Annotated in this window: 51 protein-coding genes and 1 pseudogene (1 of these 52 only partly in view); 21 read left to right on the top strand and 31 right to left on the bottom strand. The window is 62.7% G+C overall.

Annotation, left to right across the window (positions count from 1 at the left end; translation table 11 throughout):
- The 6 genes from fabG to gmk form a co-directional block, all read left to right on the top strand.
- A protein-coding gene (gene fabG / locus ACFPWW_RS28315) for a 3-oxoacyl-[acyl-carrier-protein] reductase (protein ID WP_112565897.1) crosses the window boundary here: on the top strand, nt 1–211 show its final stretch. 527 nt of this gene lie to the left of the window's left edge; the window shows 211 of its 738 coding nt (coding positions 528–738); the start codon falls outside the window, past its left edge; its stop codon occupies nt 209–211.
- Nucleotides 212–496: 285 nt separating this feature from the next.
- Entirely contained in the window at nt 497–733 is a 237-nt protein-coding gene (locus tag ACFPWW_RS28310) for an acyl carrier protein (RefSeq protein WP_003547058.1), read from the top strand.
- Between the two features lie 93 nt (nt 734–826).
- Entirely contained in the window at nt 827–2,089 is a 1,263-nt protein-coding gene (gene fabF, locus ACFPWW_RS28305; RefSeq protein ID WP_377314482.1) for a beta-ketoacyl-ACP synthase II, read from the top strand.
- A 118-nt stretch (nt 2,090–2,207) separates the two neighbouring features.
- Nucleotides 2,208–3,428: an endolytic transglycosylase MltG gene (mltG, locus tag ACFPWW_RS28300; RefSeq protein WP_112565903.1), complete on the top strand. Its 1,221-nt coding sequence runs from the start codon at nt 2,208–2,210 to the stop codon at nt 3,426–3,428.
- Nucleotides 3,429–3,444: 16 nt separating this feature from the next.
- The gene (locus ACFPWW_RS28295) at nt 3,445–4,332 is read left to right on the top strand and encodes a YicC/YloC family endoribonuclease (RefSeq protein ID WP_112754399.1); all 888 of its coding nucleotides are present in this window, start codon (nt 3,445–3,447) and stop codon (nt 4,330–4,332) included.
- A 3-nt stretch (nt 4,333–4,335) separates the two neighbouring features.
- On the top strand, nt 4,336–4,998 hold the full coding sequence (gmk, locus tag ACFPWW_RS28290; protein WP_112565909.1) for a guanylate kinase: 663 nt from the start codon (nt 4,336–4,338) through the stop codon (nt 4,996–4,998).
- A gap of 156 nt (nt 4,999–5,154) precedes the next feature.
- Here the strand turns inward: gmk and rsmA are convergent, their stop codons facing one another.
- From rsmA to ACFPWW_RS28255, 7 genes are all read right to left on the bottom strand, one after another.
- A complete protein-coding gene (gene rsmA, locus ACFPWW_RS28285; RefSeq protein WP_112565912.1) occupies nt 5,155–5,982 on the bottom strand; it encodes a 16S rRNA (adenine(1518)-N(6)/adenine(1519)-N(6))-dimethyltransferase RsmA in 828 nt (275 codons plus the stop codon).
- Nucleotides 5,982–7,010, bottom strand: a complete 1,029-nt coding sequence (gene pdxA, locus ACFPWW_RS28280) for a 4-hydroxythreonine-4-phosphate dehydrogenase PdxA (RefSeq protein ID WP_377314479.1) — start codon at nt 7,008–7,010, stop codon at nt 5,982–5,984. The genes rsmA and pdxA overlap by 1 nt, the downstream gene beginning before the upstream one ends.
- Nucleotides 7,011–7,017: 7 nt before the next feature.
- Nucleotides 7,018–7,959 (bottom strand): peptidylprolyl isomerase, encoded by a 942-nt coding sequence (locus tag ACFPWW_RS28275; RefSeq protein WP_112706129.1) that lies wholly within the window; start codon nt 7,957–7,959, stop codon nt 7,018–7,020.
- Nucleotides 7,960–8,145: 186 nt separating this feature from the next.
- Nucleotides 8,146–10,500 carry an LPS-assembly protein LptD gene (locus ACFPWW_RS28270; RefSeq protein WP_112755736.1) on the bottom strand — a complete coding sequence of 785 codons (2,355 nt, stop codon included), beginning with the start codon at nt 10,498–10,500 and terminating at the stop codon, nt 8,146–8,148.
- Nucleotides 10,500–11,588, bottom strand: coding sequence for an LPS export ABC transporter permease LptG (gene lptG, locus ACFPWW_RS28265; protein ID WP_112565924.1), 1,089 nt, complete (start codon nt 11,586–11,588; stop codon nt 10,500–10,502). The genes ACFPWW_RS28270 and lptG overlap by 1 nt, the downstream gene beginning before the upstream one ends.
- A complete protein-coding gene (locus tag ACFPWW_RS28260; RefSeq protein WP_112565927.1) occupies nt 11,585–12,766 on the bottom strand; it encodes an LptF/LptG family permease in 1,182 nt (393 codons plus the stop codon). Before ACFPWW_RS28260 ends, lptG begins: the two co-directional genes overlap by 4 nt.
- 99 nt (nt 12,767–12,865) lie before the next feature.
- Nucleotides 12,866–13,639 carry a phosphatase PAP2 family protein gene (locus ACFPWW_RS28255; RefSeq protein ID WP_377314476.1) on the bottom strand — a complete coding sequence of 258 codons (774 nt, stop codon included), beginning with the start codon at nt 13,637–13,639 and terminating at the stop codon, nt 12,866–12,868.
- A 140-nt stretch (nt 13,640–13,779) separates the two neighbouring features.
- Between ACFPWW_RS28255 and ACFPWW_RS28250 the strand changes: the two genes are divergently transcribed.
- Nucleotides 13,780–15,273, top strand: coding sequence for a leucyl aminopeptidase (locus ACFPWW_RS28250; RefSeq protein WP_377314474.1), 1,494 nt, complete (start codon nt 13,780–13,782; stop codon nt 15,271–15,273).
- Complete coding sequence (locus ACFPWW_RS28245) at nt 15,270–15,719, top strand: DNA polymerase III subunit chi (protein WP_112755738.1); 450 nt, start codon at nt 15,270–15,272, stop codon at nt 15,717–15,719. The genes ACFPWW_RS28250 and ACFPWW_RS28245 overlap by 4 nt, the downstream gene beginning before the upstream one ends.
- A 59-nt stretch (nt 15,720–15,778) precedes the next feature.
- Here ACFPWW_RS28245 and ACFPWW_RS28240 read toward each other — a convergent pair whose 3' ends face one another.
- From ACFPWW_RS28240 to ACFPWW_RS28220, 5 genes are all read right to left on the bottom strand, one after another.
- Nucleotides 15,779–16,330, bottom strand: coding sequence for a GrpB family protein (locus ACFPWW_RS28240; protein ID WP_377314472.1), 552 nt, complete (start codon nt 16,328–16,330; stop codon nt 15,779–15,781).
- Between the two features lie 76 nt (nt 16,331–16,406).
- Nucleotides 16,407–17,333 (bottom strand): Gfo/Idh/MocA family protein, encoded by a 927-nt coding sequence (locus tag ACFPWW_RS28235; RefSeq protein WP_377314470.1) that lies wholly within the window; start codon nt 17,331–17,333, stop codon nt 16,407–16,409.
- 88 nt (nt 17,334–17,421) lie between these two features.
- A complete protein-coding gene (locus tag ACFPWW_RS28230) occupies nt 17,422–18,252 on the bottom strand; it encodes a polysaccharide deacetylase family protein (RefSeq protein WP_112755740.1) in 831 nt (276 codons plus the stop codon).
- A gap of 187 nt (nt 18,253–18,439) precedes the next feature.
- Nucleotides 18,440–20,320, bottom strand: a complete 1,881-nt coding sequence (locus tag ACFPWW_RS28225) for an ABC-F family ATP-binding cassette domain-containing protein (RefSeq protein WP_377314468.1) — start codon at nt 20,318–20,320, stop codon at nt 18,440–18,442.
- 91 nt (nt 20,321–20,411) lie between these two features.
- Nucleotides 20,412–21,464, bottom strand: a complete 1,053-nt coding sequence (locus ACFPWW_RS28220; protein ID WP_377314466.1) for a sensor domain-containing diguanylate cyclase — start codon at nt 21,462–21,464, stop codon at nt 20,412–20,414.
- 164 nt (nt 21,465–21,628) lie between these two features.
- Here ACFPWW_RS28220 and ACFPWW_RS28215 point away from each other — a divergent pair.
- A pseudogene (locus tag ACFPWW_RS28215) lies at nt 21,629–21,760 on the top strand (glutathione S-transferase family protein); the annotation flags it as partial.
- An 83-nt stretch (nt 21,761–21,843) separates the two neighbouring features.
- The gene (ndk, locus tag ACFPWW_RS28210; protein ID WP_112565949.1) at nt 21,844–22,266 is read left to right on the top strand and encodes a nucleoside-diphosphate kinase; all 423 of its coding nucleotides are present in this window, start codon (nt 21,844–21,846) and stop codon (nt 22,264–22,266) included.
- An 82-nt stretch (nt 22,267–22,348) separates the two neighbouring features.
- Here the strand turns inward: ndk and ACFPWW_RS28205 are convergent, their stop codons facing one another.
- Nucleotides 22,349–22,855, bottom strand: a complete 507-nt coding sequence (locus tag ACFPWW_RS28205; RefSeq protein ID WP_377314464.1) for a hypothetical protein — start codon at nt 22,853–22,855, stop codon at nt 22,349–22,351.
- Nucleotides 22,852–23,400, bottom strand: a complete 549-nt coding sequence (locus ACFPWW_RS28200) for a CGNR zinc finger domain-containing protein (RefSeq protein ID WP_112704994.1) — start codon at nt 23,398–23,400, stop codon at nt 22,852–22,854. Before ACFPWW_RS28200 ends, ACFPWW_RS28205 begins: the two co-directional genes overlap by 4 nt.
- A 65-nt stretch (nt 23,401–23,465) precedes the next feature.
- Here ACFPWW_RS28200 and ACFPWW_RS28195 point away from each other — a divergent pair, with 65 nt between their 5' ends.
- Nucleotides 23,466–24,362, top strand: coding sequence for a branched-chain amino acid ABC transporter permease (locus tag ACFPWW_RS28195; protein WP_377314462.1), 897 nt, complete (start codon nt 23,466–23,468; stop codon nt 24,360–24,362).
- On the opposite strand, the gene ACFPWW_RS28190 is transcribed toward ACFPWW_RS28195, so the two are convergent.
- The 5 genes from ACFPWW_RS28190 to ACFPWW_RS28170 all read right to left on the bottom strand — a co-directional run bounded on the left by ACFPWW_RS28190 (nt 24,363) and on the right by ACFPWW_RS28170 (nt 28,719).
- On the bottom strand, nt 24,363–24,824 hold the full coding sequence (locus tag ACFPWW_RS28190) for a molybdenum cofactor biosynthesis protein MoaE (RefSeq protein ID WP_112565960.1): 462 nt from the start codon (nt 24,822–24,824) through the stop codon (nt 24,363–24,365).
- A gap of 136 nt (nt 24,825–24,960) precedes the next feature.
- Nucleotides 24,961–25,215 (bottom strand): molybdopterin converting factor subunit 1, encoded by a 255-nt coding sequence (gene moaD, locus ACFPWW_RS28185; RefSeq protein ID WP_112565963.1) that lies wholly within the window; start codon nt 25,213–25,215, stop codon nt 24,961–24,963.
- On the bottom strand, nt 25,212–25,802 hold the full coding sequence (gene pgsA, locus ACFPWW_RS28180; RefSeq protein WP_112565967.1) for a CDP-diacylglycerol--glycerol-3-phosphate 3-phosphatidyltransferase: 591 nt from the start codon (nt 25,800–25,802) through the stop codon (nt 25,212–25,214). The genes moaD and pgsA overlap by 4 nt, the downstream gene beginning before the upstream one ends.
- A gap of 110 nt (nt 25,803–25,912) precedes the next feature.
- Entirely contained in the window at nt 25,913–27,955 is a 2,043-nt protein-coding gene (gene uvrC, locus ACFPWW_RS28175; RefSeq protein ID WP_112565970.1) for an excinuclease ABC subunit UvrC, read from the bottom strand.
- Entirely contained in the window at nt 27,952–28,719 is a 768-nt protein-coding gene (locus ACFPWW_RS28170) for an SDR family oxidoreductase (RefSeq protein ID WP_112754421.1), read from the bottom strand. Before ACFPWW_RS28170 ends, uvrC begins: the two co-directional genes overlap by 4 nt.
- A gap of 364 nt (nt 28,720–29,083) precedes the next feature.
- Between ACFPWW_RS28170 and ACFPWW_RS28165 the strand changes: the two genes are divergently transcribed.
- Nucleotides 29,084–29,716, top strand: a complete 633-nt coding sequence (locus ACFPWW_RS28165) for an outer membrane protein (RefSeq protein ID WP_112565976.1) — start codon at nt 29,084–29,086, stop codon at nt 29,714–29,716.
- A 76-nt stretch (nt 29,717–29,792) separates the two neighbouring features.
- On the opposite strand, the gene ACFPWW_RS28160 is transcribed toward ACFPWW_RS28165, so the two are convergent.
- The gene (locus ACFPWW_RS28160) at nt 29,793–30,389 is read right to left on the bottom strand and encodes a glutathione S-transferase (protein WP_112565979.1); all 597 of its coding nucleotides are present in this window, start codon (nt 30,387–30,389) and stop codon (nt 29,793–29,795) included.
- A gap of 57 nt (nt 30,390–30,446) precedes the next feature.
- The gene (locus tag ACFPWW_RS28155) at nt 30,447–31,316 is read right to left on the bottom strand and encodes a 23S rRNA (adenine(2030)-N(6))-methyltransferase RlmJ (RefSeq protein ID WP_112704991.1); all 870 of its coding nucleotides are present in this window, start codon (nt 31,314–31,316) and stop codon (nt 30,447–30,449) included.
- Between the two features lie 17 nt (nt 31,317–31,333).
- On the opposite strand from ACFPWW_RS28155, the gene ACFPWW_RS28150 reads away from it, so the two are divergent.
- On the top strand, nt 31,334–33,535 hold the full coding sequence (locus tag ACFPWW_RS28150) for a molybdopterin-containing oxidoreductase family protein (RefSeq protein WP_377314458.1): 2,202 nt from the start codon (nt 31,334–31,336) through the stop codon (nt 33,533–33,535).
- Nucleotides 33,532–34,122, top strand: a complete 591-nt coding sequence (locus ACFPWW_RS28145) for an NUDIX domain-containing protein (RefSeq protein WP_377314456.1) — start codon at nt 33,532–33,534, stop codon at nt 34,120–34,122. The genes ACFPWW_RS28150 and ACFPWW_RS28145 overlap by 4 nt, the downstream gene beginning before the upstream one ends.
- 91 nt (nt 34,123–34,213) lie before the next feature.
- Here the strand turns inward: ACFPWW_RS28145 and purN are convergent, their stop codons facing one another.
- Both purN and purM read right to left on the bottom strand, forming a co-directional pair.
- Nucleotides 34,214–34,879, bottom strand: coding sequence for a phosphoribosylglycinamide formyltransferase (gene purN / locus ACFPWW_RS28140; protein WP_112704989.1), 666 nt, complete (start codon nt 34,877–34,879; stop codon nt 34,214–34,216).
- Nucleotides 34,876–35,949 (bottom strand): phosphoribosylformylglycinamidine cyclo-ligase, encoded by a 1,074-nt coding sequence (gene purM / locus ACFPWW_RS28135; protein WP_377314453.1) that lies wholly within the window; start codon nt 35,947–35,949, stop codon nt 34,876–34,878. Before purM ends, purN begins: the two co-directional genes overlap by 4 nt.
- 244 nt (nt 35,950–36,193) lie before the next feature.
- Between purM and ACFPWW_RS28130 the strand changes: the two genes are divergently transcribed.
- The 4 genes from ACFPWW_RS28130 to ppx all read left to right on the top strand — a co-directional run bounded on the left by ACFPWW_RS28130 (nt 36,194) and on the right by ppx (nt 41,825).
- Nucleotides 36,194–37,318, top strand: coding sequence for an AI-2E family transporter (locus tag ACFPWW_RS28130; protein ID WP_377314451.1), 1,125 nt, complete (start codon nt 36,194–36,196; stop codon nt 37,316–37,318).
- Nucleotides 37,311–38,024, top strand: a complete 714-nt coding sequence (hdaA, locus tag ACFPWW_RS28125) for a DnaA regulatory inactivator HdaA (protein WP_377314449.1) — start codon at nt 37,311–37,313, stop codon at nt 38,022–38,024. The genes ACFPWW_RS28130 and hdaA overlap by 8 nt, the downstream gene beginning before the upstream one ends.
- Nucleotides 38,025–38,089: 65 nt before the next feature.
- Nucleotides 38,090–40,294, top strand: coding sequence for an RNA degradosome polyphosphate kinase (locus ACFPWW_RS28120; RefSeq protein WP_377314447.1), 2,205 nt, complete (start codon nt 38,090–38,092; stop codon nt 40,292–40,294).
- A gap of 10 nt (nt 40,295–40,304) precedes the next feature.
- Nucleotides 40,305–41,825 carry an exopolyphosphatase gene (gene ppx, locus ACFPWW_RS28115; protein WP_112566005.1) on the top strand — a complete coding sequence of 507 codons (1,521 nt, stop codon included), beginning with the start codon at nt 40,305–40,307 and terminating at the stop codon, nt 41,823–41,825.
- Between the two features lie 115 nt (nt 41,826–41,940).
- On the opposite strand, the gene ACFPWW_RS28110 is transcribed toward ppx, so the two are convergent.
- The 4 genes from ACFPWW_RS28110 to ACFPWW_RS28095 all read right to left on the bottom strand — a co-directional run bounded on the left by ACFPWW_RS28110 (nt 41,941) and on the right by ACFPWW_RS28095 (nt 47,458).
- Nucleotides 41,941–43,299 (bottom strand): esterase-like activity of phytase family protein, encoded by a 1,359-nt coding sequence (locus ACFPWW_RS28110; RefSeq protein WP_112758422.1) that lies wholly within the window; start codon nt 43,297–43,299, stop codon nt 41,941–41,943.
- A 110-nt stretch (nt 43,300–43,409) separates the two neighbouring features.
- Nucleotides 43,410–44,471 (bottom strand): adenylate/guanylate cyclase domain-containing protein, encoded by a 1,062-nt coding sequence (locus ACFPWW_RS28105; RefSeq protein WP_112702903.1) that lies wholly within the window; start codon nt 44,469–44,471, stop codon nt 43,410–43,412.
- Between the two features lie 231 nt (nt 44,472–44,702).
- Nucleotides 44,703–45,854: a ribonuclease D gene (rnd, locus tag ACFPWW_RS28100; protein ID WP_112566011.1), complete on the bottom strand. Its 1,152-nt coding sequence runs from the start codon at nt 45,852–45,854 to the stop codon at nt 44,703–44,705.
- Nucleotides 45,855–46,066: 212 nt separating this feature from the next.
- Nucleotides 46,067–47,458, bottom strand: coding sequence for a multicopper oxidase family protein (locus ACFPWW_RS28095; protein WP_377314444.1), 1,392 nt, complete (start codon nt 47,456–47,458; stop codon nt 46,067–46,069).
- A 249-nt stretch (nt 47,459–47,707) separates the two neighbouring features.
- Between ACFPWW_RS28095 and aspS the strand changes: the two genes are divergently transcribed.
- A complete protein-coding gene (gene aspS / locus ACFPWW_RS28090) occupies nt 47,708–49,498 on the top strand; it encodes an aspartate--tRNA ligase (protein ID WP_112566020.1) in 1,791 nt (596 codons plus the stop codon).
- A 67-nt stretch (nt 49,499–49,565) separates the two neighbouring features.
- Here the strand turns inward: aspS and ACFPWW_RS28085 are convergent, their stop codons facing one another.
- Nucleotides 49,566–50,753, bottom strand: a complete 1,188-nt coding sequence (locus tag ACFPWW_RS28085) for a hypothetical protein (protein WP_377314634.1) — start codon at nt 50,751–50,753, stop codon at nt 49,566–49,568.
- Nucleotides 50,754–50,982: 229 nt separating this feature from the next.
- On the opposite strand from ACFPWW_RS28085, the gene parC reads away from it, so the two are divergent.
- Both parC and ACFPWW_RS28075 read left to right on the top strand, forming a co-directional pair.
- Nucleotides 50,983–53,238, top strand: coding sequence for a DNA topoisomerase IV subunit A (gene parC, locus ACFPWW_RS28080; protein ID WP_377314442.1), 2,256 nt, complete (start codon nt 50,983–50,985; stop codon nt 53,236–53,238).
- A 166-nt stretch (nt 53,239–53,404) separates the two neighbouring features.
- Nucleotides 53,405–53,902 (top strand): SRPBCC family protein, encoded by a 498-nt coding sequence (locus ACFPWW_RS28075; RefSeq protein WP_112566029.1) that lies wholly within the window; start codon nt 53,405–53,407, stop codon nt 53,900–53,902.
- A 147-nt stretch (nt 53,903–54,049) separates the two neighbouring features.
- Here ACFPWW_RS28075 and ACFPWW_RS28070 read toward each other — a convergent pair whose 3' ends face one another.
- The 3 genes from ACFPWW_RS28070 to hemB all read right to left on the bottom strand — a co-directional run bounded on the left by ACFPWW_RS28070 (nt 54,050) and on the right by hemB (nt 56,553).
- Nucleotides 54,050–54,826: an arginyltransferase gene (locus ACFPWW_RS28070; RefSeq protein ID WP_112566031.1), complete on the bottom strand. Its 777-nt coding sequence runs from the start codon at nt 54,824–54,826 to the stop codon at nt 54,050–54,052.
- Nucleotides 54,827–55,007: 181 nt separating this feature from the next.
- Nucleotides 55,008–55,466 carry an RDD family protein gene (locus ACFPWW_RS28065; RefSeq protein ID WP_377314440.1) on the bottom strand — a complete coding sequence of 153 codons (459 nt, stop codon included), beginning with the start codon at nt 55,464–55,466 and terminating at the stop codon, nt 55,008–55,010.
- Nucleotides 55,467–55,539: 73 nt separating this feature from the next.
- Entirely contained in the window at nt 55,540–56,553 is a 1,014-nt protein-coding gene (gene hemB / locus ACFPWW_RS28060; RefSeq protein ID WP_113412418.1) for a porphobilinogen synthase, read from the bottom strand.
- Nucleotides 56,554–56,685 lie beyond the last annotated feature (132 nt).

The raw sequence follows: 56,685 nt of genomic DNA, 5'->3' as shown, positions 1-56,685 counted from the left end.
CGTCAACTGCGTTGCCCCGGGCTTTATCGAAAGCGCCATGACCGGCAAGCTGAACGACAAGCAGAAGGAAGCGATCATGGGCGCCATTCCCATGAAGCGCATGGGTACCGGCGCCGAAGTGGCCTCCGCCGTTGCCTATCTCGCCTCCGCCGAGGCCGGTTATATGACGGGTCAGACGCTGCACGTGAACGGCGGCATGGCCATGATCTGAAACGATTAGCTGCCGCGGTCGCCGATTTCAGCCAATAGCGTGTTGAGCAATCACGAACGGTTGATTTTCTGGCTTTGCGGCAGACTTAAAGCATGTTAAGCGGGCCATGACTGTGTACAGTCGTCCCGAAAAAGCAGACGGACCGGCGGGCTTTTCGCAAGCCTGGGACTTCTCTAAAGCCGGGTAAACGAGTTTGCCGAGGATGTCTGAAAGCATCGCAGGCTGAAACAGGGTAGGGGTGTCAGAAAGACATTCCGATCAGGACATAAGGTCGAGGAAACCGACATGAGCGATATCGCAGAACGCGTAAAGAAAATTGTTATTGATCATCTTGGCGTCGATGCCGACAAGGTTGTCGAGAGCGCCAGCTTTATCGACGATCTGGGCGCTGACTCGCTCGACACGGTCGAACTGGTCATGGCTTTCGAAGAAGAATTCGGCGTTGAAATTCCCGACGACGCTGCTGACTCGATCCTGACGGTTGGCGACGCCGTGAAGTTTATTGAAAAGGCTCAGGCCTGATTCTGCGCATTCGAGAAAGGGCGGGCCAAGAGTCCGCCCTTTTCTTTTGAGCATGTTTCTCCATAAAACATAACAGACGGGGGAAAGCAGTCGATGAGAAGGGTCGTCATTACAGGTACCGGCATGGTATCGCCCTTGGGATGCGGAACGGAAGTGACCTGGTCCCGCCTGCTTGCGGGAGCCAACGGCGCCCGCCTCGTGACCGAATTCGAGATCGAGGATCTCCCCGCCAAGATCGCCTGCCGCATTCCCGTCGGCGACGGTTCCGACGGCACCTTCAATCCGGACGACTGGATGGAGCCGAAGGAACAGCGCAAGGTCGACCCCTTCATCATCTACGGCATGGCCGCTGCCGACATGGCGCTGAACGACGCCAACTGGCATCCCGAAACCGACGAGGACCAGATCGCCACCGGCGTGCTGATCGGCTCCGGCATCGGCGGCATCGAGGGCATTGTCGAAGCCGGCTATACGCTGCGCGACAAAGGCCCGCGCCGCATCTCTCCCTTCTTCATTCCCGGCCGCCTGATCAACCTCGTCTCCGGCCAGGTCTCCATCCGCCACAAGCTGCGCGGCCCCAACCATTCGGTCGTCACCGCCTGCTCCACCGGCGCGCACGCCATTGGCGACGCTGCCCGCCTGATCGCGCTCGGCGATGCCGATGTCATGGTCGCCGGCGGCACGGAATCCCCGGTCAGCCGCATTTCGCTTGCCGGTTTTGCCGCCTGCAAGGCGCTCTCGACGCAGCATAACGACGACCCGCAGAAGGCCTCGCGCCCCTATGACAAGGACCGTGACGGTTTCGTCATGGGCGAGGGCGCCGGCATCGTGGTTCTCGAAGAGCTGGACCACGCGCTGGCACGCGGCGCCAAGATCTATGCCGAAGTGGTCGGCTACGGCCTTTCCGGCGATGCCTTCCACATCACCGCCCCGTCGGAAGACGGCGAAGGCGCGTTCCGCTGCATGACCATGGCGCTGAAGCGCGCCGGTCTGACGCCGGCCGATGTCGATTACATCAACGCCCACGGCACCTCGACCATGGCCGATACGATCGAGCTCGGCGCCGTCGAGCGGCTCGTCGGCAATGCGGCCTCGAAAATATCGATGTCGTCGACCAAATCCGCGACCGGCCATCTTCTCGGTGCCGCCGGCGCCATCGAGGCGATCTTCACAACCCTCGCAATCAGGGATAACGTCGCCCCCCCGACGCTCAATCTTGACAACCCGGAACGGGAAACGGCAATCGATCTTGTTCCGCACAAGGCTCGTGAGCGAGAAATCAACGTGGCGCTGTCCAACTCGTTCGGATTCGGCGGCACGAATGCATCGCTCGTGCTGCGCCGCTACGTCGCGTAACAGGCGGTTTACGAGCACGGGCGAACGTCAAACGGCGTCATGAAGAGCGGCAGAACCTGTTTTTGCCGCATTACTTCGCGAAATAGCGAAGCGGGGGCCAAGTTTTAGAGGATTGCCGGTGAGCGATACGACCAACCAGAGCAGCGACAACGGCCAGCCGGCGCAGAAGGGACCGATCATCCCGAAATCGCCGAACGAAGCCCTGCGCCCGGAACGCGTTCCCGAGCCGCCGAAGCGCTCCCGGAATGCGCGCAGCCAGGTCGTCCTCTTCCTGAATTTCGTGATGACGATGGCGGTGGTCGTCTGCATCGCCGGTCTCATCGGCTTCTATTACGCCATCACCGCCTATCAGAGCCCCGGCCCGCTGCAGACGAACACCAATTTCATCGTTCGCAGCGGCGCGGGCCTTGCCGAAATCTCCGCCAACCTCGAGCGCAACCTTATCATCTCGGATGCCCGCGTCTTCCGCTATCTGACCGCGACGCATCTCAACGCCGGCGAAAGCCTCAAGGCGGGCGAATACGAGATCAAGGCGCATGCGTCCATGAACGAGATCATGGAACTCCTGAAATCGGGCAAGTCGATCCTTTATTCCGTCTCCTTCCCGGAAGGGCTGACGGTGCGGCAGATGTTCGACCGGATGCTGGACGATCCGGTTCTCGAAGGCGACCTGCCGGCAGCACTGCCGGCGGAAGGCAGCCTGCGGCCCGATACCTACAAGTTCTCGCGCGGCACCAAGCGGTCTGAAATCATCGACCAGATGGCGGCTGCCCAGCAGAAGCTCGTCGACCAGATCTGGGAACGGCGCGACCCCTCCCTGCTCCTGAAGAGCAAGGAGGAGTTCGTAACGCTTGCCTCGATCGTCGAGAAGGAGACCGGCGTGGCGGACGAGCGCGCCCATGTCGCCTCCGTCTTCCTGAACCGTCTCGGCAAGGGCATGCGCCTGCAATCCGATCCGACCATCATCTACGGCCTCTTCGGCGGCGAGGGCAAACCCTCCGACCGGCCGATCTACCAGTCGGACCTGAAGAAGGAGACGCCGTACAATACCTATCTCATCAAGGGCCTGCCGCCGACGCCGATCGCCAATCCCGGCAAGGACGCGCTGGAGGCGGTTGCCAACCCCTGGAAGACGCAGGATCTCTATTTCGTCGCCGACGGCACGGGCGGCCACGTCTTTGCCGCGACGCTCGAAGATCACAATGCCAACGTCAAGCGCTGGCGCAAGCTGGAAGCCGACAAGGGCGCCGATCCCGAAATTGCCGTCGACGGACAGCCGGAGGATCAGCCCGCGGACAATACATCCGCCGTTCCGCCGAAGAAAAAGAAGATCAACTGATATCGGGAGGCCTTTGATGGCATTGCAGTCCATGACCGGTTTTGCGCGGCGCGAGGGAACGAGCGGCCGCTGGCGCTGGACATGGGAACTGCGTTCGGTCAACGGCAAGGGTCTCGATCTGCGCCTCCGCCTGCCGCCCGGCCTGGAGCGGCTGGAAACGGATGTCCGCCGCATTGCCGGCGAGAATTTCAGCCGTGGCAATCTGCAGGCGACGCTGGCGCTGACGACGGGCGAGAGCCAGATGGAGGCCGTTCTCAACCAGGATGCCTTCGCCGCCGTTCTTGCCATGCGCGACCGTCTGGAAGGCCTGATCGACCCGGCGCCGCTGAGGCTCGATACGCTGCTTTCCATCCGCGGCCTCGTCGATTTCCGCGAGCCGCAGGACAGCGAGGAAACGGTTGCCGCCCGCGATGCCGATATCCTGTCGGGACTGGCGGCCGCCCTTTCCGATCTCCGCGCCATGCGCGAGCAGGAGGGGGCCGCACTCGCGCGTGTGCTTCTCGGCCATGTCGCGACGATCGAGGCCTTGACAGGCACGATCGAGGCCGATCCTTCGCGCTCGCCCCAGGAGATCGCGGCAAGGCTTTCGGCCCAGGTCGCGCTGCTCATGGAAGGCGCCGGCGCGCTCGACCGCGACCGGCTGCATGCCGAAGCGGCCCTGCTTGCCACCAAGGCGGATCTGCGCGAAGAGATCGACCGGCTGAAGGCCCATGTCGCCGCCGCCCGCGATCTCGTGGCGAAAGGTGGCCCGGTCGGCCGAAAGCTCGATTTTCTTGCACAGGAATTTAACCGGGAATCGAATACGATCTGCTCGAAATCGAACGCATCGGCCGTCACCGCAGCCGGCATCGAGCTGAAGGTGGTGATCGATCAGTTCCGCGAGCAGGTCCAGAATTTGGAGTAGGACATGAGCCCGGCGAAAACATCGCCCATCCGGATCGCCCGCCGCGGTCTGATGCTGGTCATCTCGTCGCCCTCGGGCGCCGGTAAATCCACGATCGCGCGCACGCTTTTGGAAACCGACAAGCAGATCGGCCTTTCCGTCAGCGTCACGACCCGCCAGCGCCGGCCGAGCGAGGTGGAAGGCGTTCACTATCACTTCAAGTCGGTGCGGGAATTCGAGCGCCTGCGCGATTCCGATTCCCTCCTGGAATGGGCCGAGGTTCACGGCAATTTCTATGGCACGCCCCGCGAGCCGGTCGAGCAGGCCATGGCCGAAGGCCGCGACATGCTCTTCGACATCGACTGGCAGGGCGCCCAGCAATTGCAGCAGAAGATGCAGGCCGACGTCGTTTCGATCTTCGTGCTGCCGCCGACCATGACCGAGCTGCAGTCCCGGCTGCATCGTCGTGCGGAGGATTCCGAGGACGTCATCCAGACGCGCCTCGCCAATTCCCGCGCCGAGATCGCCCACTGGCGCGAATATGACTATGTCATCGTCAATGACGACCTGAACGCCGCTTTCGACGCCGTGCAGTCGATCGTCAAGGCCGAACGCCTGCGCCGCGACCGCCGCCACGGCATGTTCGATTTCGTCCGCGAACTGCTGGAAGAGACGCCGGTTCTTTAAAGCAATTCCAGCAAAAGTGCGCAGCGGTTTTGCGTCCGGAATTGCGGAGAAAGAAAGCAATTCCAGCAAAAGTGCGCAGCGGTTTTGCGTCCGGAATTGCGGAGAAAGAAAGCAATTCCAGCAAAAGTGTGCAGCGGTCTTGCGTCCGGAAATGCGCTAGAGGCTGTTGGCCAGCCGGCAGAATTCTTCCACCGACAATGTTTCCGCGCGCCTGGCCGGATCGATGCCGGCCTTGACGAGCAGGCTTTCGCCGCCAAGCGGCTTCAAGCTCTGGCGCAGCATCTTGCGACGCTGGCCGAAGGCGGCCTGCGTCACCTTCTCCAGATTGGCGACGGAGCAGGGGATCGGGTTCTCGTTCGGCGTCAGGTGGACGACCGTCGACGTGACCTTCGGCGGCGGCGTGAAGGCCTGCGGCGGAATATCGAATGCCATGCGGGCATTGGTGCGCCATCCGGCGAGCACGCCGAGGCGGCCGTAATGATCGTCGTCCTGCGAGGCGACGATCCGTTCGCCGACTTCCTTCTGGAACATCAGCGTCAGGGATTGCCAGAAGGGCGGCCATGCCTTCGGCAGCAGCCAGTTCACCAGAAGCTGGGTGCCGACATTATAGGGCAGGTTGGCGATGATCTTGACGGGGCCGTCCGTCGCCAGCGCCTCGAAGTCGATCTTCAGCGCATCGCCTTCGATGACCTCCAGCCGGCCCGGATAGTGGTCGGCGATCTCGGCCAGAGCCGGCAGGCAGCGTGCGTCGCGCTCGACGGCAACGACCTTCTTCGCACCGAGCGCCAGGATCGCCCGCGTCAGGCCGCCGGGGCCGGGGCCGACCTCGAAGACCGTTACGTCCTCCAGCGCTCCCGCCGTGCGGGCGACCTTCTGTGTCAGGTTGAGATCGAGCAGGAAGTTCTGCCCGAGCGCCTTGCGCGCGTCGAGCCCATGACGCTGGATCGTCTCGCGAAGCGGCGGCAGGCCGTCGAGTGCAGCCATCAACGACGGCTTTCCGCGGTACGGCCAAGCTGTGCGCCGAGCTTGAGCGCGGCAACGAGGCTTGCCTCGCGCGCCAGACCCCGGCCGGCAATGCCGAAGGCGGTGCCGTGGTCGGGAGAGGTGCGCACGAAAGGAAGGCCGAGCGTCACGTTGACGGAATCGTCGAAGCCGAGCGCCTTGGCCGGGATCAGTGCCTGATCGTGATACATGCAGACGGCAACGTCGTAGCGCGCGCGCGCTTCGTCGTGGAACATCGTATCGGCGGGGAGGGGGCCGATCGCGTCGATGCCCTCGTCGCGCAGCAGCTGGACTGCGGGATGGATGACGCTTTCATCCTCCTTGCCGATCGCCCCGCCTTCGCCGGCATGCGGATTGAGCCCGGCGATCGCCAGGCGCGGCGCGGTAATGCCGAACCGCTGCTTCAGGTCCCTGTCGGCGATCCGGCAGGTCTCGACGATCAGTTCGAGGGTCAGCGCCTCAGCCACATCCTTGAGCGGAATATGGATGGTGACGGGAATGGCGCGCAGTTTCGGCCCCGCAAGCATCATGACGGGCATGGCCGGCTGGCCGGTCGCGCGCATCGCCAGATCGGCAAGGAATTCCGTATGGCCCGGAAACTTGAAACCGGCCTCGTAGAGCACCGACTTGGCGATCGGATTGGTGACGACCGCGAGCGCTTCGCCCTGCATGACGAGCCCGACCGCCGTCTCGATCGAGGCGATCGTAGCCTTTGCCGTCGCGACATGCGGCTCGCCGGCCGCAACGTCGATGCCCGCCGCTATCGGCAGGACCGGCAGCGCGTCCGCGAAGACGCCAAGGCTTTCGGCCGCATGGCCGATGCCGCGCAGGGAAATGTCGAGGCCGAGCTTGCGCGCCCGCACCGCAAGCACATCGGGATCGCCGATCAGGAAAAACGGCGGCAGCCCAAGCTCGCGCCTGCGCAGCCAGGCCATGAGGGTAATGTCAGGTCCGACGCCCGCCGGGTCGCCCTGGGTCAGTGCAAGCGGTCGCGAAAAGGGTGTCGCCATGGAGAAATCAGCGATAGACGATCTGCGCGCGCTTGCGCAGCTCGTCGAGATATTTGGTGCTGTTTTCGTTTTCCGGCGCTGCCGACTTGTCGGCCTTGGCCTTGTCGAGGTCTTCCTGACGGAACACCATCTCGGCCGCCTGGTCGTCCGAGACCTGGCGCTGGCTGCAGATCGCCAGATATTCCACGCCCTTGTCGGTCACGCGCGTTGCCGTCGTATTGCCCTTGGCCGCTGCCACCAGATCCTTCCAGTCCGCCGGAATTTCCGGGGCCAGCATGCGGCCGAGGTCGCGGATCGAGACGTCGCGCATCGTGGCGGCGAACGTCTTTGCCTGATCGCAGCCCGGATATTTGGAGCGGGACGCTTCGGCTTCGCTCTTGCGCTTGGCCGTGATCGCGTTGCGCTTGGATGCGGGGATGACGAAGATGACCTGCTGCAGCATGTATTCGGTCGTCACCGGCTTCTGCTTGTTGTTCTGCATCATGCGGTTGACGAGATCGTAATTCGAAATGCGTGCGCTGGAGCCGTAACGCGCGTTGACGACCCGCGGCCAGCTCATCTGCACGGCAATGAAGTTCTTGAAGTGATCGACACCGACGCCGGCGCGGTCGAGAATCTGCCCCATCTGCTCGACGGAAAGCTTGTTGGAGGAAGCAAAACGGGCGAAGGAGGCGTTGACGTCGTCCTGCGAAACCGACATGCGCACGCGCGCCACTTCCTGCCGTTTCAGCGTCTCGTCGATCAGTTGCTCTTCGGCGGCCTTGGCATCGGCCTTCTGACGCTGCAGCCGCAGGAAGGCCTGTCGCTTGGCAACGTCCCCGCTGGTAATGGCGGTGCCGTTGACCACCGCCTTGACCTCGCTGGCGGCAAGGACCGGGGTGCTGAAGGCGGCAAGCATGAAGGCTGCGCCTGCGATAAGCGTGGTTACGGTCTTCTTCGCGTCAATCATCCGTTGACCTCCCGATTCGCCGCACGATCCAGCGCGCGGCGCTCTTACCATACACTGAGACGAGCGGAAATCGCATCTCTTGCTCCGCGATACCCTATGCCTCACATAACGACTGGTCGCAATGTCCTGCACAGGCTTACGGCGAAAGAATGGCCCGGCCGGAGATTTCCGGCCGTCCATCCGTCATCAGAGGTTGCTTGCAGCGTCACCCGTACCCAGCCGGATATCGCCGAGCGTGCGGAAGGTCAGGCGAGCGGCGATCGTCCAGTCGCTTGCCGTTTCGTCCGTCGTATCGCGCGTATCCGTATAGGCGATCGTGAAGATCGTGCACTCGTCTTCGTAGGAAATGCCGAGCGTGCGCCGGGTGACGACATCGTTGTTCAGATCCCAGGCGATGCCGCCGAAGATCGACCAGTAATCCTGGAACTTGACCCTGGCGTTTGTCTGGATCTCGTCATTGTCTTCGGCAAAGCCGTATTCCGGCTGCGCGGTCAGGTGCGTATAGGTCACCTGGCCCGAGAACCTGTCGTTTTGATAGGCCGTCGTCAGGTCGCCGCGATTGAAGGAGAAATCCTTCTCGTCCAGCCGGTAGGATGCCGCAACCGAGAGGCCGAAGGGCATTTCGATGCCGCCGAGGCCGACATAGTCGGAACGGTCGGTCTCAAGACCTGATTCGGCGCCGACATTCACGAGGTCGTCTGTCGCAAACGAGTTCTGGCCCGCAAGCTGGTAGGACTGGCCGAAGATGCCGTGCAGCTTGTAGCCGCTGTCGAAGGTTCCGGTGTACTGGAAGCCGACGTTCGCGCGCGTGCCGCCTTCGATACGGTCGTAGCCGGAGAACCGGTCGCGGTCGAAAAGGTTGGTCGCATCGAAGACGAAACTCTGCGCGTCTTCGTTCGGCAGCCGGCCGGCCAGCGGCTCGTCGGGACGCGCATAGACCTGGGCGATCGGTTCCAGGACATGCGTGCTGTTGCTGGTCGTGAACAGGATCGGGTAGCGCAGTTCCAGCCCGGCCGTGACCATTCCGCGCGTTGCCGCGCTGTCGTCGAGATAGTTGCCGGCATAGGGAACGCCGTTGGCGTCGACGGGGCTGTCCATGTTGAGCGCGAAAGCATCGCCGCGCGCGGCAAGCAGCGGCGTGATCACGAGGCCGGTCGGCGTCACGAAGGTGCGCTTCCACTGGAGCTCGGTGGTCAGGCGGGTCGTCTGACCTTCGAGGCCGCGGAAACGGTCGAACCCGGCGACGTTGTAGAAGTCGTCATGGGTGCGCGAAATGTTGGTGAGGTTGACGTCGGCCGAAAGCTCGCCGCCCGCGACCGGTTTCGGCGCGACATAGTGGTAGTCGAGCGTCGGGTAGACGATCGCCTGCTGCTTCTCCGACGTGCTGTTGTTATCGGCGTCCTGGACGTCGAAATAGAAGGAGCGCAGGTCGAAGTAGTTCCGCTTGCCGAGACCCGTCAGGTAGACGGTATTGGCGTAAGGCGTGCCGGAATAGCCCTGGATCTTGTAGGTGCGCGAGAAGTTGTTGTCGCTCTGCACCATCACGTCCCAGCCGAACGTCCAGCGGGGATTGATCCTGAAATTCGCTCTCGAAGCGACCATGCCGCGCTGCTTGGCCTCGGCATCGCTCGTGCCGGTGCTGAAGTTGCCGGGGCTCATCTGGTCGATGCCGGCAATGTGCATGGTCAGCGTGCCGTTTTCGAAGCGGCGGCGATATTCGCCTTCGAGCATGAAGCCCTGGGACGTATAGCCGGTGCCCGTGACGGTGAAATCCGAGCTCGGCGAGATGACGTAATAGTAGGGAACGGACAGGCCGTAGCCGAGATTCTGCGAAACGCTCATCGTCGGGAACAGGAAGCCCGACTTGCGCTTCACCGTATTGTCGGGAACCGTGATCCACGGAACGTAGGCGATCGGCTGGCCAAGCAGTTCGAAACGGGCATGTTCCAGCCGGATCGTGTGCTTCTGGCCGTCCTGAATGACGCGCTGCGCCTTGACCTGCCAGAAAGGCGCCTTCTCGGGCTTTTCCGCGCAGGGCAGGCAGGCCGTGTAGACGCCCTTGTTCAGAATCATCTGCGTGCCGCCGACGCGCTGGCCGGTTTCGGCCACGAGGCGGGTATTGTCGCTCGTTTCGATTCGCAGCGCGTTCATGAAGCCGTCTGCGAAATTGTCGGTCACGTCCAGGCTGTCGGCATAGATCCGGTTGCCGTCGGGCGTCACCATCTCGATGTTGCCGGTCGCCATCATGCGGCCGGTCTTCTGGTTATAGTCGACTTTCTGGGCGACCAGCTTGTAGCCGCCGTAATTGATCTGCACGCCGCCGATCACGGAAACGAGTTCCTGGTCCTTGTTATAGACGAGCTCGTTTGCGGACAGCATCAGTTTTGCATCCGGCGAGACGTTCTGGCCGATGGCGGGCATGCCGGTATTGTTCTCCTGGCCGTAGGCCAGCGGAGCATTTTCGAAATAGGAACACAGAGCCGCACCTAGGAGCAGGGCAACCAACTGTTTACTAAAATTCTTGCGGTCGCCTACCGCCACTAGCCATCCTCCTGATGAAGCAGGATCGTTGCGCCTAAAGCGAGCGCCACGACCACTGGTATCCAAGTCGCCACAAACGGCGGCACGACACCGCTGCTTCCGAATGCTTTTACAAGCACGGTGACGACATAAAGCATGAAGCCTGAAATGATTCCACCCAGAATCACAGAGCGTGATTGGTTGAACCGGCTAAATTTCAGAGACACTGTTGCAGCAATGAGAGTCATGGCCACCAGGAGCAGCGGCTGCGACAGCAGTGAGTTGAATTGAGTCTCGAGCGCCTTCGTGGAGATTCCGAAGGATTTGGCAGCCGCAATACGGTTGGAAAGGTCAAAAAAACCAATTGTTTCCGGCGCTGTCAGCCGCTCCTTGATGAAGTCCTGCTTCAGATTGGTACGAAGCTGTTCCGAAGCCTTGCGCACGGGGATTTCCCCAGGCTTGCGTTCGATGACGTTGTTAAGCTGCCAGTAACCATCTTCCAATTTGGCCGATGAGGCATCCTGTCTCAGAATGACCTGGCCTGTGGAATCGAAGTGGATAAGTACGGCGTCCACAAGCAGGGTGCCGTTCTCCAGCACCGTCTTGGCGCCGATGATGACATCGTCCCGGCCGCTGATCTGGCGCAGCCACGGAACCTGCAGCGCCTTGATCATGGCATTGTCCTGGCCGCGCCAGGCGGTTTCGAACTGCGTGGCCTGCCGCTGGCCCCAGGCCGCGAGCGGGTTGAGCGCCACCACCGTCAGCACGCCGAGAATGAGCGAGCCGGCGATGAAGGGCAGCATGAATTGCCAGACCGAGATGCCGGCTGCGCGGGTGACGACGAGTTCGTATTTCCGGTTGAGGCCGATCAGTACGGTGATGCCGACGAAGAGCGCTACGAAGGGGATGGTCTGCTGCAGGATCAGCGGCAGGCGCACAGCGGTCAGAAGCACGGCGCCGCCCAGCGTATAGCCGGGGAAGTTGGAGATGCGGCTTGCCGTCTCGCTGAAATCGAGCAGGAAGGTGATGGCGCTCATGCCGATCAGGAACCACATCGTGGTCACGACATAGCGGCGGAAGAAATACCGGGACAATGTTCCGAAAATCATCGCGCAGCGCCTCCGCCGGTCCGGCCCGTCGCGGCCAGGACCCGCTTCTGCGCGCGCTTCCAGATCGACGAGGTGCGGTTCCTGACGGCCAGCGGCATGGAAAGCCGCTTGTGCATGTTCAGGAAAACGATCGAAACCAGGCTGGTCACGATCGGGATCGCATAGAGGATCGGGATATAGGTCGCGCTCTTGTCGATCTGGTTGGCAACGTAGAACGCCGCCCAGCGCAAGGCGAATGCGAGGCCGAGCGCGCCGATCATCGGATGCATGCGTGCCTCGCGATGCGAGCGCGCATCCCCGGCGATGGCAAGCGAGAAAAGCGCGAAGACGAAGGGAAGCATCCAGTCGGTCAGCCGGCGATGCAGCTCGGCCGTATAGCTGCCGGGCTTGGCGATATAATCGGGGTCCTTCGGATCGGGATCGAGCAGGAAGCCGAGATCGCGGTCGCTCGCGCGAAGCGTCGCCTGCCCGTTGTTTTCCGTCATGTCCGAAAGGTCGAAGGAATAGGAATCGAACTTGATGACCGAGACGTTGCCATCGGCCGTTTTGCGATGGACTTCGCCGTCATGCATGATCAGCGACGTGCCGACATCGTCCACGGCGCCTTCACGCGCATAATAGATGAGCTCGTAGTTCGGATCGCGCTCGTCGGCGACGAACAGGCCCTTGAGCGTGCGGCCGGCAAGCCGCTGCGAGATCTGCACATAAAGGCCTTCGTCGATCTTGCGGAAGGTCTTTTCCTCGATCACCGACGACAGAAGGTCGGCATAGGTGGCGGCGATCATCTGCCGCACGACCGTCTTTGCCCGCGGCTCGACGACATTGTCGACGAAGAACGAGAAGACGCTGATGAGAACGGCAAGCAGCAGGATCGGCCGCGCCAGGATGCTGCGGCGCGCGCCCGCGGCATCGATCACGGTCAGTTCGGAATCGTTGTTCATCGTCGTCAGCGTCTGGGTAATGCCGATGACGAGCGCGAAGGGCAGCACGACGGGAATGATCGACGGCAGGATCAGCGTCGCAAGCGTGGCGAACGAGCCGATCGACTGGCCGCTGTCGGTGACGAGGTTGATGCGCTGCAGGACCTGGGTGGTCCAGATGATGGCGAGCACCGGGAGCAGGGCCACGAGAAACATCTGGCCGACACGCCGCAATATGTATGTTTCGAGTAGTTTCATGCTCGCCCTTGAACGCGCCTGCGGGTCGGTATGATCAGCAGGAGATTCCCTCTACGCTGTTTGTCTCGGTTTTGCGACAAGTCAGTGTCAAAAATTCATTCAAATTTCAGAATTTTTTTGTTGCCGTGGCGACTCGGCAAGTGCCATCAGCGCCGCGAATATGACGACCGAAGACAGCCACCCCAGCGCGACGTCGGACAGGTAATGCGCGCCGAAGGAGAGCCGCATCGCCGGCGTCAGGATGGATACGGCGGCAACGGGGGCGACAAGCGCATAACGGAGCGACTTCGGCACGAAGATCAGAAGGCAGAACAGCCATCCGGCACTCGCCGCCTCTCCGGAAATGAACGAGCAGTTCGACAGGCATTTGCCGGCCAGCGAGCCGGCTTCGGCAAAGTGCAGCGTGCCGCCGAAGAAATCGGTCTGGACCGGCCGCGGCCGGCCCCAATGTTCCTTCAGGATCACGTTGACGAGAAGAACGGGTCCGATCAGCAGCGTGCCGAGCGCCACTTTCAGGTCGCGGGCGCGCGGCGCGTTGAACGTCGCGCCATGCTGTTGATAACATTCCGCGAGCTTCCACAGCATGACCGCGGTCACGACATAGGGAACGTAGAAGAACAGCGTGCGCAGGAGGCCGAGGATCGCCTCGCTGCGATAGGGGAAGGAGCCGCAGATCTGTGTGGCCGGAGCTGACCCGCCGCAGGCCGCCTGCACGAAAAAAAGCTGGGAAAAATAAATGTCTATCCCGGGGAAGGCGCGGAACAGGGCCAGGAGCAGCCACCACACCCAGAAAAGCAGGATAAAGACGCCGAACGCCGTTTTCGGCAGGCGAATTGCCGGACCCCGCCATCGATTTTTCGAAAAAACTGTCAACGCAAACATCTACGAAACTGACGAAAACCTTTTGGCCGGGCGGCCGCGCGGAACATAACAACTGTCGCCGGCCATTGACAGACCCGTCAAACGCGAAATTATCCCTCCGAACGGATTTCATGAATCCCATCGGAGAAGACATGTCTGCAAAATTCGAAATTTCATTCTCAAAATCGGCAAAGCTCAGCGGCGGCCTCGCGATCCTTCTGAAAACGTCGGAGGCCGACGTCGCCGCCGGGGCCGATATTGCCGATCCGGCGGGAGTGATCGCCAAGGCCTCGAAAATTGCGCGCTTCTCGGCAAAATCGCTGACTGCCCTCGACCTGGTGGCGCCGGAAGGCGCGCCTGTCGAGCGCCTCGTCGTGCTTGGCCTCGGCAAGCCGGCAGAGCTTGCCGCCCACGACTGGCTGAAGGCCGGCGGCAGCGCCGCCGCGAAAATCAAGAACACCGACAAGGCGACGATCTTCATCGATGCGCCGGGTGCAGAAGTCGGCGCCAAGGCTGCGGCCGATTTCGCCCTCGGCATCCTGCTGCGTGCCTACAGTTTCGATACCTACAAGACGAAGAAGAACGACGAGGAGGAAAAGCAGGCGAAGTCGGTCAAGGTGACGATCGTCACGACCGAGGCCGCCGCCGCCAAGAAGGCCTTCGCCGATGCCGAAGCGGTTGCCGACGGCGTCAATCTCGCCCGCGATCTGGTCAACGAGCCGCCGAATGCGCTCGGCCCGGTGGAGTTTGCCGCCAGGGTCAAGGAGCTGGAAAAGCTGGGCGTCGAGGTGGAAATCCTCACCGAGCGCGAAATGCGCCGTCTCGGCATGGGCGCGCTGCTCGGCGTTGCCCAGGGCTCCGTCCGTCCGCCGCGCCTTGCGGTCATGCAGTGGAAGGGCGGCAAGGGCAAGGATCGGCCGATCGCCTTCATCGGCAAGGGCGTCGTCTTCGATACCGGCGGCATCTCGATCAAGCCGGCCGCCAACATGGAAGACATGAAGGGCGACATGGGCGGCGCGGCAGCCGTCACCGGGCTCATGCACACGCTCGCCGCCCGCAAGGCGGCGGTCAATGCCGTCGGCATTATCGGCCTTGTGGAAAACATGCCCGACGGCAACGCCCAGCGCCCGGGCGACATCGTCACCTCCATGTCCGGACAGACGATCGAGATCATCAACACCGATGCGGAAGGCCGCCTCGTGCTCTGCGATGCGCTCTGGTATTGCAACGACCGCTTCAAGCCGCAGTTCATGGTCAATCTCGCGACGCTGACCGGCGCCATCATGGTTGCGCTCGGCAACAGCCATGCCGGCCTCTTCTCGAATGACGATCCCCTGTCGGCGCAGCTGACGGCGGCCGGCCTCGTCACCAACGAGAAGCTGTGGCGCATGCCGCTCGGCAAGGAATACGACAAGATGATCGACAGCAAGTTCGCCGACATGAAGAATACCGGCGGCCGTCTTGCCGGCTCCATCACCGCGGCGCATTTCCTCAAGCGATTCGTGCAGGAAACGCCCTGGGCGCATCTCGACATCGCCGGCACCGCCATGGGCTCGGTGCAGGACGAGATCAACCAGTCCTGGGGCTCCGGCTTCGGCGTGCGGCTGCTCGATGAGCTGGTGCGCTCGAACTACGAAACACGATGACGGAAATCCTCTTCTACCACCTGACGGAATCGAAGCTGGAAGACGCGCTTCCGCCGCTGCTCGACAAAAGCGTCGAGCGCGGCTGGCGCGTCGCCGTCCAGACGAAGGAGGCCGACCGGCGCGACAAGCTCGATCAGCACCTGTGGACCTACCGGGACGACAGTTTCCTGCCGCATGGCACGGATGAGGCCGATTTCGCCGGCGACCAGCCGGTTCTCCTGACGGTTTCTCCCGGCAATGCGAATGCGGCCACCGTCCGTTTCATCGTCGACGGCGCCGAGCCGCCGCCGGCGGCCGATTACGAGCGCATCGTCTTCATGTTCGACGGCTACGACCAGGAGCAGCTCGAAGGCGCACGCGCCCAATGGAAAAAGCTGAAAGGCGAGGGGCATAACCTCACCTATTGGCAGCAGACGCCGGAAGGGCGGTGGGAAAAGAAGGCCTGAGCGGAGCGCCTCGCGCAAGACCGCGCGCCGGTCTTGCGGCCGCGACACCCTGGGGATCGTCAGGCGAGGCCCGCTTCGGCCAGAACCTTGTCGATGAAATCCTTCTTCGCCTGGGTATAGGCGGCGCGGCTTTCGGCAAATTTCTGCGCCAGCCCGATCTTCAGTTCCTCATAGGTGAGCGCGAGCGCGGGATCGTTGCGCAGCCTGTCGCGGAAGAAGATGTCGCGCCGCCAGTTGAAGCCCTGATATTCGACGACATGGGCGAGATGCGTGCGCGTCTCGCCCGCAATGCCGCGGCCGAAGAGATGGTCGTCGGGCACGACGTCCGCGCCGGCATAGTCGTAGCCGATCGTTTCCATCGGCCGGATGCAGGCAAGCCCGTCGTCGAGGCGGTGCACGCCGATCAGGATATCGATGATCGGCTTGGCCTTGATGCCGGGAATGGCGGTGCTGCCGAAATGCTGGATATCGAGCGCCAGAGGGCCAAGCGCCTCGCGGATCCTGGCCTCTTCGTGCAGATAGGCCTCGTGCCATTTCGCATTGGGGTCAGACAGCCTGACCGTCAGATGCCGAACGCCCAACCCAAACGTTTCATCCTGCTCCTGCTGCATGGAAGCGGCCCCTCAAGTGTCGGTGCCGCCATTCTAGCATTCCGCAGGCGCAATGGCATCTGCCGGCGATGGCCGATCAATCGTAAAACGCTTCGACGAATTTGCGCTTGCCGAGCATGAAGGCATCGGCGACATGGCGCAGCGGCGCCAGATCCACATCCGACTTGCCGGCCTTGATGAGTTCGGCAAAGCGGCGGTAGAGCGAGGGATATTCGGCTTCCGGCGCGGAGAATTTCAGTTCTCCGTCGACCGAAAGCTTCGAGCCGCCTTCGGACAGGACCATCTGGCCGGCGGCCGTTTCCGCGATAATGTCCCAGCTCTGCTTGCCCGTCTGGCGCCAGTCGAATTCGGCATGAACCGGAACATAGTCGACATTGCGGAAATGCAGGTCGGCGGCGATCGGCGAGTCGCGGTTCTCGGGGAATTCCAGCGTGCCGCCGCTGAGGAAGATCGCCTTGGGCAGGATATGCGTGACGATCGACAGCGCGTTGATGCCGGGATCGAAAACGCCGAGGCCGCCCGCCTGCCAGATCCATTCCTGGTTCGGGTGCCACTGGCGCACGTCTTCCTTCCAGATCACATGCATGCTCTTGATCTCGGTCGAGGCAAGGAAGGATTTCGCGGCTTCGACGGCGGCGGCGTAGCGCGAATGCCAGCTTGCAAACAGGGTCGCGCCCTGCCGGTTGGCGAGGTCTTCCAGATCGGCCACTTCGCTCAGCGTCGCGCCCGGCGGCTTTTCCAGGAAAACGTGCTTGCCGGCGACGAGCGCCTTGTAGGCCGCTTCGTAGCGGTATTGCGGCGGCATGCAGAGCGAAACGGCGTCGATCGACGGTTCGGCCGCCAGCATGTCGTCGATCGAGGTATAGGCGGTCACGCCGTCGACCGTGCCGTGGCGGCTCGCCGTCGCCACCAGCTTGAAATCGGCATTGGCGGCGATGGAGGGAAGGTGCTGGTCGCGGACGATCTTGCCGACGCCGACGATGGCGAGGTTGATGGCTGACATGGTGAAGCTCGCGTTCGGTGTTTCGCTAAAAGTATGACTTATTGCGCGCCGTTTTATCAGAAAGCGGTCCGCGGGCAAGTCATCGCGATCAGAGCGAAGCCATTTCCACCGGCGCGGAGCTCTTTTTGAATTTCAGCGTCACTACCTTGTAGCCTTCCGCTTCGAGTTTCGAAAGCAGTGCCGGCAACATCATTGCGGTCCGCTTGTGAATGTCGTGCATCAGGATGATGCCGCGGCCGCGCTTGCGCAGTTCGTCCATCGTGCGTCTGGTGACGGCGACCGGGGTCGTATTGAAATAGTCCTTGCTGTCGATATCGACATCCATGACGACCATGTCGCGCATGGCAATGGCGGTGCGCAGCTTCCGGCTCTCGGCGAGATAGGGGAAGCGGAAGAAGTTCACGTCCTCGCCCGTCGCCTTGGTCACGGCCAACTGGCCCTTGGCGACTTCCTTCATCGCCGCATCGAAGCTCATCGTCGCGAGATCGGCATGCCTGTAGGTATGGCTGCCGATCGCATTGCCGTCCTGCGCGATCCTGCGGGCAAGCTGCGGATGCAGTTCCGCCATTTCGCCGACCATCATGAAGGCGCCCTTCACGCCGAACCTGTCGAGCACCGCCAGAACCTTGTCCGTGCGTCCGGGGATCGGGCCGTCATCGAAACTGAGGATCACTTCCTTGTCGTGCAGCTTCAGTTCGGAGAGGGAGGAGACCTCCAGCGTCCGTCCCGCCAGATGATGCCAGCCGCCATGGTCGGGGACGTCCGCATCCTCCTCGTCCTTCCCGGCCGGGCTCTTGCCCTCGGGCGCGATGACGGAGGACGTCTTGATCGTCTTGTCCGGTTCTGGCTGCTTGGTCGTGGCGCAACCGCAAAGGGCAAGGGTCAGCGCGATGCTGGACAAGGCGAGGAAACGATGCATGAAAGGGCTCAACAAATCAGTGAAAAAGTTGAGACAACCTTTCTGATTATGGTTAACGATCGGTTGAGACCGGCCGGATCCCGGCCATGACGCGGCACTTCGCCGCGTCCAGAACAGGGGCTGTTCCGGGCAGGAAAAAGCCGGGCCTGCGTGGTGCCCGGCTTTGAGAAAATGCGATTGCGGCGCCTCAGCCCGCCATCGCTTCCTCATATTCCGAGGACAGCATCAGCCATTCTTCTTCGGCGGCGGCAAGCTTGGCGGCTGCCTCGCCGCGCTGCCTGGCCTTTTCGGCCGCCCTGGCGGGTGCCTTCTCGTAGAGCGCCGGGTCCGCAAGCTCCGCATCCAGCGTCTGAATCATTTTCTCCAGTTTGCCGGTCAAGGATTCGATTTCGTTGATCTTTTTCCTCAGCGGGGCGAGCGAGGCCCGCTTGTCGGCGTTAAGCTTGCGCTGGTCGGCCTTCGATGTCTGTTCTTCCGACTGCTTCGGCTCGTCCTTCTTCTTGCCGGATGCGACGATCAGGTCGCGATATTCGTCCATGTCGCCTTCGAAGCTCGTCACCGTGCCGTTATTGACCAGCCAAAGGCGGTCGACGGTCGCTTCGATCAGGTGCCGGTCGTGCGAGATGAGGATGACTGCGCCGTCGTAATCGTTCAGCGCCTCGATCAGCGCGCGGCGGCTGTCGATGTCGAGATGGTTCGTCGGCTCGTCGAGGATCAGCAGGTTCGGCGCATGAAAGGCGGCAAGGCCCATCAGCAGGCGCGCCTTCTCCCCACCGGAGAGATCCTTGGCCGCCGTCGCCATCTTTTCGGTCGCAAGACCCATCTGCGCGACGCGGGCGCGCACCCTGGCTTCCGGCTCGGTCGGCATCAGCCGGCGCACATGTTCCACCGGCGTCTCGTTGGGGACGAGGTCGTCGAGCTGATGCTGCGCGAAAAAGCCGATCTTCAGGCTTGGCGCCAGGCGCACTTCCCCGCTCTCCGGCGCCAGGCGGCCGGAGATGAATTTGGCGAATGTCGATTTGCCGTTGCCGTTCGAGCCGAGCAGCGCGATGCGGTCGTCATTGTCGATGCGCAGGTTGAGCCCCTTGAGGATCGGTTTTCCGGGCTCGTAGCCGACCGCCCCGCCGCTGATCGCGACGATCGGCGAGGCCGGCTGCTTTTCCGGCTCCGGGAAGGTGATCGGCTGAACGTGATCCTCGATCACGGCGGCGACCGTGCCCATGCGCTCCAGCGCCTTGACGCGCGACTGGGCCTGTTTTGCCTTCGAGGCCTTGGCCTTGAAGCGGTCGATGAAGCTCTGCAGGTGCTTGCGCGCCGCCTCGTTCTTCGCCTTGGCCTTCATCTGCAGCTCGTCGGCCTCCGCCTTCTGCCGCTCGAACTGGTCGTAATTGCCGCGGTAGAAGGTGAGTTTCTTCTGGTCGAGATGCACGATGGAATTGACCGCGTTGTTGAGGAGATCGCGGTCGTGGCTGATGACGATGACCGTATGCGGATAGCGGCGGATATAATCCTCCAGCCACATCGTGCCTTCGAGGTCGAGATAGTTGGTCGGCTCGTCGAGCAGCAGCAGGTCCGGTTCGGCAAAGAGCACGGAGGCGAGCGCCACGCGCATGCGCCAGCCGCCCGAGAAGGAGGAGGCGGGCCGCGCCTGCGCCTCCTGGCTGAAGCCGAGGCCGGAGAGGATGCTGGCGGCGCGCGCCTCCGCCGAATGGGCGTCGATATCGACGAGGCGCATCTGGATTTCGGCGATCCGGTGGGGATCGGTCGCGGTCTCCGCCTCCGCCAGCAGCGCGGCGCGCTCCTTGTCGGCAGACAGCACGATCGAGATCAGCGATTCCTCAGTTCCCGGCGCTTCCTGCGCCACCTGGCCGATGCGCGCGTTCTTCGGGATCGATACCGTCCCGCTCTCCGCGCCGAGATCGCCGGTGATGACGCGGAACAGGGTGGACTTGCCGGCGCCGTTGCGCCCCACGAGCCCGGCCTTCGCGCCTGACGGCAGCGAGAGGCTGGCATGGTCGAGAAGCAGGCGGCCGGCAATGCGGGCGGAAATGTCTGAGATCGTAATCATGCGCGCGGTTTTGGCCGAAAGCCGCCGCCAAGGCAAGATGGCTCAGCGGCACCTTTGCCGCTGTCTGCCGTCGATACTTGCGGCCGGACGCTCAGCGCCCGAATGCCTGCACCGGCTGGCGCGGATTGGATTGGGCGGCAAGCAGCGCCACGCGGGCATTGGCCTGAAGCTGGCCGGGCGTTGCCGCATCGCCGCTCAGCGCCACGCCGACCGAAATCGTCAGGCCGCCGGCTTCCGACGTGTCGGATGCCGCAAACACCAGATTGTCCTCGACGCAACCGCGCAGCCGCTCGCCAATCGCCAGCGCATCCTGCATGCCGACATTGGCAAAGAGGAAGGCGAATTCGTCACCCTCCGTGCGGGCAATGAAATCGTTCTTCTTCACCGTCTTGCGAAAGAGGCCGGCAAGCTTCTTCAGCAGCTTGTTGCCGGCCTGCGTGCCGTAGCGGTCGTTCAGCCCCTTGAAATCGTCGATATCGACCATGACCAGCGCGCTGCCGGCCGCGCCCTCTTCCTGGCCGTAGAGATCGTCGAGGGCGCGGTTGAGCCCGATCCGGTTCGGCAGGCCGGTGATCCTGTCGGTGACGGCCGCCGCCTGCATGGCGCAAATGCCCCGCTCCAGCGCCGTCAGCCGCTCGATATCCTCTTCCAGTTTCGCCCCGATCGTTCGTTCCGCCGCAAGGACGGCCGAAAGCGAGGAGGCGAGATAATCGACCTCCGCCATGAAGTCGGCAAGGCTCTGCTGCTCCTGCTGGCCCGAGACGGATTTGAGAATGGTCTCGCAGGCGCGCGCGAAAGCCTGGTGATGCAGCCGCCCTTCGGCGAGGCGCGACGCCGTTTGGGTGAGCACGCGGCTCGCCTCGTCCCGCGCGCGCTCGCCCGCCAGCCCGTAATGGCCGACGAGCCGGTAGCGCAGGCCGAGTTCGTCCAGCGCCTCCTGCTGCGGATGCGGGCCGAGGGCGGCGATATCCTGCGCCAGCCCGCCATTGAGGCCGATCAGCGCTTCGTGGAACAGTTCGTAATTGCGCGGCAGGCCGGCCACGTTCAGGCGCACCATGTGCTGGACGACCTTCTGGCTGTCGGCGGCCGGCGTCGGCCGGGCGGTCTCGCGCCCATTCAATGCAATTGCAGCGGCAGTCTGCATGACGATCCCCTTGTTGCCACCGGTCCTCTCGGGCCATCGGCTCTCCCCTTCCGCTATGCCGGCAAGCATTTAAGAGACCTTGAATTTCCAGGCTCCGCGGGCCGGGAAGAGATGAAACCGGTTAATGCACTCTTGCCTTCCGGGGGCGGGGGGCGGCGGCGGGCGTGATGGGCGCGCCGCAATGGCGGCGCATCGCCGGTCTTGCCGTGCGCGCCCCTGACGACCCCGTCATGGCACGGTTCGAACCTTGCCCCGATCGTCACGAGAGCCGGGGCCGCACTGTGACAGCGGCGTGAAATTGCCGGAGACCCCTTGTTTTCAGGCGGTGAGGCGGGTAAAGACCGCCCACTTTTCCCCGATGAGTATGAGGATCTGAATTATGGCGATTGAACGCACCTTCTCGATGATCAAGCCGGACGCAACGAAGCGCAACCTGACGGGCGCTATCACCAAGATGCTCGAAGATGCCGGCCTGCGTGTCGTCGCCTCCAAGCGCGTCTGGATGAGCAAGCGCGAAGCCGAAGGCTTCTACGCCGTTCACAAGGACCGTCCGTTCTTCGGCGAGCTCGTCGAAGGCATGACCTCCGGCCCGACCGTCGTTCAGGTTCTGGAAGGCGAGGGCGCCATCCTGAAGAACCGCGAAATCATGGGCGCGACCAACCCGGCAAACGCTGCCGAAGGCACGATCCGCAAGGTTCATGCGCTCTCGATCGGCGAAAACTCGGTCCACGGTTCCGACGCTCCGGAAACCGCTGCCCAGGAAATCAAGTACTGGTTCTCCGACACCGAAATCGTCGGCTGATTCCGCGCCGGAGCATTGCTTCGGAATGCGTTGAAATGATTCATGAAAGCCGGGTTCGTCCCGGCTTTTTTGTTGCCCGCGCTCAGGCCGGGCACTTGTCGGTATTGGAAAAATCCGTCGTCCCGTCGGGCTTGAAGACTTCCGGGTTCTTCTCATATCCGGCGCCCAGAACCAGCGGCTTGCTCGGCAGCACCGTCTGGTCGAGATCGGATTTGAACTGCGTCTTCAGCTCCTGCAGGAGCTTGCCGTCCTTGTCGACCAGCTTCACAGTGACGCTATAGGGCCGGTCCTTGCGCACGCAATGCAGGTTCTCGCTCTGGACGGAGATCTTGTCGTCCATCGAGAAGACCGTCTGGGTCAGCACCAGCGGCTGACCGCCCTGCGGGTTCTCGAATTCGGCGACGATGGTCGACCCGTCGGGAATGGGCGCCGTCTTCTTCAGCGTCAGCAGATAGGTGGCGCTGGCGATGCGGTAGTTGAAGACGAAGAGATGGCCCGTCACTTCCAGCATGGTTTCGGCCTGGCGCTGGCAGGCGCAAAGCACAAGCCCTGCTGCCGCGAGCGCCGTCATGATCACACGCCGTTTCATGGCGTCTCCTCCTTCTTTTTCCTCCGGTAATGCCTGTTGGCCTTGGCGCGGTTGCCGCAGACGGCCATGTCGCACCAGGCCCGGCTCCTGTTCTTGCTGCGGTCGATGAACAGCCAGCCGCAATTGCCGCAGATCTTCATGCGCTCGGGATCGGGCATGGCGATCAGCCGCAGAACCGAATGGGCGGTCGCCGCGTCGAGCCCCTTTTCCGTAGCGCCCCGTAGCGTGCGCGCCAGCGCCTCCAGCAGTGCCGCAAGAAGCCGGTCGTCATTGCCCGCGATCACGCGCTGCCGGAAGTAGCGGTCCGTCGCTTCCCGCAGCGCGATGAAATTCGCCCTGTTCTGCGCCCCGACCGGCGCTATGTCGCCGAACAGCGCCCGTTCGGCGCAGAATTCCTGCGCCGCCTTGGGAAAGCGGTCCATCTGCCCTTCGGCCGCGAAGCGGTCGATGCGGCGGGCCGTGTCATGGCGCAGGATAACGCTGTTGGCGACATCGAGCGCCAGTGCGCCGCCGGAAAAACGGTGTGCGGTCCAGGAAAAGCTCATACGAAAATATAACTGGTAAAACACATTTTGCCAGTTATTATTTTGAGGTGATCTGGAGTTTCGGAATGGCCTATCTCCTGCAGCAACTGGCGAATGCAGTGCCGCTCGCAGCGCTCTACGCCACGCTTGCCTTCGGCTATTCGATCGCCTTCGGCGTCACCCGGCGCGCCGACATCACCTATGGGGCGATTTTCGCCTTTGCCGGCCAGATCCTGCTGCTTTTCACCGACATGGCCTATAACCGCCTCTGGCTCATACTGCCGGCGGCGATCGCGATCGGCATCTGCGCCTCGCTGGTCTATTCCGTGGGAGCGGGGGTCTGGATCGGCCGTTCCATCATGCTGCCGCTCGCCAGCAAATCGCCGAATACGGTCATCGTCGCCGCACTCGGCATGATGATCGTGCTGATGGAGGCGGCGCGCCTTGCCGCCAATACCCGCGCCATCTGGCTGCAGCCGCTCCTGAACGACAATTTCACCTTCTGGAGCGACGGCACCTTCAGGGTGACGCTCACCTATATCCAGCTTCTGGACACCGTCCTGATGGGTGCGATCGTCGCGATCGGCGCGCTGATCCTGAAGCGAACCGCCTGGGGCCGGCTGTGGCGCGCCGTCATCGACGATCCGCTTGCCGCCGAACTCTGCGGCACCAGCGCCGGCCGCGTCTTCCTCGTGTCCTATGGGGCCGCCGCACTCGTCGCCACCTGCTGCGGCATCCTTGCGACGCTCTATTACGGATCGATGGATTTCGGCGCCGGCCTGATGTTCGGCCTCAAGGTGCTGATGATAGCGGCCGTCGGCGGCTATTCCGATCCGCTGCGCTCGGCGGGCGGCGCTGCCGGCCTGGCGCTCGTCGAGACGCTCTGGGGCGCCTACGGCTCCTTCATCTGGCGCGATTTCGCCATCTTTTCGCTGCTGGTGTTCCTGCTGGTGCTGAGCAGGCGCGAGCGCGTCGTGCTGTGACTATTTCCACTTGTCGCGGGCGGCATCGTCGGCATCCTTGGCCTCGATCCAGTCGCCGGCATGTCCGTCCTTGCCATGTTCCTTCTTCCAGAAGGGCGCGGAGGTCTTCAGGAAATCCATGACGAAGCTCGCACCGTCGAAGGCGGCCTGCCGGTGCGGCGCGGCAGCCACGACGAGCACGATATTCTCGCCGGCGGCGATCTTGCCGAAGCGGTGGATGGCGGTGAGGCCGTTGAGCCCGAAACGCTCGATGGCAAGCCTGCCGATGCGGGTCATCTCCGCTTCCGCCATGCCCGGATAATGTTCGAGTTCGAGCGCCGAGAGCGTGCCGCCCTCATCGCGGCAGAGGCCGGAAAAGGTGACGATAGCGCCGATGCCGGGCCTGCCCCTGGAAAGCCGGTCGACTTCCGCCTGCAGGTCGAAATCCTCGCGCTGGACCCGGACGGTCGGAGTGATGGTCATGATGGCATCCCCAGCCGCCTTGACGCCGCGGCAGAGCCTGTAGAGAGGTAGCGACACGGCACGACCGTCATCCTATCATTCGCTCAATCGTCCAAGAGTGGCTGGTGAATAGCCCGACGGCACCACGGCGACGATCTCAGCCACCCGTCATCGGCGGAAAAATACCGATTTCCCGCGCGCCGGCGATCGGCTCGTCATGTTCCACATGTTCCTGGTCGATCGCCACCCGGATCACATCGGGATATTGAAGAGCCATCTCATATTCCTCGCCCAGGCCCTTCAAATGATTCAGAAGATCGGCAACGCTGACGACGGAGGAGGGGAGGTCGATCTCTTCCTCACCCTTGCCGATGCGTTCGCGCACCCAGGCGAAATAGACAAGCCGCGTCATTCTTCGTCGTCCACCACATGTTTCAGGCCGGCGCGGAAATAATCATAGCCGGTATAGATCGTCAGGATTGCGGCGATCCACAGAAGCGCGATGCCCGTCTGCGTCGTATAGGGGAAAATCTCGTCACCGGCAGGACCCGCAAGCAGGAAGGCGATGGCGACAAGCTGCAGCGTCGTCTTCCACTTGGCAATGCGCGTCACCGGCACGCTGACCTTCAGCGCGGCCAGATATTCGCGCAGGCCCGAAACCAGGATTTCGCGGCAGAGAATGGTAATGGCCGCCCAGATCGACCAGCCGGCAATGGTCTGGTCGGCAGCGACCAGCAACAGGATGGCGGAGACCAGCAGCTTGTCGGCAATCGGGTCCAGCATGCGGCCGATATTCGACGTCTGGTTCCAGATACGCGCGAGGTAGCCGTCGAGGAAATCGGTGATCGAGGCGATGATGAAGATCCACAGCGCCACCCAGCGCGCCGTATTGCTGATCGCCAGTTTGCCCTCGATGAAGAAGCAGACGACGATCAGCGGCACCGCCAGGATGCGGCCGTAGGTGAGAAGATTGGGGATATTATACGCACGCGATGCCATGAAGCGGTTCTCTGTCTTGATGCGGCGGTAGATGACGGCTTTGGCGCCCGACCGTCAACATTGTTTCTGTTTTTTCGCCGCCTTTGCGCGGAATTTGCGACCGACGCCGCCTATTTCGCGGCATCGTCGTGAAAATGATTGTAGACCTGCCTGGCGACGGCCTCGGAAATGCCCTCCACCGCCATGAGATCGGAAAGTGCTGCGCGCGAAACCGCCTTTGCCGTTCCGAAATGCTGCAGCAGCGCCCGCTTGCGCGAAGGCCCGATGCCGCCGATCTCGTCGAGCGGGTTCTTGACCATCTCCTTCTTGCGCCGCGCCCGGTGCGAGCCGATCGCGAAACGGTGCGCCTCGTCGCGCATGCGCTGGATGAAATAGAGAACCGGATCGCGCGGCGGCAGCGTGAAGCTGCCCTTGCCGGGGGCGAAGAAACGCTCGCGGCCGGCCTCGCGGTCCACGCCCTTGGCGACGCCGATCGCAATCACGCTGTCGGTAATGCCGAGCTCTTCGAGGATTGCCCGCACCGCCGTCATCTGCCCCTGGCCGCCGTCGATCAGGATCACGTCGGGCCAGGCGGGGAAGGGCATGTCGGCCGCGTCGGCGGCTGAGACCTGCGCCGTTCGATCCGGAATGCCTTCCTCCTTGAGCAGGCGCGAGAAACGGCGCGTCATCACTTCGCGCATCATGCCGAAGTCGTCGCCGGGCGTGATGTCGGTCGATTTGATGTTGAACTTGCGATACTGGTTCTTCACGAAGCCTTCCGGCCCGGCGACCACCATGCCGCCCACCGCATTCGTGCCCATGATATGCGAGTTGTCGTAGATCTCGACGCGCTGCGGCACATAGGGCAGGCCGAACGTTTCCTTGAAGCCTTCGAGCAGCCGCGATTGCGAGGCGGTTTCCGCCAGCTTGCGGCCGTGCGCCTCGCGGGCATTGGCGATGACATGCTCCACGAGATCGCGCTTTTCGCCGCGCTGCGGAACGAGGATCGAAACCTTGTGGCCTGCCTTTTCGCTGAGCGCGGCGGCAAGCAGCTCCAGCTCTTCGACCGTTTCCGACAGCATGATCTGCCGCGGCACCGGCTTGTCGTCGTAGAACTGCGCCAGAAACGCGTTCAGCACCTCGGCACCGGAAAGCTGCGGGTCGGCCTTCGGGAAATAGGCGCGGTTGCCCCAGTTCTGGCCGGTGCGGAAGAAGAAGACCTGGATACAGGAAATTCCGCCCTCGTGGTGGATGGCAAAAACGTCCGCCTCCTCGACGCCGGCAGGATTGATGCCCTGATGGCTCTGCACATGCGACAGTGCGGCAAGACGGTCGCGATAGATCGCGGCCCGCTCGAAATCGAGCTCCTCGGCGGCGGCGTTCATCGCCTCCGCCATATGCTCCTTCACCTTCTGGCTCCTGCCGGAGAGGAAGTCCTTGGCCTCCTGCACCAGTTCCGCATAGCCCTCGTCGCTGACCTCATGCGTGCAAGGCCCGGAACAGCGCTTGATCTGGTAGAGCAGGCAGGGGCGGGTGCGCGTTTCGAACACGCTGTCGGTGCAGGTGCGGATCAGGAAGGCGCGCTGCAGCGAGTTGATCGTGCGGCCGACGGCCCCGGCCGAGGCGAAGGGACCGAAATAGTCGCCCTTGCGGGCGCGCGCGCCGCGATGCTTGAAGATGGCGGGTGCGCGATGATCGCCCGTGATCAGGATATAGGGAAACGACTTGTCGTCGCGCAAGAGCACGTTAAAGCGCGGCCGCAAGCGCTTGATAAGATTCGCTTCGAGCAGCAGCGCCTCGGTCTCCGTCCGCGTCGTGACGAATTCCATATTGGCGGTCTGGCGCACCATCTGGGCGATGCGGTTGGAATGCACGCGGCCCATCGCGTAGTTGCCGACGCGCTTCTTCAGGCTGCGGGCCTTGCCGACATAGAGCACGTCGCCCGCCTCGTTGAACATGCGGTAGACGCCGGGGCTGTTCGGCAGGCGCTTGACGAATTCGGCGATCAGCTCCTGGCCGACAAGCCCGGTTTCGTTGACGCTGCCGGCATTCCAGTCGATCGACGCAGAAATCGGCGAGGCGGAGGCATCGCCCTCCACCTCGATCATATCGTCGTCGCTGTCGTCGGTCTCGTCGTAAAGAACACCGCCATCCGGCAGCTTCTTGGCATTCATTCCTTGATCTCCAGCACGTCGGGCGTCTGCCACGCGAGATGCTGGCCGCCGTCCAGTGCAATCATCTGGCCCGTGATCGAAGGGGTCTCGAACAGAAAACGAATCGTTCGGCCGAATTCCTCAAGCTCAGGCCCTCGCTTCAAGATAAGGGCTGCGACCTGCGCTTGGAAGTCTTCCTGCAATTGCCGTTCGCTCGGCACGGATGGGCCGGGGCCGATCGCGTTGACGCGGATGCGCGGCGCCAGCGCCTGCGCCATGGTCTGCGTCGCCGTCCACAGCGCCGATTTCGACAGGGTATAGGAGTAGAAGCTTGGCCGCAGCGCCCAGACGCGCTGGTCGATAATGTTGACGATCAGCCCCTCATGCGCTTCCGGCAGCTGTTCGGCGAATTTGGCGGCAAGGATCGACGGTGCGCGCACATGCACGGCGAAATGCTCGTCCCAGACCGCGGCGTCGAATTTGCGCAGCGAATCCTCGAGGAAAATCGATGCGTTGTTGACGAGCAGATCGATCGGCCCGAGCGCCGCGCAGGCCTGTGCCACAAGCCCGGCGGTCTCGTCGATTTTGGCAAGATCGGCCTTGATCGCAACCGCCCGATGACCCTTCTGCCGCAATTCCGCCACAAAATCCTCGGCCTCGGCGAGCGAGCCGTTGGCATGGATCGCAACCGAAAATCCATCGGCAACAAGGTCTTCGGCGATCGCCCGGCCTATTCTTTTGGCGGCACCCGTCACAAGCGCCGCGCGAAGTCTTTTCTGGGTCAAGATGCTGCCTTCTGGTCCTGCGAGTCTGTTTGCTGACTATATAAGGGCAGGCCCCGATTATATAAATAGGCCGAAAGCATTGCCAATACGGCCCGGATATTCTATGTATTATTTGGCGGCGCGATTTATTAAAATAAGTATTGTAAGTTTAACTGATTATTATCCTTAATAAACGGTATGTTGCAACCAAGCAACATCGAATTTCCGCCGCCGCAGAGCCACAATGATATCACAATTTGGCTCTTTCAAATCCGCATTTGCATTCCAATTTCACTCTCGAACCGGAAGGGACATTTAGTAATCCCCCGTGAATGCTTCGCCGAAGTTTGAGTTGACGAGCGCGCGGGACTGAAAGGAGACAAGTATGCGTATACTCTTTGCTGGCCTCATGGCTTCCGCTCTCGCCGTTGGCGGTTTCTCGGTCGCACAGGCAGCCGATGCCGTGGATCAGGTCCCGCAGGCGCCGGTCGCTGAGGACACCCCGGCTCCGGTCAACAACTGGCAGGGCTTCTACCTCGGTGGTGCCGCGACCTACAACATGGGCAGCTTCGGTCACGACCGCGACACCTATGATTGGGGCGGCCAGCTCTTCACCGGCTACAATTTCCAGCAGGGCCAGATCGTTTACGGCGCCGAAGCCGATCTCGGTTATGGCAATGCCGACGTCACCGAAGGCGGCATCAAGAACAAGACCGGCTGGAACGGCTCCGTCCGCGGCCGCGTCGGTTACGACCTGAACCCCTTCCTGCTCTACGGTACGGCAGGTCTGGCGCTCGCCGACACCAAGGTTTCCGACGGCACGTCTTCCGACAGCAAGACGGCTTACGGCTACACGGTCGGCGCCGGTGTCGAAGCCTTCGTGACCAACAACATCACGACGCGCCTCGAATACCGCTACACCGACTACCAGGACAAGGACTACAACCTCGACTCCGGCAGCGTTTCGCGCGGTTTCGACGAAAACAGCGTCAAGGTCGGTATCGGCGTCAAGTTCTGATACGGACGACATCCAGCATGAAAAAAGCCGGGCCTCGCGCCCGGCTTTTTTGTGCCCTCCGGCGAGGGCGGCTTGCTCAGGTCTGCGGCTTCAGCTGCTCGTAGCCGTCGAAGGCCTTCTTGAATTCCCGCAGCCAGCCGGTCAGCTCGGCATGGTCCTCTTCCCACTGGCCCTTGAAGCGCAGGTCGAGATAACCGATCGTCGCGGCGAGCGCGAAATGCCCGCCATGCAGCTTCTTGCCGATCTTGGGCGCGTTGGCGGCCAGATAGTTCAGCGCGGTCTCGACCTTCTTCCACTGCCGGTCGATCCAGGGCTGATGCACCTTCTCTTCATCGCGGAAGCGGCGCTCGTAGACGATTGCCAGCAGGCAGTCGCACACACCGTCGCAGAGCGCTTCCAGCACTTCGGAATCGGTACGCTTGCCCTTCTTGGAAGGATAGAGCGCGCCCTTCGTCAGCCGGTCGAAATAATGCATGATGGCGATACTGTCGAAGACGGAGGTGCCGTCATCCGTCAGCAGCGTCGGGATCTTGCCGAGCGGATTGTTGTCCACCAGGATCGCCGGCCCCGCATTCGTATCGACCCGGATTTCCGTGACCTCGAGGCCAAGATGGCGGGCGGCCATGCGCACCTTGCTGGAAAAGGGGGAGGTCGGGGAGCAGAGAAGCTTCATGGGGCACCTTTTGGATATGCGGACGGAGCCGGACTATTCCCGAGCGCCGAGAGTCGGTCAATCTGCCTTGGCAGGCTTCGTCTCCCCGCGCAGCCAGAAGGCGCGTTGCGAGGCGAAACGGTCCTGCGCCAGGTGGTCCTTCAAGGCCGGCAGCAGCTGGTGCAGCTCGTCCTTCAGCGTGAAGGGCGGGTTGACGATGACGAGGCCCGAACCGGTCAGCCCCGTGGTCTCGCGGTCGCTGCGCACGGCAAGCTCGGCACAAAGCATCTTCGGGATTTCGGTTGCCTGCAGCGCCTCGTGGAACTGCTTGATCGGCGCGCCCTTCTTCAGCGGATACCAGAGGCAATAGGTTCCGCCCGGAAAGCGCCGGCAGGCCCTGGCGAGGCCGTCCACCAGCCGTTCATATTCGCCGTCTTCCTCGAAGGGCGGATCGACGAGCACGATGCCGCGCTTTTCCTTGGGCGGCAGATGCGCGCCGAGCGCCAGCCAGCCGTCGAGTTCGGTGATGCGCGCATGGTGGTCGCCTTCGAAGACGCGATGCAGCCGGAGATAGTCTTCCGGGTGCAGTTCCATTGCCGAAAGCCGGTCCTGCGGCCGGAAGAGCATGCGCGCGAGCTTCGGCGAGCCGGGATAGAAGCGCAGGCCGCCCTCCGGGTTCAGCGCGCGGATCACGCTGAGATAGGGTTCCAGCAGCTCGGAGACCTGCGGCCCGAGATCGGTCTCCAGCAGCTTTCCGATGCCGCCCTGCCATTCGCCGGTCTTCTGCGCCTCCTCGGCGGAAAGGTCGTAGAGGCCGATGCCGGCATGCGTGTCGAGCACGCGGAAGGCGGCGTCCTTCTTCTGCATGTAACGGATCAGCCGCGCCAGCACCGCATGTTTCAGCACATCGGCAAAATTGCCTGCATGATAGATGTGGCGATAGTTCATTTTCGCTGATGCCTGTTATGAATTCGGATGACGGGGAATTTTTGTGCCTTTTGGCCGCTCAAGCCTTGGCATATAGAAATCGCATGAACATTGCGACCCCCATCCATGCCAAATCGCGCATCGGTCACACGGCCTGTCCGCACGACTGTCCCTCCACCTGCGCACTGGAGGTGGATATCACGCAAGACGGCCGCGTCGGCCGTGTGCGCGGCGCCAACGACCATTCCTATACGTCGGGTGTCATCTGTGCCAAGGTCGCCCGTTACGCCGAGCGACTTTATCACCCGGACCGCCTCATGCATCCGCTGCGCCGCACCGGCGCCAAGGGGGCGGGGCAATGGCAGCAGCTTTCCTGGGACGATGCGCTGGACGAGATCGCCGAAGCTTTCGTGAAGGCCGAGGCCAGGGACGGCAGCGAGGCGGTCTGGCCCTATTTCTACGCCGGCACCATGGGCTGGGTGCAGCGTGACTCGATCGAGCGCCTGCGCCACGCCAAGCGCTATTCCGGCTTCTTCTCCTCGATCTGCACCAATCCCGCCTGGACCGGTTTCACCATGGCGACCGGCATGCTGCGCGGCCCCGACCCGCGCGAGATGGCGCGCGCCGATTGCGTCGTCATCTGGGGCACGAACGCGGTCGCCACGCAGGTCAACGTGATGACCCACGCGGTCAAGGCGCGCAAGGAACGCGGCGCCAGGATCGTCGTCATCGACATCTACGACAATCCGACGATGAAGCAGGCCGACATGGCCCTCGTCGTCAGGCCCGGCACCGATGCGGCGCTCGCCTGCGCCGCCATGCACATCGCCTTCCGCGACGGTTATGCCGACCGCGCCTACATGGCGAAATATGCCGACGATCCCGCCGGCCTCGAAGCGCATCTGAAATCGAAGACGCCGGAATGGGCGGCAGCGATCACCGGCCTTTCGGTCGAGGAGATCGAAGCCTTCGGCAAGCTCGTCGGCACGACGAAGAAGACCTTCTTCCGCCTGGGCTACGGCTTCACCCGCCAGCGCAACGGCGCCGTCGCCATGCATGCGGCCGCCTCGGTCGCCACCGTGCTCGGCTCCTGGCAATATGAGGGCGGCGGCGCCTTCCATTCCAACAGCGATATTTTCCGCATGAACAATGCGGAGCTGACCGGCAAGTCGATGAAGGATGCCGATATCCGCATGATCGACCAGTCGCAGATCGGCCGGGCGCTGACGGGTGACGCCGTCGCCCTTCGCCATCGCGGCCCGGTTACGGCCATGCTGATCCAGAACACCAATCCGGTGAATATCGCGCCCGAGCAGCGGCTGGTGAAGCGCGGCTTTGCCCGCGACGACCTTTTCGTCGCCGTCCACGAGCAGTTCATGACCGAGACGGCCGAAATGGCCGATATCGTCATCCCCGCCACCATGTTCGTCGAGCATGACGATATCTACCGTGCCGGCGGCCAGAACCACATCCTGCTTGGGCCTAAGCTCGTCGAGCCGCCGGAGACCGTGCGCACCAACCTCTTCGTCATCGAGGAACTGGCAAAGCGCCTCGGTGTCGCCGACCGTCCCGGCTTCGGCTTCACGGCGCGCGAAATGGTCGATCGCGTTCTGGCGGCAAGCGGCCTGCCGGATTACGACCATTTCCTCGAACACAAGTGGTTCGACCGCCAGCCGGCCTTCGAGGAAGCGCATTATCTCAATGGCTTTGCCCATGCCGACGGCAAGTTCCACTTCCGTCCCGACTGGGTGAACGGAGCGGCACCGAACAAGCCGCCGGCCTCCGTCGGCACGCTCGGCCCCTATGCCGAACTGCCGGCTTTTCCGGACCAGGTCGATGTCATCGAGCTTGCCGATCCCGAGCATCCCTTCCGCCTGGCGACCTCGCCAGCGCGCAACTTCCTGAATTCGAGCTTTTCGGAAACGAAGACCTCGCGCCAGAAGGAAGGCCGTCCGGAAGTGATGGTCAATCCTGCCGATGCCGAGGCGAACGGCATCGGCGACGGCGACCTCGTCCGCATCGGCAATCGGCGCGGCGATCTGCGCATCCATGTGCGCGTGACGACCGAGGTCAGGCCCGGCGTGCTGATTGCCGAGGGCCTCTGGCCCAACAAGGCGCATGTCGACGGCGAAGGCATCAACGTTCTCACCGGCGCCGATCCCGTCGCGCCCTATGGCGGCGCAGCCGTGCATGACAACAAGGTCTGGCTTCGCAGGGACGCCGCCAAGGACACGGTATGACGCAATCGAAAGCAAAAGTGGAAATCGCCGGCAAGGAAACCCTGTCCGACGGCTGGACGAAGCTGACCGGCTACCAGATCGACTATACCGACCGCAACGGCGTGACCCATCGCCTGCCGCGCGAGGTCTATCACCGCACGCCCGCCGCCTGCATTCTGCTCTATGATCCCCGGCGCGATGTCGTCGTGCTGGTGAAGCAGTTCCGCCTGCCGGCCTATGTGAACGGCGATCCCGCCTGGATGATCGAGGTCCCCGCCGGCCTTCTCGACGGCGACGAACCGCAAGCCGCCATCCGCCGCGAGGCGATGGAGGAGACGGGCTACACGGTCCGCGACGTGCGCTTCCTCTTCAAGTCCTACACCGCGCCGGGCTCGATCACCGAGGTCGTGCATTTCTTTGCGGCGACGGTCGATACCGCCGACCGGACATCGGACGGCGGCGGCCTTGAGGAAGAGCACGAGGATATCGAGGTGCTGGAGGTTCCGCTGCCGGAAGCCCTTGCGATGGTCGACAGGGGAGAGATCGTCGATCTCAAGACGATCACGCTGCTGCAATGGACCGTGCTGAACAAGGCGAGCCTCGCCTAGCCTGAAGGACTGGCGAGGTTCTCATCCCGAGCAGCCTTTTGCAGACGGGCATCGGCGGTCACGATCAGCGCTGGCCTTCGCGGCGCCGTTTTTAGTCGGCGATCAGCGAAATCAGCTGCGATTTGGGAGCGCTGCCGGAAGCTGCCGCCCCGACCGCTCTTCCGCCTTCCATCTTCACCTTGCCCTCGGCGAAAAGGCGGAGCGCCTGCGGATAGAGCTGGTGTTCGATCGTCAGCACACGTCCGGCCAGCGCCTCGGCGGTATCGCCTGCAAGCACCGGCACGGCGGCCTGGCCGATCACCGGGCCTTCGTCCATGCCTTCGGTGACGAAATGCACCGTGCAGCCGGCAATCCGCATGCCGGCATCGATGGCCCGCTGATGCGTGTGCAATCCCGGAAAGAGCGGCAGCAGGGAAGGGTGGATATTGATGATGCGGCCTTCGTGGCGCTGGATGAAGGCGCCCGAGAGGAGCCGCATGTAGCCGGCAAGGCAGATAATGTCGGGCGACAGCGCCTCGAGCGCGGCAAGGATTGCCGCCTCGTGCTCGTCCTTGCTCCCATAGTCCTTGCGCACGAAGGCGAAGGTGGCAATGCCCTCCGCAGCAGCCTTGGCCAGCCCGCCGGCATCCGCCCGGTCGGAGATCACGCCGACGATCTCGGCGGGATAGTCCTCGGCCTTGGCCGCCTGCACCAGCGCCATCATGTTGGAGCCGCTGCCGGAAATGAAAACGACGGTGCGTTTGCGCGGCGAACTCATAGGGCGAGCGTGCCCTTGTAGATCGTGCCGGCTTCGCCCTCGGCGCGGGCGACCATGCGGCCGAGCGTCACCACCGTTTCGCCTTCGGCTTCGAGCACCTTGGAGACGTCAGCGACATTCTCCTGCGCGACGACGACGATCATGCCGATGCCGCAGTTGAAGGTGCGCAGCATTTCCCTGGCCTCGACGCCGCCCGTTCTGGCAAGCCACGAGAAGACCGCCGGCGCCTTGACGGCGGAAAGGTCGATCTCGGCGGCGAGATGCTTCGGCAGGACGCGCGGAATATTTTCCGGGAAACCGCCGCCGGTAATATGGGCAAGCGCCTTCAACGCCCCCGTCTCGCGGATCGCCTTCAACAGCGGCTTCACATAGATGCGTGTCGGCGTCAGCAGGGCTTCGCCGAGCTTCTTGCCTTCGGCAAAGGGGGCGGCCGCATCCCAGCCGAGGCCGGACAGCGAAACGATCTTGCGCACCAGCGAGAAGCCGTTCGAATGAACGCCGGACGAGGAGAGGCCGAGAATGACGTCGCCTTCGGCAATATCGCCCGAAGGCAGCAGCTTGCCGCGCTCGGCGGCACCCACGGCAAAGCCGGCGAGGTCATAATCGCCGGAGGAATACATGCCCGGCATTTCCGCCGTTTCGCCGCCGATCAGCGCGCAGCCCGCCTCGCGGCAGCCGGCGGCAATGCCGCCGACGATCGCCGCACCCTGATCCGGATCGAGCTTGCCGGTGGCGAAATAGTCGAGGAAGAAGAGCGGTTCGGCGCCCTGCACGACGAGGTCGTTGACGCACATGGCCACGAGGTCGATGCCGACGGTGTCGTGATAGTCGGCGTCGATGGCGATTTTCAGCTTCGTGCCGACGCCGTCATTGGCGGCGACCAGGACCGGATCGGTGAAACCGGCGGCCTTGAGGTCGAAGAGGCCGCCGAAGCCGCCGATCTCGCCATCGGCGCCCGGCCGGCGCGTGGAGCGGACGGCTGGCTTGATCTTCTCCACCATCAGGTTGCCGGCATCGATGTCGACGCCTGCATCGCTATAGGTCAGGCCGTTTTTTCCAGACTGGCTCATGCTGATCTCCGGAGGATTTAAAGCTGCGGACAAAGGACCGCGTCACATGCCGGTCGCAATTGCATGAGAGTGCGCTTTATGCAAGCGTTGCAAGGGAAAAGCCCCCATTTTCCAGCTAATCCCTGTGCGCTTTCCGGATTCGGCGCAACAGGGTTGACCATCTTCGTGCCTCCATCCTATGTGCTGAAACGGCCGGAGCCGCTGGAATGCGGTCGGGGCAGGGCGTGCGATCAGCGGGGAAGCGATGCCACAACAAGTCAGCGGAACGATCCTGAAGCGCCAGATCATCTTCTGGGTGGCGGTCCTGCTCACCTTCATCGCCTTCCTCTATATTTTCAGTTCGATCCTGCTGCCCTTCATTGCCGGCATGTCGATCGCCTATTTCCTCGATCCGGTGGCCGACAGGCTGCAGCGGCTGGGCTTGAGCCGCCTGATGGCGACCATCCTCATCCTCGTGGCCTTCGTCATCATCTTCGCGCTGGCGCTGGTGATCCTCATTCCGGTCCTCATCAACCAGTTCAACGATTTCGCCCAGCGTGTGCCGGGCTATGTCAGCCAGCTGCAGCAATTCATCGCCAACTACCAGGATTCCATGCTGCCCGGCTGGATCAGAAGCCAGCTCGGAACCATCAAGGACAATTTCTCGGGCATCCTGTCGGAGGGCATGGGCTTCCTGACCGGCCTCTTCTCGCAGATCTGGAATTCCGGCAAGGCGATCGTCGACGTCATTTCGCTGCTCGTCGTCACGCCTGTCGTCGCCTTCTACATCCTGCTCGATTGGGACCGCATGGTCGCCAAGGTCGATCAGTGGGTGCCGCGCGATTATGTGAGCGACGTGCGCCAGATCGCCAGGGAAGTGGATCAGGCGATTGCCGGCTTCATTCGCGGGCAGGGCTCGCTCTGCCTCATCCTCGGCATCTATTATGCCCTGGGCCTGTCGATCGTCGGCCTGAACTTCGGCCTGCTCATCGGGCTTTTCGCCGGCATGATCAGCTTCATTCCCTATGTCGGCTCGCTGGTCGGCCTCGTGCTTGCGGTCGGCGTGGCGCTCGTCCAGTTCTGGCCCGATTATATCTGGATCGGAGCGGTTCTCGCGGTCTTCTTCTCCGGCCAGTTCCTGGAAGGCAATATCCTGCAGCCGAAGCTCGTCGGCTCCAGCGTCGGCCTGCACCCGGTCTGGCTGATGTTTGCGCTCTTTGCCTTCGGCGCGCTCTTCGGTTTCGTCGGCCTGCTCGTCGCGGTGCCGGCCGCTGCCGCCGTCGGCGTGCTTGTCCGCTTTGCGCTTTCGCGCTACCTTCAAAGCGATCTCTACTATGGCGGGTCGCCGGGCGACCGGGCCGCGAAGATGAAATCAGTTTCCGATGAATGACGTGAAGAACGCTGATCCGAAGCGCAGGGCCGGAGAACAGCTTCCGCTGGCCTTTTCGCATGACGTTGCCACCGGACGCGACGATCTCCTGATCTCGGAGCGGCTGGCCGCCGCCGTTTCGATCGTCGATGCCTGGCCGCACTGGCCCTCGCCGGTGGTCATCCTTGCCGGTCCCGTCGGCTCCGGCAAAACGCATCTCGCCGGCATCTGGAAGGAGGTGAGCGGAGCCAAGCTCATCCATCCCGACGCCGGTTCCGACGCCGCGATCACGGCCGCCAATGGCCCCGTGCTTTTCGAGGATGTCGATCGTACGGGCTTCGACGACGCCACGCTCTTCCATGTCATCAACAGCGTGCGCGAAAACGGCACCAGCCTGCTGATGACGAGCCGCCTCTGGCCCATGTCCTGGCTGGTCACGCTGCCCGATCTGCGCTCGCGCCTGAAGGCGGCGACGGTCGTGGAGATCGGCGAGCCCGACGAGGAACTGCTGTCGCAGGTCATCGTCAAGCTCTTCGCCGACCGGCAGCTTTATATAGATGACAAACTCGTCCTTTATATCGTCAATCGCATGGAGCGGTCGCTCAACGCCGCCCAGACGATCGTCGAAAGGCTCGACCGGCTGGCGCTTTCCAGAGGCACGGGCATTACCCGTTCGCTTGCCGCCGAAGTATTGAATGAATTGGGCAATTCCGGCTCGGGCGATTGACTGTCACAGTTCCGTCGTGAAACTGATATATTCGCCGAAGCCGATAAAAGCAGGGTGAGTGGACCATGGATAGCGCATATCAGGAACATCAGGAATCCACTCCGGACGACAATGCCGGCCTGCCGCCGCTGGAGCAGCTGCTGTCGAGCCCCGAGCGCTTCATCAACCGTGAATTTTCCTGGCTGCAGTTCAACCGCCGTGTGCTTGAGGAAACGCTGAACACCGAGCATCCGCTGCTCGAGCGCGTCCGCTTCCTGTCGATTTCGGCCGCCAACCTCGACGAATTCTTCATGGTGCGCGTTGCCGGCCTCGAAGGCCAGGTGCGCCAGAGCATCGTCATCAAGAGCCCGGACGGCCGCACGCCCGCCGAGCAGCTCGATTCCATCCTGAGCGAGATCGATCACCTGCAGATGGAACAGCAGGCTTCGCTTGCCGTGCTGCAGCAATATCTCGCCAAGGAAGATATCCTGATCGTGCGTCCGGGCGCCTTGAGCGATGCCGATCGCCAGTGGCTGGCAAACGAGTTCGAGCAGTCGATCTTCCCGGTGCTGACGCCGCTCTCCATCGATCCCGCCCACCCGTTCCCGTTCATTCCGAACCTCGGCTTCTCGATCGGCCTGCAGCTCGTCAGCCGCAACGGCCGCGAGCCGATGACGGCGCTCCTGCGCCTGCCGCCGGCCCTCGACCGTTTCATCCGCCTGCCGGACGATCGCAACACGATCCGCTACATCACGCTGGAAGACGTCGCCAATATCTTCATCCACCGGCTCTATCCCGGCTACGAGGTGCAGGGCTCGGGTACGTTCCGCGTCATCCGCGACAGCGATATCGAAGTCGAGGAAGAGGCCGAGGATCTCGTGCGCTTCTTCGAGACCGCGCTGAAGCGCCGCCGCCGCGGCAAGGTCATCCGCATCGAGACGGATTCCGAAATGCCGGTTTCGCTGCGCCAGTTCGTGGTCCAGGCGCTCAGCATTCCGGACAACCGCGTTGCCGTCCTGCCCGGCCTGCTGGCGCTCAACACGCTGTCCGAAATCACCAAGGCGCCGCGCGACGACCTGCGCTTCCCGCCCTACAATGCGCGATTTCCCGAACGTGTCCGTGAACATGCCGGTGATTGCTTCGCCGCCATCCGGGAAAAGGACATGGTGGTCCACCACCCTTACGAATCGTTCGACGTGGTGGTCCAGTTCCTTCTCCAGGCTGCGCGCGATCCTGACGTTCTGGCGATAAAGCAGACGCTCTACCGGACCTCCAACGACAGCCCGATCGTGCGCGCCCTGGTCGATGCCGCCGAGGCCGGCAAGTCGGTGACGGCACTGGTCGAACTCAAGGCCCGCTTCGACGAAGAGGCCAATATCCGCTGGGCGCGCGACCTGGAGCGCGCCGGCGTGCAGGTCGTCTTCGGCTTCATCGAGCTCAAGACCCATGCCAAGATGTCGCTTGTCGTGCGCCGCGAAGAGGGCAAGTTGCGCAGCTACTGTCATCTCGGCACCGGCAACTATCATCCGATCACCGCGAAGATTTATACCGACCTGTCCTTCTTCACCTGCAATCCCGTCATCGCCCACGACATGGCGAACATCTTCAACTTCATCACCGGTTACGGCGAGCCGGAAGAAGGCATGAAGCTTGCCGTTTCGCCTTACACGCTGCGCTCGCGCATCCTTCGCCACATCAACGAAGAAATCGAGCATGCCCGCAACGGCCGTCCGGCGTCGATCTGGATGAAGATGAACGCGCTGGTCGATCCCGATATCATCGACGCGCTCTATACGGCGAGCCGTGCCGGCGTCGAGATCGATCTCGTCGTGCGCGGCATCTGCTGCCTGCGCCCGCAGGTGCCCGGCCTTTCCGACAGGATCCGCGTCAAATCGATCGTCGGCCGTTTCCTCGAACACAGCCGCATCTTCTGCTTCGGCAATGGTCACGGCCTGCCGTCGGACAAGGCGCTGGTCTATATCGGTTCGGCCGACATGATGCCGAGAAACCTCGACCGTCGCGTCGAAACGCTCGTTCCGCTGACGAATCCGACCGTCCACGAGCAGGTTTTGTCACAGATTATGCTGGGCAATGTGATTGACAATCAACAAAGCTACGAGATATTGCCCGACGGTACGTCGCGGCGCATGGAAGTGCGCAGGGGCGAAGAACCGTTCAATGCGCAGCAATATTTCATGACCAATCCCAGCCTGTCCGGCCGCGGTGAAGCTCTGAAATCGAGTGCGCCGAAGCTGATCGCCGGGCTGCTCGAAGGCCGGAACAACAAGTAAACTGGACCTAATGGTTGAATCTGAAGCCCAGGGGCGACTTCCGGGAATCGCCCCGGTCTCCGTTGTCGATATCGGATCGAACTCCATCCGTCTGGTCGTCTACGAAGGCCTGTCACGTTCGCCCACCATCCTCTTCAACGAAAAGGTCCTTTGCGGTCTCGGCAAGGGCATAGCCCTGACCGGCAAGATGGATGAGGAAAGCGTCGCACGCGCGCTGCAGGCCCTTCACCGCTTCAAGGCTCTCTCCGACCAGGCGCGCGCCGCCACGATGTATGTGCTGGCGACGGCCGCCGCCCGCGAGGCGAGCAACGGGCCCGATTTCATCCATCGGGCCGAGACGATCCTGCAGCGCCACGTCCGCATACTGTCGGGCGAGGAAGAGGCGCGTTTCGCCTCGCTCGGCATCATCAGCGGCTTTTTCAATCCCGACGGCATTGCCGGCGATCTCGGCGGCGGTTCTCTGGAACTCATCGATATCAAGGGCAAGGATGTCAGTGGCGGCATTACCCTGCCGCTCGGCGGCCTGCGCCTGTCGGAATATGCCGGCGGCTCGCTTGCCAAGGCGCGCGCCTTTGCCCGCAAGCAGGTCAAGACCGCCAAGCTTCTCTCCAAGGGGGAGGGGCGCACCTTCTATGCGGTCGGCGGCACCTGGCGAAACATTGCCAAGCTGCACATGGAGATCACCCGCTATCCGCTGCACATGATGCAGGGCTACGAAGTCTCCCTCGAGGGGATGACGCAGTTCCTGGATCAGGTCGTCACCGCCAAGGATTCCAAGGAGCCTGCCCTGCAGGCGGTTTCCAAGCATCGCCGTTCGCTGCTGCCCTTCGGCGCCATTGCCATGAAGGAAGTGCTGAACGCCATGAAGCCTTCGGTGATTTCCTTCTCCGCGCAGGGCGTGCGCGAAGGTTATCTCTATTCGCTGCTTTCCGAATCCGAACGCCGCACCGATCCTCTGCTCGTCGCTGCCGGCGAGCTTGCCATCCTGCGTGCCCGCTCTCCGGAACATGCCCGCGAGCTGGCCGACTGGACCGGCCGCATGATGCCGTTCTTCGGCGTTCAGGAGACCGAGGAGGAAAGCCGCTACCGGCAGGCCGCCTGCCTGCTGGCCGATATCAGCTGGCGCGCCCATCCCGATTATCGCGGCGCCCAGGCGCTGAACGTCATTGCGCATTCCTCCTTCGTCGGCATCAGCCATCCCGGCCGCGCCTTCATCGCGCTGACGAACTACTACCGCTTCGAAGGCCTGCATGACGACGGCTCTACCGCGCCGCTCGCCTCCATCGCCGGCCCGCAATTCATCGAACGTGCCAAGCTGCTCGGCGGCATGCTGCGCGTCGTCTACCTCTTCTCGGCCTCGATGCCGGGCATCGTGCGCAACCTGACCTTCCGCAGGTCCGCGTCTCCCGATCTCGATCTCGAATTCGTGGTCCCGCACGAATACCGCGATTTCGCCGGCGAGCGCCTCGATGGCCGCCTGCAGCAATTGTCGCGGCTGACGAACAAGCGGCTGGCGTTCCGCTTCGAATAGGCAGGCTCGCCGCCCCGGTCCAGGCCCCGATCCAGGCCCAGGTCCAGGCATGTGGCAGCAAAACAAAAGGGCGGCGCCGTCGCACCGCCCTCCCGATCGTCCAGCTGGCTGCAGATTACTTCGCGTTCAGGAAGTCGCCGACTTCGAGGATGCTGAACTCGTTGTTGTCAGCCTTGTTGACGGCGCGACCGGCCGAGAAGGGCAGGTTGTTGTCGTTGCCGATGATGATGTGCGTGGCATCGACGCGATCGACGTTTTCGATCGTCACGAAGGGCATGTTGTAGACGCCGGGCATATCACCGGCCTTCTTCTTGTTGTCCGGGTCCTGGATGTTCAGGAGATCGATGTAACCGATCTTGCGAACGGCCTTGCCGACATTGGCGTCGTTGAACTCGATCTTGTAGACGCGCTTCAGCTCGGCCGGAGCTTCGAAGCAGTCCGGCTTCGGCTGCTTGGGATCGGCGCAGGCCTTGTCCTTCGTGCCGGCGCCGTTGTCGCGTTCGATCACGAGAGCGGTGCTGTCGTCGAGCATGTTGAAGTCGCCGATCGAAACGCCCTTGTCTTCGAACGGGTAGAGCCAGCTGCGGCCGGTCCACTTCTTGGAAGCGACGTCGAATTCGATGACGCGGATGGCGGTGTGGCCGTCAACCGATTCCATCTGGCCGTCATCCTTGTAGATGGCGCCTTCGAGCAGGCCGTAGAGCTTGGAGCCGTCCTTCGACATGGCGAGGCCTTCGAAGCCGCCGGAGCGCTTCAGGTTGAAGGCCGGGTTCTTTGCCACCGGGTTGCCCGGCAGCTGGATCAGCGCGTTGTCGGGCGACAGGACCGGCTTGCCGTCGAGGGTGGTCGGGATGACGTCCGTCAGGCGGCCTTCGGTGTCGATCTTCAGGAGGTAGGGGCCGAATTCGTCACCGAGCCAGAAACCGTCGGCGACCGGCTGCACGGATTCGATGTCGAAATCGGCGCCGGTGAGGTAACGCGTGTCGGAGGCTTCCGTCACGATCGGGAACGGAGCGATCTTGTTCGGGTCGGACAGGAAGATGTTCTTGACCACGTCGACCTTGTTGGCGTTCCAGTCGAACTTCAGCTGATGCAGGAACAGCATGGAATCGGACGAGGTGAACTTCGAGCCGAAACCGTTGTCGGAGAGCGTCCAGAACGTGCCGTCGGGCATGGTCTTGATGCCGGAGAAGCCCTGGATCGGCTGGCCGTCGAGCGGCAGCTTCACGTCGGTGACACGGGCGCCGTCCTTGCCGTCAATCGTGCCGAGCTTTTCGGTGCGCTTGCGGTCCGGGGTCGTGAACTTGCCGGAGGTCTTGAGGAAGGCCGGCGCATCGGCCGGAGCCGGAACGACCGTGTTGGCGGGCAGGATGGCCTGGCCGGTGAGCTTTGCCGGGAAAAGCTGCTGGTCGGCGGAGGCGGAGCCTGCGACGAGCATGAAAAGTGATACGGAAGCAAAAAGAACGTTCTTCATGATGTCCCCATAGAACGGATTGCAAAAGCGCCATCCGCTTAGCAGGGCATTCATGTCGCCACATTGACGATTGGGTGAAGCTTTGGTGACGAGTGCATCAAGCCGCGGCGTCAGCCGCGCCGCAGCGTTGCAGGCTGGTTGAGAACGGTGACGGCCCGTGAGGAAAGGGCGACGACATCCAGCCCCTGGCCGCGGCCGCGCACGGCGTGATTGCCGAGGTTTTCGCCGACGATCTCCTCCGGCAGCGTCATGCGCTGGGCAAGCTCGGCGGAGATCAGCACGGGCCGGTTCAGCGTCCGGCAAAGCGACTCCAGCCGCGAGGTCGTATTCACGGTATCGCCGAAGAAGCTGATCTTGTGGTGGTCGACCCCGACTTCGGCGGTGATGACGCTGCCGCCGTGCAGGGCGGCCCTGAGCTTGGGCACATGGCCGTAGCTCTTCTTCCAGCTTGCGGCATTGGCGTCGATATCGGCGAGGATATCGAAGAGGCAGCGCACGCAGCGCGCATCCCTGGTGCCGCGCGCCAGCGGCCATGTAATGATGGCCGCATCGCCGACATAGTCGTTGATCATGCCCTTGTGGCGCCGCACCGGCTCGGCAAAGGCGGCAAAGAGCGAACTGAGAAGCTGCTGCGCCCGCAGGTCCCCATGCTTTTCGGCAAAGGCGGTGGACTCGGCAAGATCGATGAACAGGAAGACGCGCTCCTCCTTGACCGGCCGGCGGTAGCGGCTGACCAGCATGCTGATGAAAACCTCGCGCCCCAGCAGTTCGCGCACCCTGAGCAGGAAGATCAATGTGGCGCAGACGGCGAGCGCGTAGAGAAAGACGTCGAACGGCATGATCAGCACGTGGATCATCTCCGGCGGCTTCAGGACGCCGAGCAGCGCAAGCAGGAGGCCCGCCGCCGCAAAGCCGATACTCATCAGGATTTCGTAGATGACGAGTTCGGAGACGATGAAGAGAAGGGTCGGCAATCTCTGAATGCGCCGGTAGAGGCCGCGCAGAAACACCTTCCGTTCGAAGGCGAGGATCGGCATGCCGATGAAGAGCGCGAAGACCGCTCCGATGATCGGCGTCTGGCCGGTATAGAAATACAGATCGTAGACCACGCCGCTGAGAGCCAGGACGAGCGCAATCAGGATCCAGTTCTGCGCCGGGGATATCTCTCTCATGCCGCCCTTTCGCCGAAGCACTTCATTCCGCTATTCTTTCCTGCGCGGTGCGGTGGTCAAGAGGTTTCGAATTTAAAGCATGTCGCGCAAAAGTGTGAAGCGGTTTTGCGACACCGACATGCGTCAAGCAAAGCATGTCGCGCAAAAGTGTGCGGCAGTTTTGCGGCGACGACATGCGGGAAACAACGGCTCGAACCGTTGCGGGCAGGCCCTGATGGCAGCGACACGCCTTTAAGCGGGCAGGGCGACGGTTTCGACCTTGCGGCCGGCAAAGCGCAGGGCGATTTCGCCGCGGATGAGCTGCAGCGCCGGCTCGCCGAAGAGATCGCGCCGCCAGCCGTGCATGGCCGCTACCTCGGCCTTCTCGCCCTCGGCGGCGATCTTGTCCAGATCGTCGCTGTTGGCGATCACCTTGGGCGCAACGCCGTGCTTTTCGGAGATCAGCTTCAGCAGCACCTTGAGAAGTTCGACGGCCGCTGCCGCGCCTTCCGGCGGCTGCGCCTGACGCGGCACATGCGGCATGTCGGAGCGCGGCAGCGCCAGCGCGGCGTTGACCGCTTCGAGCACGGCGGTGCCGGCGGCCGAGCGCTCCCAGCCCTTCGGGATGGTGCGCAGGCGGCCGAGCGCCTCGGCATCCTTCGGCTGCTGCTGGGCGATCTCGTAGATCGCGTCGTCCTTCAGCACGCGCGAGCGCGGCACGTTGCGCGACCGCGCCTCGCGTTCCCGCCAGGCGGCGACAAATTTCAGGATCGCGAGTTCCTGCGGCTTGCGCAGGCGCAGCTTCAGCCGCTGCCACGCATCGTCAGGGTGGATATCGTAGGTCTCGCGCGATTCCAGGATGTCCATCTCCTCGCGCAGCCACGAGGCGCGGCCTTCGCGCTCCAGTTCGGCCTTCAGGTAGAGATAGGCGTCGCGCAGATGGGTCACGTCGGCCAGCGCATATTCGAGCTGCTTGTCGGACAGCGGCCGGCGGCTCCAGTCCGTGAAGCGCGAGGACTTGTCGATATGGACGTTCTTGGTGCGGCTGATGAGCTGGTCGTAGGAAACGCTGTCGCCGAAGCCGCAGACCATGGCGGCGACCTGCGTGTCGAAGATCGGATGAGGGATCAGGTTGCCGCGATTGAAGATGATTTCGATGTCCTGCCGCGCCGCGTGAAACACCTTCAGCACGTTGGGATTGGCCATCAGCTCGAAGAAGGGCGACAGGTCGATGTCTTTCGCCAGGGGATCGACCAGCACCTCCACCGTCGGGCTCGCCATCTGGATCAGGCACAGTTCCGGCCAGAAGGTGGTCTCACGCAGAAATTCAGTATCGATAGTAATGAAATCGGACTTGGCCAGCTCTTTGCAGGCGGCCGCCAGATCGGCGGTGGTTTCGATCATGTCAATTCATTCGTCAGGAAGAGGTCGTCTAACCTTCCTTCCCCTTTCGACGGGATATGTCAATACGGTGAGAGGACTTAGCCTCGGCGAAGCCTTATTCGCCGGGGTGAAGACGGTGTTTTCTGCGATTGCTGCGTTCGTTCGCAGGCACAGCCACCCTAACATGCGGCTCCAGCCGGATCGCCGGGGCGATAGCCGGAAGCCGTGCACTGTCAAACCACGCGAACATAGCTCGTCATGCCCGTCTTCTGGTGCTCGATAATATGGCAATGCAGCACCCAGTCGCCGGGATTGTCGGCGACGAAGGCAAGCTGCACCTTCTCGTCGGGCTGGATGAGATAGGTATCGGAGACGAGCGGCATCACCGCGCGCGTCGAGGAGGAGATGACGGTAAAGCTCATGCCGTGGAGATGGATCGGGTGCGTGTGGGGCGTCACGTTCTCCAGGTGGAAGACGTAGCTCTTGCCAAGCTTCAGCTCGGCGAGCGGTGTGGTCGGATCGGCCGTATCGCCCGGCCACGGCACCTTGTTGATGGCCCAGAAGCTGTAACCGAGCGTGCCGCAGATGCTGTCGACAGCGGCGTTCTCGGCGGTCGCTGAAAGGACCAGCGGGATCGCCTCCGCCGAAGAGAGGTCGGCCTTGGCCACCGGGTTTTCCGCCAGCGGGCCGAGGTCGCCGATATCGCGCTTCAGCGATTGTCCGCTGGCGCTGAGGCGCGCGAGCACCTTCGGCGTCGTGCCGCGAATATCTTCCAGCGTTGCGACCGCGCCTTCGCTGTCGGGCATGCGGACAGCGAGGTCGAGCCGCTGTCCCGGACCGATCTGCAGCAGGTCCAGCGGGAAACGCTTCGGTACCGGGTTGCCGTCGATGGCGATCACGGTCGCGTCGGCGCCTTCCATCTTCAGCTGGAAGATGCGGGTCACGTCGGTAATGACGATGCGCAGGCGGATCAGCCCGCCCGATGGTGCGTCATATGTCGGCTCCTGATGCCAGTTGGCGGTGCGGATCGTCCCGTAGGTGCCGGCCTTGGCCGCATCGCGCGGGCGGAAGGGGGCGATGAACTGTCCGTCGCCGCCAAGCCGCCAGTCACGCAGGTTGAGCACGACCTCCGCGTCGAAGACCGGATCGGACGGATCTTCCACCACGAGCACGCCCGTCATGCCGTGGCCCATCTGGGTCAGCGTATTGCAATGCGGGTGATACCAGAAGGTGCCGGCATCCGGCGGCGTGAAGAGATAGTCGAAATTGTCGCCCGTATAGACATAGGGCTGGGTCAGGAACGGCACCCCGTCCATCCTGTTGTCGATGCGCAGCCCGTGCCAGTGGATCGTCGTCGGCTCGTCGAGGCTGTTGGCGAGCCGCGCCGCATAGGGCTTGCCTCTCGGCATGCGCAGCACCGGCGGCAGGCCGCCATCGCCCCATGTCATGATGTCCCGGGTGGGAGCGGCATCGACGATCTGCGCCTCGGTCTTGCGCGCCGTCAGCACGCGCGGCTCGGGCGCGGCCTGCGCCATCCCGAACCGCCCCGCGATCGCCATGCCCGCACCGTAGGCGCCGGCGACGGCGGAAGCCTTGATGAGGTTGCGGCGCGTGAGCAGGGGCATCGGAAACTCCGTCTTGATGATGCCTCCTTTTAAAGTTGACTGCCGTCTTCATCAATATGCCGCCCGCGGCCAAACTGCCGCAGCGCCAGCCTCCGGCCGCCTCCGAAACGCGGGGGCAAACGGCCCCTCGACAGCGCCAAGCCTTGACAAATCAGAGCGTCCATGCGCTTGTCCGCCCGATTTTCTTGTCGGCGCAGCAGGTCCTCGGGCCATGCCGCCGTCTTAAGCCAAATGCCAGGATTTGAGATCATGCACCGCTACCGCAGCCACACATGCGCCGCTCTTCGCAAATCGGACGTCGGCTCGAATGTCCGTATTTCCGGTTGGGTCCATCGTGTTCGAGATCATGGCGGCGTGCTGTTCATCGACCTTCGCGACCATTACGGCACGACGCAGATCGTTGCCGACCCGGATTCGCCGGCCTTCAAGCAGGCGGAAACCGTTCGCGGCGAATGGGTCATCCGCGTCGACGGCCTGGTCAAGGCCCGCACTGACGATACCGTCAACAAGAACATGCCGACCGGCGAGATCGAGCTTTACGCGCAGGAGATCGAAGTTCTCTCCGCCGCCAAGGAACTGCCGCTGCCGGTCTTCGGCGAGCCGGACTATCCGGAAGACGTCCGCCTCAAGTACCGCTTCCTCGATCTGCGCCGCGAAACGCTGCACAGGAACATCGTCAAGCGCACGCAGATCATCTCGGCCATGCGCCGCGAGATGAACGGCGTCGGCTTCACCGAATATACGACGCCGATCCTGACGGCCTCCTCGCCGGAAGGCGCGCGCGACTTCCTCGTGCCGAGCCGCATTCATCCCGGCACCTTCTACGCCCTGCCGCAGGCCCCGCAGCAGTACAAGCAGCTCCTGATGGTTGCCGGTTTCGACCGCTACTTCCAGATCGCGCCCTGCTTCCGCGACGAAGACCCGCGCGCCGACCGCCTGCCGGGCGAATTCTATCAGCTCGACCTCGAAATGAGCTTCGTGACCCAGGAAGACGTCTGGAACACGATGGGTCCGCTGATGACCAAGATTTTCGAGGAATTCGCCGAGGGCAAGCCGGTCACCAAGGAATGGCCGCGCATTCCCTATGACGAAGCGATCCGCAAATACGGTTCCGACAAGCCGGACCTGCGCAACCCGATCGTCATGGAAGCAGTGACCGAGCATTTCGCCGGCTCCGGCTTCAAGGTCTTCGCCAACATGATCGCCTCCAACCCGAAGGTTCAGGTCTGGGCGATCCCGGCCAGGACCGGCGGTTCCCGCGCCTTCTGCGACCGCATGAACGCCTGGGCGCAGAGCCAGGGCCAGCCGGGTCTCGGCTACATCTTCTGGCGCAAGGAAGGCGACAAGCTCGAAGGCGCCGGCCCGCTTGCCAAGAACATCGGCGAAGAGCGCACGGATGCGATCCGCACCCAGCTCGGCCTCGATGACGGCGACGCCTGCTTCTTCGTCGCCGGCGAGCCGGACAAGTTCTACAAGTTCGCAGGCGAAGCGCGCAACCGCGCCGCCGACGAACTGAACCTCATCGACCGCGACCGCTTCGAACTGTGCTGGATCGTCGACTTCCCGTTCTTCGAATGGAACGAAGAAGAAAAGAAGGTCGACTTCGCCCACAACCCGTTCTCCATGCCGCAGGGCGGCCTCGACGCGCTGAAGAACCAGGATCCGCTGACGATCAAGGCCTTCCAGTACGACGCCGTCTGCAACGGCTTCGAAATCGCCTCGGGCTCGATCCGTAACCAGTCGCCGGAAACCATGGTCGCCGCCTTCGAGAAGGTCGGCTTGAGCCAGCAGGACGTGGAGGACCGATTCGGCGGCCTCTACCGTGCCTTCCAGTACGGCGCGCCTCCGCACGGCGGTGCTGCTTTCGGTATCGACCGTATCGTCATGCTGCTCGTCGGCGCCAAGAACCTGCGCGAAATCTCGCTCTTCCCGATGAACCAGCAGGCCCAGGACCTGTTGATGGGCGCGCCGACCCCGGCAACGCCCACCCAACTGCGCGAACTGGCGATCCGCCCGATCCCGCCGGTGAAGAAAGACTGAGGCAGACATCTCTCAACAAGAAGCCCGGCGAAATCATCGCCGGGTTTTTGTTGGATCCGAATAGTCCTTAGTCGTTGGCCGAAACCTTCACGCCGAGCATCTGCGGCACCGTGTTGGGTGCGCCCATGGCAGCGCCCAAGATCATCGGGAAGGCAACCGGCTTGTCCGGTGTGGCCTTGACGGTCAGGTTCTTCGGATCGTCAAGGAACGTGCTGACGGCAGCCGAAATCGCATTCTGCAGTTCCGGAATGTTGAGCTGCGCCAGCATGATCGGCGTCATGGCCTTCAGCGAATCCGCCATCTGCTGGCCGGAAACGTTCTGCTTCGAACCGGCATAGTCCAGTGCGCGTTTGGTGATCGAGGCATCCTCGAAGCGGATTTGAGCGCCCTCGAAGGTCAGTTGCTGGGCAAGGCCGAGCACGGCGAGGCCGAGCGCCTGCTGTGCTTCTTCCTTGTTCGGATTGGCGTCGGCCTGATCGAGCGCTTGTCCTAACGACTTACCGAAAGCCAACGTATAGCCGGAGATCTTCAGGCCAAATTGCAACTTGCCGACATTTGTGAAGTCAAAGGAGAGATCGGAGAGATCCAGCGTACCCGGCCCAAGGTCCCAAGATCCCTTCAAATTTATGTCGCCCTGGACATGTTGAAGGGCCAGCTTCTCGATTGCTTCCTTGCTCTGCGGGTCGCCGGCCTTGCTGAGGTCGAACTTCATCCCCTTCAATGCGCCGTCGATGTCGAAGCCGGACTCGTCCTCGCGGAGCGTGCTATTCACATCGCTTTCCAGCATTGAAAACACTTCCGCGCCGTCCTTAACCACTTTGAGGGCGCCGGTATGGAGATTTTCGGCCCAGAGCATGGTGTCCGGACTATCATCGCCTGGTTTGGCGGGTACGGTGATACCGCCGAGACTGAGATCCTTTGCGGTTACCGTCACACCACCTGCGGTGCTATCGACATCTTCAAAAGTGGCCCCTTCAATATAGTAGCTGCCGTCCTCCTGCTCTTCCACGCCAGAGAGAGTGATATCGCCGACCGAAAAGCCTTGAACACCTTTGGGCGTGTAAATGGCGTTCTTGAGCGTGACGGTCGTCCCGTCGATATCGATGCTGTCAGTCGAAATCGTTCCGCTCTGCTGGCTGGAGGCAGCATTGATCTTCGTCAACAGGTCCTGGCCGTCGAGCGCGAAAGCGGAGCCCGCGAAGGAAAGAATGGCTGCGCTCGACAGCATCAGCCGCGTCGTGCGGTAAAAGGTCATGAGAAAGTCCCCTGAGTGGCAAGTGCCGTTGAATATTGCAATGAAGCGACTGCGGAACAGTCCGGCTTTATATTCGCAGACCCCTAAATTTCTATTGAGAGGATCGGCGGGCAAAGTTCAAATTCAGGCGATAGTTTTGTCGCCTTTCATGTCAGCCGGAAGACGTCATCCACAGCCGGAATGCCCGGATTCCTTGCCCCACAGGGGTTTCTGAGCTAGTCAGGATTCCATGGGACAAGAAATTTTACCGCCTTCCGGCGGAGACGGCGACAATATTCATCCGGTCGATCTGAAGGCGGCGCTCGAAGAGCGCTACCTGCGTTATGCGCTGTCGACCATCATGCACCGCGCGCTGCCTGACGTGCGCGATGGCCTGAAACCGGTCCATCGCCGCATCGTCTACGCGATGAACGACATGGGCCTGCGGCCGAACGCGGCCTTCAGGAAATGCGCCAAGATCGTCGGCGAGGTGATGGGTAACTATCACCCGCATGGCGACCAGTCGATCTACGACGCGCTGGCGCGCCTCGCGCAGGATTTCTCGCAGCGCTATACGCTGGTGAACGGGCAGGGCAACTTCGGCAATATCGACGGCGACAGTCCCGCCGCCATGCGATACACCGAATCGAAGATGACCGTGGTCTCCGAGCTGCTGCTCGAGGGCATCGATCAGGATGCCGTCGATTTCCGCGACACCTACGACGAATCCAATTCCGAGCCGATCGTTCTTCCCGGCGCCTTCCCGAACCTTCTGGCCAACGGCTCCTCGGGCATTGCGGTCGGCATGGCGACGTCGATTCCCTCGCACAACGTGCATGAGGTCTGCGACGCGGCACTGCATCTGATCAAGCATCCCGACGCCACGGTCGAAAAGCTCGTCGAGTTCATCCCCGGCCCGGATTTCCCGACCGGCGGCATCATCATCGACAGCAAGGAAAGCATCATCGAAAGCTACCGCACCGGCCGCGGCGGTTTTCGTGTCCGTGCCAAGTGGGAGACGGAAGATCTCGGCCGCGGCGGCTACCAGATCGTCGTCACCGAAATTCCCTTCCAGGTGCAGAAGTCGCGCCTGATCGAAAAGATCGCCGAACTGCTGATCGCCCGCAAGCTGCCGTTGCTGGAAGATATCAGGGACGAATCGGCCGAGGATATCCGCATCGTGCTGGTGCCGAAGAGCCGCACCGTCGATCCGACCATCCTCATGGAATCCATGTTCAAGCTGACGGAGCTGGAAAGCCGCTTCCCGCTGAACATGAACGTGCTCTCCATGGGCGTGATCCCGCGCGTCATGGCGCTGAACGAGGTGCTGAGGGAGTGGCTGGACCACCGCCGCGAAGTGCTGCAGCGCCGCTCGCGCTTCCGCCTCGCCGCCATCGACAAGCGCCTCGAAATCCTCGGCGGCCTGCTCGTTGCCTATCTCAATATCGACGAGGTGATCCGCATCATCCGCGAGGAGGATGAGCCCAAGCCCGTCATGATGGCGCGCTGGGACCTGACCGACGTTCAGGTCGAGGCAATCCTCAACATGCGGCTGCGCGCCCTGCGCAAGCTCGAGGAATTCGAGATCCGCAAGGAGCACGACGAACTCACCAAGGAAAAGGCCGATATCGAGGCGCTGCTCGCCTCCGACGAGAAGCAGTGGCAGACGGTTTCCTGGGAAATCGGCGAGGTGAAGAAGAAATTCGCCAAGGCCACCGATATCGGCCGCCGCCGCACGCAGTTCGCCGAAGCGCCGGAGACCGACGAGGAAGCCATCCAGCACGCGATGATCGAGAAGGAGCCGATCACCGTCGTCGTCTCCGAAAAGGGCTGGATCCGCGCGCTGAAGGGCCACATTTCCGATACGTCCACGCTGGCCTTCAAGGAAGGCGACGGCCTGAAGGTTGCCTTCCCGGCGCAGACGACGGACAAGATCCTGATCGTCACCACCGGCGGCAAGGTCTTCACCCTCGGCGGCGACAAGCTGCCCGGCGGCCGCGGCCATGGCGAGCCGCTGCGCATCATGATCGACATGGAAAACGATCAGGACGTGCTGACCGCCTTCGTCCACGATGCGTCGCGAAAGATGCTGATCGTCTCGACCGTCGGCAACGGTTTCGTGGTGCCGGAAGCGGAAATGGTCGCCAATACCCGCAAGGGCAAGCAGATCATGAATGTTTCCATGCCCGACGAGACCAAGCTGCTCGTGCCCGTGACCGGCGATCATGTCGCCGTCGTCGGCGAAAACCGCAAGATGCTGGTATTCCCGCTGAGCCAGATGCCGGAGATGACGCGCGGCAAGGGCGTGCGCCTGCAGCGCTACAAGGACGGCGGCATTTCCGACGTTCGCTGCTTTGCCATTGCCGATGGCCTGATCTGGGAAGACAGCGCCGGCCGCACCTTCACCAAGAACAAGGACGAGCTTGCCGAATGGCTGGCCGACCGCGCCACCGCCGGCCGCACCGTGCCGAAGGGCTTCCCGCGCAGCGGCAAATTCGCCGGCTGATCCCGGAAAATTGAGGCTCCGCCCTTGGCGGGCGGAGCAATTCCTCTATCTCAGTCCTGTCACCAAAAAGAAGAGCCGACAAGAAGGGCAAGGGCGTTCCGCGGGCGGGCGGGACGGCCATAAGCCGTGCGCCGGCAAGCGCGCGAACAACGATGGAGGACTGTCGATGCCTGCCGCCAATACGATCAAACTGCATGTCGCCCACAGCTACAAGGCGCCGCCCGCCAGGGTCTATGACGCCTGGCTCAACCCGGAAATTGCCCGCCGCTTTCTGTTTGCGACCGATGACGGTCACGTCGTCCGCGCCGATATCGATCCACGCGTCGGCGGCCGTTTCATCATCGTCGACCGCCGCCCGACCGGTGACGCCTTTCATCACGGCCTTTTCCTGGAATTGAAGCGGCCAAGGCATATCGCCTTCTGCTTTTCCGTCGAGGAGCACGACCACAATTGCGATCGCGTCGAAATCGACATCGAACCGCTCGGCAGCGGCAGCAGGCTGACCCTGACGCACGAAATGTGTGCGGAATGGGCGGAATATGAGGAGAAGACCCGGCAGGGCTGGACGCATATTGTCGAAGGGCTGGATCGGGAACTGGAGCTTTCGGCGGGTCCGAAACGATCGAACCCCGAAGCGGATCGGTCCGCCGGCGCTATGGCGTGAGCCGGACCGTGTGGTCGCGCAGGAAGCGCGTCGCGCCGACCTTGTCGATTTCGCCTGCCGCGGGCAGCAATCGCCGCAAGCGGGATCGGGCCGCCGATCGCTGTCAGCAGCAGGCCCTTCCGATGAACGGAAAGGCGGGGAGGGGTATCAGTCCTGCGGGTCGTCCTGGAGGGTAGAGGGATCGAAACGTTCCCAGCCGCGCGGCGTCAGATGTTCCTGCGGCTGGAAGCGTGTCTTGTAGTCCATCTTCCGCGAGCCCTGAACCCAGTAGCCGAGATAGACATGCGGCAGGCCCAGCGCTTTCGTGCGGCGCACATGGTCAAGGATCATGAACGTGCCGAGCGAGCGCCGGTCGAGATCGGGATTGAAGTAGGAATAGACCATGGAGAGGCCGTCGCTCATCGTATCGGTCAGGGCGGCGGCCAGCAGTTCCCCCTTCGGCCGCGTTTCCAGCCCCGAGCCTTCCTCGCGCCGGCGGTATTCGATGATCTTGGTGTTCACATGCGTGTCTTCCACCATGATCGCATAGTCGAGCACGGTCATGTCGGACATGCCGCCCTGCTGGTGGCGATAGTCGAGATAGCGGCGGAAGAGGGAATATTGCTCGCTGGACGGCTGGGCCGGAAATTCCGTGGCGATGATGTCGGAATTGCTCGCCAGCACCCGCTTCATCGATTTCGTCGGCTGGAATTCCTGCGCCAGGATGCGCACGGACACGCAGGCGCGACAGGCCTCGCAGGCGGGGCGGTAGGCAATGTTCTGCGAACGGCGGAAGCCGCCCTGCGTAAGGATGTCGTTCATCTCTGCCGCGCGCGGACCGACGAGATGGGTGAAGACCTTGCGCTCCATCTCGTGCGGCAGATACGGACAGGCAGCCGGGGCCGTCAGATAAAACTGAGGGGATGGCGTAGTCTGCGTATTCATCTCTCGCGGAGATTTCCTTTCAGGCGCGTGTCGATCCAGACAGCATGACGCAAGAATAAAAAACGTCAACAGCGCGACATTCAGTGCCGCGCAATCGAATATTCGATTTTTTGGATATGGCGCTCTTTTGTGGCCGTCAAAGGGCGGGCGGAGACTTTATTTCGTCTCCGCCGGGATGGGCTCAGCCGGTACGCACCGTCGCGGTACCGACGAGCAAATCGTGCAGCAGGCGCGAGCGCTCCGTGAACAGGCCGACGAGCAGAATGAGCGGCGTCAGCAGCGAGTTCAGGATCCAGAACAGCGCCAGGTGAGCGATCGCCAGGATGAAGTCCATCGGCCTTCCGTCGATGCGCACGATCGCAATACCCATGGCCCGCATGCCGAGCGAAGCCTGGGACGGGCCGCCGACGGTCAAGCCGAAATAGAGGCCGGCGACGATGACGAAGAGGGCCGGAAAGAGAATGAAGCCGAGCCCCAGCGTGACGATGCCGAGGAAGAACACCACCACCGCCGCCGGAATGCAGAGCAGGGCGACGATGACATAGTCGAGGATGAAGGCGAAGACGCGACGGCTGAGCACGCCGCTATAGGCGCGCCAGTCCTCCGGTGCGGCATAGACCGGGTTGGGGTTGTAGCTCATCTGCATCTCCCTTCGAAAGACGATGCCGCTGATATGGTATCGTCAGGGGGAAATGCAATAATCCGCCCGAAAATCACCTTTTTGCGAGGATTTTGGCCACTTCCGGGGCAAAATAGGTGAGGATGCCGTCGCAGCCGGCGCGCTTGAAAGCCAGCAGCGTCTCCATCATGATCCGCTCGCCGTCGATCCAGCCGTTCATGGCCGCCGCCTTGATCTGCGAATATTCGCCCGAGACCTGATAGGCGAAGGTCGGCAGGCCGAAGGCCTCCTTCACGCGCCAGCAGATGTCGAGATAGGCAAGCCCCGGCTTGACCATCAGCATGTCCGCCCCTTCCTCGACATCGAGGGCGGCGTCGCGGACCGCTTCCGTGCCGTTGGCCGGATTGATGTAATAGCTGTTCTTGTCGCCTTTCAGCAGGCCCTTGGTGTTGATCGCCTCGCGATAGGGGCCGTAGAAGCCGGAGGAGAATTTCGTCGCATAGGACATGATGCCGACGCTCTGATGTCCGGCGGCGTCGAGCCCGCGGCGGATCGCGCCGATGCGCCCGTCCATCATCTCCGAGGGGGCGATGATATCGGCGCCGGCGTCGGCCTGCAGGATTGCCGCCTTGACCACCTGGTCCACCGTCTCGTCGTTGACGATCTCGCCGCCGCGCAGGATGCCGTCATGCCCGTGGCTGGTGAAGGGGTCGAGCGCCACATCGGTAATAATGCCGATATTGGGCACCGCCTTTTTAATGGCCGCCGTCGTCTGATTGATGAGGTTGTTGGCAACAAGACTGTTGGAGCCCGTCTCGTCGCGCAATTCCATCTCGATATCGGGGAAGGTGGCAATGGCGGGGATACCGAGATCGGCTGCTTCCTTCGCCGCTTCGACCGCCTTGTCGACGCTCATGCGATTGACACCCGGCATGGCGGGGATCGGATCGACGATGCCGGTGCCGGGAACGACGAAGATCGGCCAGATCAGATCGTCGACCGTCAGGCGGTTCTCCTGCACCAGCCGGCGCGTCCAGTCGGCCTTGCGGTTGCGCCGCATGCGGCGGTGACCGGTGATTTCATCGACGAGATGTGTCTTGTCCTGCATGATATCTGTCCCTGGGCCATTCCATTTATCGGAGCGCTCATTATCATGCGCCCCGGAAAATCCAAACCGGACGATTGGCCGCGGCGGATGAAGCCGCCATAAAATGAAGCCGCAACTCGAACGTGATGTACC

It is taken from the genome of Rhizobium sp. GCM10022189, from assembly GCF_042656325.1.
In the GTDB taxonomy this organism is placed as follows: domain Bacteria; phylum Pseudomonadota; class Alphaproteobacteria; order Rhizobiales; family Rhizobiaceae; genus Rhizobium.
This window is presented reverse-complemented; position numbering and strand designations above follow the sequence as displayed.

Coding starts and splice junctions, on each gene's coding strand:
- ACFPWW_RS28075 (WP_112566029.1), top strand. CDS start 53,405: ATGCCTGCCGCCAATACGATCAAACTGCATGTCGCCCACAGCTACAAG.
- pgsA (WP_112565967.1), bottom strand. CDS start 25,802: ATGGCATCGCGTGCGTATAATATCCCCAATCTTCTCACCTACGGCCGC.
- ACFPWW_RS28110 (WP_112758422.1), bottom strand. CDS start 43,299: ATGAAGAACGTTCTTTTTGCTTCCGTATCACTTTTCATGCTCGTCGCA.
- ACFPWW_RS28230 (WP_112755740.1), bottom strand. CDS start 18,252: ATGCATCGTTTCCTCGCCTTGTCCAGCATCGCGCTGACCCTTGCCCTT.
- ACFPWW_RS28235 (WP_377314470.1), bottom strand. CDS start 17,333: ATGTCAGCCATCAACCTCGCCATCGTCGGCGTCGGCAAGATCGTCCGC.
- ACFPWW_RS28250 (WP_377314474.1), top strand. CDS start 13,780: ATGTCTGCAAAATTCGAAATTTCATTCTCAAAATCGGCAAAGCTCAGC.
- pdxA (WP_377314479.1), bottom strand. CDS start 7,010: ATGGCGACACCCTTTTCGCGACCGCTTGCACTGACCCAGGGCGACCCG.
- rnd (WP_112566011.1), bottom strand. CDS start 45,854: ATGATCGAAACCACCGCCGATCTGGCGGCCGCCTGCAAAGAGCTGGCC.
- parC (WP_377314442.1), top strand. CDS start 50,983: ATGGGACAAGAAATTTTACCGCCTTCCGGCGGAGACGGCGACAATATT.
- ACFPWW_RS28070 (WP_112566031.1), bottom strand. CDS start 54,826: ATGAATACGCAGACTACGCCATCCCCTCAGTTTTATCTGACGGCCCCG.
- gmk (WP_112565909.1), top strand. CDS start 4,336: ATGAGCCCGGCGAAAACATCGCCCATCCGGATCGCCCGCCGCGGTCTG.
- fabF (WP_377314482.1), top strand. CDS start 827: ATGAGAAGGGTCGTCATTACAGGTACCGGCATGGTATCGCCCTTGGGA.
- hdaA (WP_377314449.1), top strand. CDS start 37,311: ATGAATGACGTGAAGAACGCTGATCCGAAGCGCAGGGCCGGAGAACAG.
- purM (WP_377314453.1), bottom strand. CDS start 35,949: ATGAGCCAGTCTGGAAAAAACGGCCTGACCTATAGCGATGCAGGCGTC.
- ACFPWW_RS28260 (WP_112565927.1), bottom strand. CDS start 12,766: ATGAAACTACTCGAAACATACATATTGCGGCGTGTCGGCCAGATGTTT.
- rsmA (WP_112565912.1), bottom strand. CDS start 5,982: ATGGCTGCACTCGACGGCCTGCCGCCGCTTCGCGAGACGATCCAGCGT.
- ACFPWW_RS28310 (WP_003547058.1), top strand. CDS start 497: ATGAGCGATATCGCAGAACGCGTAAAGAAAATTGTTATTGATCATCTT.
- ACFPWW_RS28245 (WP_112755738.1), top strand. CDS start 15,270: ATGACGGAAATCCTCTTCTACCACCTGACGGAATCGAAGCTGGAAGAC.
- ACFPWW_RS28205 (WP_377314464.1), bottom strand. CDS start 22,855: ATGAAACGGCGTGTGATCATGACGGCGCTCGCGGCAGCAGGGCTTGTG.
- ACFPWW_RS28150 (WP_377314458.1), top strand. CDS start 31,334: ATGAATTCGGATGACGGGGAATTTTTGTGCCTTTTGGCCGCTCAAGCC.
- lptG (WP_112565924.1), bottom strand. CDS start 11,588: ATGATTTTCGGAACATTGTCCCGGTATTTCTTCCGCCGCTATGTCGTG.
- uvrC (WP_112565970.1), bottom strand. CDS start 27,955: ATGAATGCCAAGAAGCTGCCGGATGGCGGTGTTCTTTACGACGAGACC.
- ACFPWW_RS28155 (WP_112704991.1), bottom strand. CDS start 31,316: ATGAACTATCGCCACATCTATCATGCAGGCAATTTTGCCGATGTGCTG.
- ACFPWW_RS28190 (WP_112565960.1), bottom strand. CDS start 24,824: ATGACCATCACTCCGACCGTCCGGGTCCAGCGCGAGGATTTCGACCTG.
- moaD (WP_112565963.1), bottom strand. CDS start 25,215: ATGACGCGGCTTGTCTATTTCGCCTGGGTGCGCGAACGCATCGGCAAG.
- ACFPWW_RS28220 (WP_377314466.1), bottom strand. CDS start 21,464: ATGCAGACTGCCGCTGCAATTGCATTGAATGGGCGCGAGACCGCCCGG.
- ACFPWW_RS28240 (WP_377314472.1), bottom strand. CDS start 16,330: ATGCAGCAGGAGCAGGATGAAACGTTTGGGTTGGGCGTTCGGCATCTG.
- ACFPWW_RS28195 (WP_377314462.1), top strand. CDS start 23,466: ATGGCCTATCTCCTGCAGCAACTGGCGAATGCAGTGCCGCTCGCAGCG.
- ACFPWW_RS28295 (WP_112754399.1), top strand. CDS start 3,445: ATGGCATTGCAGTCCATGACCGGTTTTGCGCGGCGCGAGGGAACGAGC.
- ACFPWW_RS28200 (WP_112704994.1), bottom strand. CDS start 23,400: ATGAGCTTTTCCTGGACCGCACACCGTTTTTCCGGCGGCGCACTGGCG.
- ACFPWW_RS28275 (WP_112706129.1), bottom strand. CDS start 7,959: ATGATTGACGCGAAGAAGACCGTAACCACGCTTATCGCAGGCGCAGCC.
- ACFPWW_RS28085 (WP_377314634.1), bottom strand. CDS start 50,753: ATGACCTTTTACCGCACGACGCGGCTGATGCTGTCGAGCGCAGCCATT.
- ACFPWW_RS28165 (WP_112565976.1), top strand. CDS start 29,084: ATGCGTATACTCTTTGCTGGCCTCATGGCTTCCGCTCTCGCCGTTGGC.
- ACFPWW_RS28120 (WP_377314447.1), top strand. CDS start 38,090: ATGGATAGCGCATATCAGGAACATCAGGAATCCACTCCGGACGACAAT.
- ACFPWW_RS28145 (WP_377314456.1), top strand. CDS start 33,532: ATGACGCAATCGAAAGCAAAAGTGGAAATCGCCGGCAAGGAAACCCTG.
- purN (WP_112704989.1), bottom strand. CDS start 34,879: ATGAGTTCGCCGCGCAAACGCACCGTCGTTTTCATTTCCGGCAGCGGC.
- ACFPWW_RS28225 (WP_377314468.1), bottom strand. CDS start 20,320: ATGATTACGATCTCAGACATTTCCGCCCGCATTGCCGGCCGCCTGCTT.
- aspS (WP_112566020.1), top strand. CDS start 47,708: ATGCACCGCTACCGCAGCCACACATGCGCCGCTCTTCGCAAATCGGAC.
- ACFPWW_RS28095 (WP_377314444.1), bottom strand. CDS start 47,458: ATGCCCCTGCTCACGCGCCGCAACCTCATCAAGGCTTCCGCCGTCGCC.
- ACFPWW_RS28065 (WP_377314440.1), bottom strand. CDS start 55,466: ATGAGCTACAACCCCAACCCGGTCTATGCCGCACCGGAGGACTGGCGC.
- ppx (WP_112566005.1), top strand. CDS start 40,305: ATGGTTGAATCTGAAGCCCAGGGGCGACTTCCGGGAATCGCCCCGGTC.
- ACFPWW_RS28130 (WP_377314451.1), top strand. CDS start 36,194: ATGCCACAACAAGTCAGCGGAACGATCCTGAAGCGCCAGATCATCTTC.
- hemB (WP_113412418.1), bottom strand. CDS start 56,553: ATGCAGGACAAGACACATCTCGTCGATGAAATCACCGGTCACCGCCGC.
- ACFPWW_RS28105 (WP_112702903.1), bottom strand. CDS start 44,471: ATGAGAGAGATATCCCCGGCGCAGAACTGGATCCTGATTGCGCTCGTC.
- ndk (WP_112565949.1), top strand. CDS start 21,844: ATGGCGATTGAACGCACCTTCTCGATGATCAAGCCGGACGCAACGAAG.
- ACFPWW_RS28160 (WP_112565979.1), bottom strand. CDS start 30,389: ATGAAGCTTCTCTGCTCCCCGACCTCCCCCTTTTCCAGCAAGGTGCGC.